The organism is Streptomyces sp. NPDC026673 (assembly GCF_040638135.1).
Classification (GTDB): Bacteria; Actinomycetota; Actinomycetes; order Streptomycetales; family Streptomycetaceae; genus Actinacidiphila.
Genome location: NZ_JBEZXR010000078.1, coordinates 1 through 40,966 on the forward strand (window position 1 = coordinate 1; position 40,966 = coordinate 40,966).

Annotated in this window: 41 protein-coding genes and 1 pseudogene; 22 read left to right on the forward strand and 20 right to left on the reverse strand. The window is 72.9% G+C overall.

Annotated elements, in window-relative coordinates; translation table 11 throughout:
- Positions 1–88: 88 nt before the first annotated feature.
- Together msrA and msrB are read right to left on the reverse strand one after the other, a co-directional pair.
- Positions 89–601: a peptide-methionine (S)-S-oxide reductase MsrA gene (msrA, locus tag AB0F62_RS34900; RefSeq protein ID WP_361808924.1), complete on the reverse strand. Its 513-nt coding sequence runs from the start codon at positions 599–601 to the stop codon at positions 89–91.
- Between the two features lies 1 nt (position 602).
- Entirely contained in the window at positions 603–1,070 is a 468-nt protein-coding gene (gene msrB / locus AB0F62_RS34905; protein ID WP_361808927.1) for a peptide-methionine (R)-S-oxide reductase MsrB, read from the reverse strand.
- A 145-nt stretch (positions 1,071–1,215) separates the two neighbouring features.
- On the opposite strand from msrB, the gene AB0F62_RS34910 reads away from it, so the two are divergent.
- Together AB0F62_RS34910 and AB0F62_RS34915 are read left to right on the forward strand one after the other, a co-directional pair.
- Positions 1,216–1,923: a sigma-70 family RNA polymerase sigma factor gene (locus AB0F62_RS34910; protein ID WP_361808929.1), complete on the forward strand. Its 708-nt coding sequence runs from the start codon at positions 1,216–1,218 to the stop codon at positions 1,921–1,923.
- Positions 1,920–2,135, forward strand: coding sequence for a hypothetical protein (locus AB0F62_RS34915; RefSeq protein WP_361808931.1), 216 nt, complete (start codon positions 1,920–1,922; stop codon positions 2,133–2,135). Before AB0F62_RS34910 ends, AB0F62_RS34915 begins: the two co-directional genes overlap by 4 nt.
- Before the next feature lie 6 nt (positions 2,136–2,141).
- Here AB0F62_RS34915 and AB0F62_RS34920 read toward each other — a convergent pair whose 3' ends face one another.
- Both AB0F62_RS34920 and AB0F62_RS34925 read right to left on the reverse strand, forming a co-directional pair.
- Positions 2,142–3,074, reverse strand: coding sequence for a pyridoxamine 5'-phosphate oxidase family protein (locus AB0F62_RS34920; protein ID WP_361808934.1), 933 nt, complete (start codon positions 3,072–3,074; stop codon positions 2,142–2,144).
- A gap of 112 nt (positions 3,075–3,186) precedes the next feature.
- Positions 3,187–4,059 carry an alpha/beta hydrolase gene (locus tag AB0F62_RS34925; protein ID WP_361808937.1) on the reverse strand — a complete coding sequence of 291 codons (873 nt, stop codon included), beginning with the start codon at positions 4,057–4,059 and terminating at the stop codon, positions 3,187–3,189.
- A 195-nt stretch (positions 4,060–4,254) separates the two neighbouring features.
- On the opposite strand from AB0F62_RS34925, the gene AB0F62_RS34930 reads away from it, so the two are divergent.
- Entirely contained in the window at positions 4,255–4,851 is a 597-nt protein-coding gene (locus tag AB0F62_RS34930) for a GNAT family N-acetyltransferase (protein ID WP_361808940.1), read from the forward strand.
- 114 nt (positions 4,852–4,965) lie between these two features.
- Here the strand turns inward: AB0F62_RS34930 and AB0F62_RS34935 are convergent, their stop codons facing one another.
- Positions 4,966–5,601 carry an LAETG motif-containing sortase-dependent surface protein gene (locus AB0F62_RS34935; RefSeq protein ID WP_361808943.1) on the reverse strand — a complete coding sequence of 212 codons (636 nt, stop codon included), beginning with the start codon at positions 5,599–5,601 and terminating at the stop codon, positions 4,966–4,968.
- Between the two features lie 168 nt (positions 5,602–5,769).
- Here AB0F62_RS34935 and AB0F62_RS34940 point away from each other — a divergent pair, with 168 nt between their 5' ends.
- The 4 genes from AB0F62_RS34940 to AB0F62_RS34955 all read left to right on the forward strand — a co-directional run bounded on the left by AB0F62_RS34940 (position 5,770) and on the right by AB0F62_RS34955 (position 8,727).
- On the forward strand, positions 5,770–5,952 hold the full coding sequence (locus AB0F62_RS34940) for a hypothetical protein (protein ID WP_361808946.1): 183 nt from the start codon (positions 5,770–5,772) through the stop codon (positions 5,950–5,952).
- Between the two features lie 30 nt (positions 5,953–5,982).
- Positions 5,983–6,258 (forward strand): hypothetical protein, encoded by a 276-nt coding sequence (locus AB0F62_RS34945; protein WP_361808949.1) that lies wholly within the window; start codon positions 5,983–5,985, stop codon positions 6,256–6,258.
- A gap of 278 nt (positions 6,259–6,536) precedes the next feature.
- A complete protein-coding gene (locus AB0F62_RS34950; RefSeq protein ID WP_361808952.1) occupies positions 6,537–8,144 on the forward strand; it encodes an NAD(P)/FAD-dependent oxidoreductase in 1,608 nt (535 codons plus the stop codon).
- Positions 8,145–8,232: 88 nt separating this feature from the next.
- Positions 8,233–8,727: a DUF5959 family protein gene (locus tag AB0F62_RS34955; protein WP_361808955.1), complete on the forward strand. Its 495-nt coding sequence runs from the start codon at positions 8,233–8,235 to the stop codon at positions 8,725–8,727.
- Positions 8,728–9,492: 765 nt separating this feature from the next.
- Here AB0F62_RS34955 and AB0F62_RS34960 read toward each other — a convergent pair.
- The 4 genes from AB0F62_RS34960 to AB0F62_RS34975 form a co-directional block, all read right to left on the reverse strand.
- Positions 9,493–10,305 carry an ABC transporter ATP-binding protein gene (locus AB0F62_RS34960; RefSeq protein WP_361808958.1) on the reverse strand — a complete coding sequence of 271 codons (813 nt, stop codon included), beginning with the start codon at positions 10,303–10,305 and terminating at the stop codon, positions 9,493–9,495.
- Entirely contained in the window at positions 10,302–11,438 is a 1,137-nt protein-coding gene (locus AB0F62_RS34965) for an iron chelate uptake ABC transporter family permease subunit (RefSeq protein ID WP_361808961.1), read from the reverse strand. The genes AB0F62_RS34960 and AB0F62_RS34965 overlap by 4 nt, the downstream gene beginning before the upstream one ends.
- Positions 11,435–12,439, reverse strand: a complete 1,005-nt coding sequence (locus tag AB0F62_RS34970) for an iron ABC transporter permease (protein ID WP_361808964.1) — start codon at positions 12,437–12,439, stop codon at positions 11,435–11,437. Before AB0F62_RS34970 ends, AB0F62_RS34965 begins: the two co-directional genes overlap by 4 nt.
- 127 nt (positions 12,440–12,566) lie before the next feature.
- Complete coding sequence (locus AB0F62_RS34975; RefSeq protein WP_361808967.1) at positions 12,567–13,622, reverse strand: iron-siderophore ABC transporter substrate-binding protein; 1,056 nt, start codon at positions 13,620–13,622, stop codon at positions 12,567–12,569.
- Positions 13,623–13,913: 291 nt separating this feature from the next.
- Here AB0F62_RS34975 and AB0F62_RS34980 point away from each other — a divergent pair.
- Positions 13,914–14,322, forward strand: a pseudogene (locus AB0F62_RS34980) (isochorismatase family protein); the annotation flags it as partial.
- On the opposite strand, the gene AB0F62_RS34985 reads toward AB0F62_RS34980, so the two are convergent.
- The 3 genes from AB0F62_RS34985 to AB0F62_RS34995 all read right to left on the reverse strand — a co-directional run bounded on the left by AB0F62_RS34985 (position 14,243) and on the right by AB0F62_RS34995 (position 19,805).
- On the reverse strand, positions 14,243–15,037 hold the full coding sequence (locus tag AB0F62_RS34985; protein WP_361808970.1) for a hypothetical protein: 795 nt from the start codon (positions 15,035–15,037) through the stop codon (positions 14,243–14,245). The pseudogene AB0F62_RS34980 and the gene AB0F62_RS34985 overlap by 80 nt on opposite strands.
- A 27-nt stretch (positions 15,038–15,064) precedes the next feature.
- On the reverse strand, positions 15,065–15,634 hold the full coding sequence (locus AB0F62_RS34990) for a GNAT family N-acetyltransferase (protein WP_361808973.1): 570 nt from the start codon (positions 15,632–15,634) through the stop codon (positions 15,065–15,067).
- 94 nt (positions 15,635–15,728) lie between these two features.
- Positions 15,729–19,805 carry a discoidin domain-containing protein gene (locus tag AB0F62_RS34995; protein WP_361808975.1) on the reverse strand — a complete coding sequence of 1,359 codons (4,077 nt, stop codon included), beginning with the start codon at positions 19,803–19,805 and terminating at the stop codon, positions 15,729–15,731.
- Positions 19,806–20,263: 458 nt separating this feature from the next.
- Here AB0F62_RS34995 and AB0F62_RS35000 point away from each other — a divergent pair, with 458 nt between their 5' ends.
- Genes AB0F62_RS35000 through AB0F62_RS35010 form a run of 3 tightly spaced genes read left to right on the forward strand, consistent with a single transcriptional unit; the run spans position 20,264 to position 23,070 of the window.
- A complete protein-coding gene (locus AB0F62_RS35000) occupies positions 20,264–20,473 on the forward strand; it encodes a ferredoxin (protein ID WP_361808978.1) in 210 nt (69 codons plus the stop codon).
- Positions 20,463–21,830 carry an FAD-dependent oxidoreductase gene (locus tag AB0F62_RS35005; protein WP_361808981.1) on the forward strand — a complete coding sequence of 456 codons (1,368 nt, stop codon included), beginning with the start codon at positions 20,463–20,465 and terminating at the stop codon, positions 21,828–21,830. Before AB0F62_RS35000 ends, AB0F62_RS35005 begins: the two co-directional genes overlap by 11 nt.
- Positions 21,831–21,864: 34 nt before the next feature.
- On the forward strand, positions 21,865–23,070 hold the full coding sequence (locus tag AB0F62_RS35010) for a cytochrome P450 (protein ID WP_361808984.1): 1,206 nt from the start codon (positions 21,865–21,867) through the stop codon (positions 23,068–23,070).
- Positions 23,071–23,146: 76 nt separating this feature from the next.
- Here AB0F62_RS35010 and AB0F62_RS35015 read toward each other — a convergent pair whose 3' ends face one another.
- A complete protein-coding gene (locus AB0F62_RS35015) occupies positions 23,147–23,695 on the reverse strand; it encodes a CGNR zinc finger domain-containing protein (protein WP_361808987.1) in 549 nt (182 codons plus the stop codon).
- A gap of 113 nt (positions 23,696–23,808) precedes the next feature.
- Between AB0F62_RS35015 and AB0F62_RS35020 the strand changes: the two genes are divergently transcribed.
- On the forward strand, positions 23,809–24,234 hold the full coding sequence (locus tag AB0F62_RS35020; RefSeq protein ID WP_361808990.1) for a hypothetical protein: 426 nt from the start codon (positions 23,809–23,811) through the stop codon (positions 24,232–24,234).
- Between the two features lie 211 nt (positions 24,235–24,445).
- On the opposite strand, the gene AB0F62_RS35025 is transcribed toward AB0F62_RS35020, so the two are convergent.
- The 4 genes from AB0F62_RS35025 to AB0F62_RS35040 form a co-directional block, all read right to left on the reverse strand.
- The gene (locus tag AB0F62_RS35025; protein WP_361808993.1) at positions 24,446–24,601 is read right to left on the reverse strand and encodes a hypothetical protein; all 156 of its coding nucleotides are present in this window, start codon (positions 24,599–24,601) and stop codon (positions 24,446–24,448) included.
- 133 nt (positions 24,602–24,734) lie between these two features.
- Complete coding sequence (locus AB0F62_RS35030; protein WP_361808996.1) at positions 24,735–25,145, reverse strand: VOC family protein; 411 nt, start codon at positions 25,143–25,145, stop codon at positions 24,735–24,737.
- Between the two features lie 130 nt (positions 25,146–25,275).
- On the reverse strand, positions 25,276–25,668 hold the full coding sequence (locus AB0F62_RS35035) for an AraC family transcriptional regulator (RefSeq protein WP_361808999.1): 393 nt from the start codon (positions 25,666–25,668) through the stop codon (positions 25,276–25,278).
- A gap of 58 nt (positions 25,669–25,726) precedes the next feature.
- Positions 25,727–26,614, reverse strand: a complete 888-nt coding sequence (locus tag AB0F62_RS35040; protein WP_361809002.1) for an AraC family transcriptional regulator — start codon at positions 26,612–26,614, stop codon at positions 25,727–25,729.
- Between the two features lie 198 nt (positions 26,615–26,812).
- Between AB0F62_RS35040 and AB0F62_RS35045 the strand changes: the two genes are divergently transcribed.
- Positions 26,813–27,130 (forward strand): antibiotic biosynthesis monooxygenase, encoded by a 318-nt coding sequence (locus AB0F62_RS35045; RefSeq protein ID WP_361809005.1) that lies wholly within the window; start codon positions 26,813–26,815, stop codon positions 27,128–27,130.
- A gap of 70 nt (positions 27,131–27,200) precedes the next feature.
- On the forward strand, positions 27,201–28,175 hold the full coding sequence (locus AB0F62_RS35050; protein WP_361809008.1) for an alpha/beta hydrolase: 975 nt from the start codon (positions 27,201–27,203) through the stop codon (positions 28,173–28,175).
- A 46-nt stretch (positions 28,176–28,221) separates the two neighbouring features.
- Here AB0F62_RS35050 and AB0F62_RS35055 read toward each other — a convergent pair whose 3' ends face one another.
- Both AB0F62_RS35055 and AB0F62_RS35060 read right to left on the reverse strand, forming a co-directional pair.
- The gene (locus AB0F62_RS35055) at positions 28,222–29,364 is read right to left on the reverse strand and encodes a permease (RefSeq protein ID WP_361809011.1); all 1,143 of its coding nucleotides are present in this window, start codon (positions 29,362–29,364) and stop codon (positions 28,222–28,224) included.
- 61 nt (positions 29,365–29,425) lie between these two features.
- On the reverse strand, positions 29,426–30,559 hold the full coding sequence (locus AB0F62_RS35060; RefSeq protein ID WP_361809014.1) for a galactosyldiacylglycerol synthase: 1,134 nt from the start codon (positions 30,557–30,559) through the stop codon (positions 29,426–29,428).
- Between the two features lie 295 nt (positions 30,560–30,854).
- Between AB0F62_RS35060 and AB0F62_RS35065 the strand changes: the two genes are divergently transcribed.
- From AB0F62_RS35065 to AB0F62_RS35095, 7 genes are all read left to right on the forward strand, one after another.
- A complete protein-coding gene (locus AB0F62_RS35065) occupies positions 30,855–31,688 on the forward strand; it encodes an SDR family NAD(P)-dependent oxidoreductase (protein ID WP_361809017.1) in 834 nt (277 codons plus the stop codon).
- A 4-nt stretch (positions 31,689–31,692) separates the two neighbouring features.
- The gene (locus tag AB0F62_RS35070; RefSeq protein ID WP_361809020.1) at positions 31,693–32,628 is read left to right on the forward strand and encodes a DMT family transporter; all 936 of its coding nucleotides are present in this window, start codon (positions 31,693–31,695) and stop codon (positions 32,626–32,628) included.
- Positions 32,628–33,362 carry a polysaccharide deacetylase family protein gene (locus AB0F62_RS35075; RefSeq protein WP_361809023.1) on the forward strand — a complete coding sequence of 245 codons (735 nt, stop codon included), beginning with the start codon at positions 32,628–32,630 and terminating at the stop codon, positions 33,360–33,362. Before AB0F62_RS35070 ends, AB0F62_RS35075 begins: the two co-directional genes overlap by 1 nt.
- Before the next feature lie 151 nt (positions 33,363–33,513).
- Positions 33,514–35,358, forward strand: coding sequence for an asparagine synthase (glutamine-hydrolyzing) (gene asnB, locus AB0F62_RS35080; protein ID WP_361809026.1), 1,845 nt, complete (start codon positions 33,514–33,516; stop codon positions 35,356–35,358).
- A gap of 30 nt (positions 35,359–35,388) precedes the next feature.
- Positions 35,389–35,817 carry a MarR family winged helix-turn-helix transcriptional regulator gene (locus tag AB0F62_RS35085; RefSeq protein ID WP_361809029.1) on the forward strand — a complete coding sequence of 143 codons (429 nt, stop codon included), beginning with the start codon at positions 35,389–35,391 and terminating at the stop codon, positions 35,815–35,817.
- 231 nt (positions 35,818–36,048) lie between these two features.
- Positions 36,049–36,645, forward strand: a complete 597-nt coding sequence (locus AB0F62_RS35090) for a TetR/AcrR family transcriptional regulator (RefSeq protein WP_361809032.1) — start codon at positions 36,049–36,051, stop codon at positions 36,643–36,645.
- A gap of 72 nt (positions 36,646–36,717) precedes the next feature.
- The gene (locus AB0F62_RS35095; protein WP_361809035.1) at positions 36,718–37,314 is read left to right on the forward strand and encodes a hypothetical protein; all 597 of its coding nucleotides are present in this window, start codon (positions 36,718–36,720) and stop codon (positions 37,312–37,314) included.
- Between the two features lie 121 nt (positions 37,315–37,435).
- On the opposite strand, the gene AB0F62_RS35100 is transcribed toward AB0F62_RS35095, so the two are convergent.
- Positions 37,436–40,237, reverse strand: coding sequence for an AAA family ATPase (locus AB0F62_RS35100; RefSeq protein WP_361809038.1), 2,802 nt, complete (start codon positions 40,235–40,237; stop codon positions 37,436–37,438).
- Positions 40,238–40,466: 229 nt separating this feature from the next.
- On the opposite strand from AB0F62_RS35100, the gene AB0F62_RS35105 reads away from it, so the two are divergent.
- A partial coding sequence (locus tag AB0F62_RS35105) for an epoxide hydrolase (protein WP_361809041.1) occupies positions 40,467–40,966 on the forward strand: 500 nt, incomplete at its 3' end.

Here is a 40,966-nt window from a genome sequence, read left to right on the forward strand (position 1 = left end):
CCTGTGCCTTCGCCATGTGAGTCCTTCAGCCCTGATCGCCGCCAGGCCGGATCCTGACGCTGACGAGGTTACGGCACATGCGTCCGGCTCAGTCCCGTGCGCGGGCCGGCAGCCGCCAGTTGGGCCGCGGGAAGTGGCAGGTGTAGCCCTCGGGGTAGCGCTCCAGGTAGTCCTGGTGCTCGGGCTCGGCCTCCCAGAAGGGCCCGACGGGCTCCACCTCGGTGACGACCTTGCCGGGCCACAGGCCCGAGGCCTCCACGTCGGCGATGGTGTCCTCCGCGACCTGCTTCTGCTCGTCGTCCACGTAGTAGATCGCCGAGCGGTAGCTGAGCCCGATGTCGTTGCCCTGGCGGTTCTTCGTGGTCGGGTCGTGGATCTGGAAGAAGAACTCCAGCAGTGCCCGGTAGTCCGTCTTCTCGGGGTCGAAGAGGATCTCGATCGCCTCGGCGTGGGTGCCGTGGTTGCGGTACGTGGCGTTGGGCACGTCGCCGCCCGAGTAGCCGACCCGGGTCCCGACGACTCCGGGCTGCCTGCGGATCAGGTCCTGCATGCCCCAGAAGCACCCGCCCGCCAGAACGGCCCGCTGTGTCTGTCCTGCCATGTCAATCCTCCGTGTTGGTCGTGTCGCCATTGTCGAACAACCGCAGGTAGGCCCCGTAACCTTCCCGCTCCAGGTCGTCGGCGTGGATGAAGCGCAGCGAGGCCGAATTGATGCAGTACCGCAGGCCGCCCGTCTGACGCGGACCGTCGGGGAAGACGTGGCCCAGATGGCTGTCGCCACTCGCCGAGCGGACCTCGGTGGCCAGGAACCCGTACCCCGGGTCCGGCCGCTCCACGACATTGCCCACGTTGAGCGGCCGGGTGAAGCTCGGCCACCCGCTGCCGCTGTCGTACTTGTCGACCGAGGCGAACAGCGGCTCCCCGGAGACCACGTCGACGTAGATCCCGGGCTCCTTGTTGTCCCAGTAGGCGCCGGTGAAGGCGCGCTCGGTGCCGTTCTCCTGCGTCACGCGGTACTGCTCCGGTGACAGCTGCGAGACGGCCTCCGGATTCCTGCGGTAGCCGGTCACGGTCCCTCCTTGCTCGCTGCGCTCTTTTCCGTACGCCCATTGGTGGCGGGCGAGAGCCCGGTCTTACCTGCCGGCGGCGGCCGATTTCCACGCCGGGTGAAAGCGCTGCCGGGAGGCGCGGGCGGCCGCGTCTAGGATGCGGAGCATGGGTTCCGCAGAGCGCGACGGACAGGCCGGGGACGCGGTCGGAGGCGGCCGGTCGCCGGACGACGTGGGGGCGCGCGGCCGGTCGATGGACGCGGAGTCCGCGCGGTGGGTGCGGGAGCTCACGGCGGACGGTGAGGTCTTCGAGGAGGCGAGCAGCCGCCTGCACGCGCTGCTGCTGCGGATCGCGTACGCCGAGCTGAACCGGCGCGGGTCCCGGCACGGCATCACGGGGCCGGAGCTGGACGACATCGCCCACCAGGCCGCGGCCGACGCGCTGCTGTCGATCACCCGCAAGATCGGCGCGTTCCGCGGTGACAGCCGCTTCACGACGTGGGCGTACAAGTTCGTCATGAACGAGGTGTCCACCAAGCTCGGCCGCCATTTCTGGCGCACGTCCGGCGAGCGGCTCGAGCCCGAGCAGTGGGAGCGGCTCCCGGACCGGCTCGGCCTCGACCCCGCCCGGCAGAGCGAGGCGCGCGAACTCGTCGACGCCCTGCGCGAGGCCGTCGAGGAGGAGCTCACCGACCGCCAGCGCCGGGTCTTCACCGCGCTGGCGGTCAACGGCGTGGACGCCGAGATGCTGGCCGCGGAGCTCGGGACCAACCGCAACGCGCTCTACAAGACGATGTTCGACGCGCGGCGTAAGCTCCGTGCCCGGCTCGCAGCCAATGGACATCTGCCCCTGACGACAGTGAGGCGCTCATGAACGAATGGCAGGGCCTTGACGACCTCCTGCGCACGGATCCGCTCGATCCCGGCTGCGACGAGGCGCTGGACCTGATGGACGTCTATCTGGAGCTGTTCCTGGCGGACGCGGCGCCGGAGGAGCGCTATCCCGGCGTCGCGGCGCACCTGCGCGGCTGCCCGGCGTGCGAGGAGGACTACCGCGGGCTGCTGGCCGCGGTGACCGGCACCTGACCCCTTTCAGGCGGTGAGCGGCGGGTTGAGGCGGTACGGCAGGACGGCGTCGCCGCGGACCGGGATCCGCCCGTCGGCCACGTGCCGCGGGGCGAACCGGACCAGGCGGCCGGTGCCGCCGTCGTCGCCGGGGGCGCCGGGCGCGGTCCAGTCGACGGCCGCGGTGCCGGACAGCTGCAGGGTGGTGCCCTCGGCGAAGTCGACGAAGAGCAGGGCCGCGGCGGGGTCGCAGGCCAGGTTGCCGAGGCTGTTGAACATGTTGTTGCCCGGGTAGTCCGGCCACCACAGGGCGTCGCCGTCGCCCTCGACGCGGACGAAGCCCGGCGAGCCGCCCTTGTGGGAGGCGTCGGCGCCCCGCTCCGGATGGGAGGTGCCGAGGAAGAACGTGTCGGCCCGGCCCACCAGGGCCGCCTGTGCGGCGTCGAGGCGTGCCGCGGGCCGCGGTCCGCCCGCCGCTGCGGTCTTGTCGCCGGGTCCGCCGCCGGGGGCGGGAGCGAGAAGGCGCTGCTGGATGTACTGGGGGCAGTTCCCGTACGCCTGGTCGACGGCGAGCTCGAAACCGGCGTCGTCGCAGGAGGTGAGGGTGCCGTTGAGCCGGAGTCTGCGGCGGCTCGCGAGGTCGATCACGATCAGGCCGGCCGCCCCGCCGGGCGTGAGTCCGGCCAGGGGGTCGCCCGCGCCGGGACGGGCGGCGACCCGCAGGACGCCGTCCCCGGCGGTGAGGAAACCGGGGGCTCCGGTGACGGGTGAGACCCACGGGCGGCCGGCGTCGTCGCGTGCGCTGAGCACCGCCAGGTCGCGGTCGGCGAGGAAGCGGCTCACCCCGCCGCCGAGCACGGGCGGATCGAGCATGCCTCGCAGGCGCGCGGCCTCGCAGGCGACTCCGGCGCGTCGCTGGACGGCGAGTTCTCCCTCGTGGAAGCCGGTGTGGCGGGTCATGTCCTCGCTCCCTTGATGTGGTGGCATGCCGTGTCGGTGTCGGCGTCCCCGCGTCTGTTCGTGCCGTCCGGCCGGTCGGGACCGGTCGGACGGCACGAGGTGCGGGCTCCGCTCAGCGCGGGAGGTCCGCCTTGTCGAGGAAGCCCAGGATCAGCTCCGCGACGGGCTCGACATGGGTCTCCAGGAGGAAGTGGCCGCCGTCGAGAAGGTGGACCTCCGCGCGCTGCGCGTCGTCCGCGAAGGCCCGGGCGCCGTCGGGGCCGAAGATGGGGTCGTGCTCGCCCCAGACGGCGAGCACGGGCACGGGGTGGGTGCGCAGGTACTCGTGCAGGCGCGGGTAGAGCGGGATGTTGGTGGCGTAGTCGCGGAAGAGCGTGAGCTGCACCAGGTCGTTGCCGGGCCGGGAGACCAGCTGCAAGTCGTGGTGCCAGGTGTCGGGGCTGACGGTGCTCTCGTCGGCCACACCGGTCACGTACTGCCACTTGATGCCCTCGAGGCTCAGCGCGCTCCGGACGCCCGCCTCCGTCTCGGGGGTCTGCTCGCGCTGGTAGGCGCGGACGCCCTCCCAGAACTCCTCGACGAATCCGGCCTCGTAGCCGTTGCCGTTCTGGGTGACGATCGCGGTGACGGCGTCGGGGTCGGCCAGCGCGAGCCGCCAGCCGATCGGGGCTCCGTAGTCCTGGACGTAGAGCGCGTAGCGGGTGACGCCGAGTCGGTCGAGCAGCCCCTTGGTGAGGTCCGCGAGGGCGTCGAAGGAGTAGGCGAAGGCGTCGACGGCCGGGGCGTCGGAGTGGCCGAAGCCGAGGTGGTCGGGGGCGATGACGCGGTAGCGGCCGGCGAGGAGCGGGATCAGCTCGCGGAACATGAACGAGCTGGTCGGGAAGCCGTGGAGGAGCACGATCACGGGTGCGTCCGCGGCACCCGCCTCGCGGTAGAAGAGCCGGTGCCCCTGGACCTCGGCGTAGCGGTGGTGCACGGTTGCCATGACTAACCCCTTCGGATTGCTTCAGTGGTTATATGCAAGCAGGGTCGATGTAACCTGTCAAATGGATTTGGAGGGTTAGCGTCGGCAGGGCGGGAAGCGAGGGCGGCCCCACGGCGTTGTGGAAGAGCACAGGGGACTTCGGGCGCGTGCCGGACGTACGGCCGACACGGCCCGCGACAGGGACGGACATCGCAGATGACTGGTACGGCCACGACGCAGCGCCCGATGGGCATCGAGGAATCCCGGATCGTCACCCCCCGGCTCGTCCTGCGGCCGTGGCGCTCCGAGGACGCCGAGGCGGCGCTGGCCGTCTACGGGACCGAGGACGTGACGCGCTGGCTGGCTCCGGCGATGACGCGGCAGCCGGACGTCGCGTCCATGCGGGAGCTGCTGCGCTCCTGGGAAGCGGGCGCAACGGCCCTGGAGCCGCCCGCCGGACGCTGGGCCGTCGAGCTGCGCGAGACCGGCGAACTGGTCGGCGGCGCCGCCATCCTGCCGCTCCCGCCGCACGGTGTGGACCTGGAGATCGGCTGGCAGCTGTCCCGCGGGGTCTGGGGCAAGGGCCTGGCCACGGAGGCGGGACGCGCCCTCGCGCGGTACGCCTTCGCATCCGGCGTCGACGAACTCTTCGCCGTGGTCCGGCCGCGGAACGACCGCGGTGCCGCCACCGCCCGCAGCGTCGGAATGGAATGGGTCGGCGAGACCGAGAAGTACTACGACCTGCGGCTGCAGGTGTACCGGCTGCGCAAGGGTGAGTTCGAGGCCTCCGCCGCACCGTCGCCCGGGATCTGACGCGGCACGGAGGGTACGGGCGCGGAAAAGCCGGATGCCGGACCGTACGGAGCACGGTCCGGCATCCTTGCGTCCATGAACGGCGCGTTCACACGCCGTCGTCAGTGACCGAGGTCAGTGACGGGCCGCGGCGCGACGCTTGCGGTTCGCGAAGAGGAGACCGCCACCGGCGAGCAGGGCCACGGCGGCACCGCCCGCGAGCAGCGGGGTGGAGCTGGAGGCACCCGTCTCGGCGAGGTCACCGGCCGGCGACTCGTCGGTGGACGGGGTCGAGGGCGCGGCGGAGGGGGCCGTGCTGGCCGACTCGCTGGGCGTCTCGCTGGGCTTCGGAGACTCGGTGGTCTTCGTCTCCGTCGGGGTGGGCGTGGGGGTAGGCGTCTCCGACTGACCCTCGCAGACCGGGGCGGTCTTGTCGTCCTCGAACGAGAAGCGCTCGCCGTCGCCGGCCTTCACGCTGAGGTGAAGCTTCACCTCGGCGCTGTGCGCCGGCAGCTTGACGGTGTCCTCGAAGGAGGCGCCGAAGGTCTTGGTGGCGACCAGGTCCTTGCCGTCGGCCGTAACGGTCACGGTGTTCGTGACGTTGGGGTTGTAGGCCTTCAGCTTGATCGTCACCGAAGAGCAGTCCACGTCCCACACGGGCGTGTGAGCGGACGCCGGGGTGGCGAACAGGCCGAGGCCGATCACGCCGGTGGCGGCCGTTGCTATCAGGGTGCCGGTGCGGGACCAGGCACGGCGGGGGGATACGGTCACAAGTTCTCCATGCTGGGGTGAAATTCGATGCCAGTGGCAGCCGCAATGTACTCCCCCTCTCCTCACGGCTCACTTCCGCCCCACAACTAACGGGGAAACGCGGGGTGAAAGCGCCGGATTCGCCGGATCTGCACGGGCGTTGTCGGACCCTTCGCGGACACTGCCGTCATGTCCGCCGACGAAGCCGCCCCCGCCCTGCCCGACCCCGCCGCGCTGCTGTCGCGGACCGACTGGGCGGCCCTCGCGCACGCCTACGGGTCCGCCGACGGCACCCCGGACGACCTGCTCGGCCTGCTGCACGACGACCCGGAAGTGCAGGCCGAGTCGCTCGGCCGCACCCTGCTGCGCTGACTGCTCGACCGTGCCGACCACTTCGACCAGGTGCTGCCTGCCGCCCTCGCCCTGCTGCCGATGTGCGGTCGGTACACGGTCGACGGCGAGTGGGGCCGGCTCCTCGCGTGCGCCTTCCAGGCCCCGCACACGTCCGACGTTCCGCTGACCGTCGCCCAGCGCGCCTTCCTGCGGGCCCTGGCCGATCGCGACGCCTGCTGGGGTGCCGCGGCCGACAGCGCGTCCTGGCTGCGGGCCGCGGGGCTCCCCACCGGGCGCGCGGGGCTGCGGGAACTGCTCGCCCGGGCACCGCCCGGTACTCGCTGACACGTTGACAACGTCCTCGCCCGCCCGGTGCCCGCCCGCCCTTGCCCACGGCCGGCCGTCGGCGCAGCGGGCAGGTGCGACGGCTTCTCCGCCCTGATCGATCGCGCGACGGGTTCTAGCATTGATGGTGGATATCGCCGAACGAAAGATGGAACCATGATCTTTTGGGAGAGCGAGACGATCCCGGGAACTCACCCGAAATCGCCGCCCGTTGCGTGCGTTTCCCTTGTCCCGGATGCCGGCGGCGCCGAGACGCGCGGCGGCGGGAGGACCGGACGATGAATGCGGCGGGCTCCTATGATGCGGTCGTTGTCGGCGGCGGTCACAATGGACTTGTCGCGGCTCTGTACCTGGCGCGGGCCGGGTGGTCGGTGGTCGTTCTGGAGCGCAACGCCGCGGTGGGTGGCGCCATCGCGAGCGGTGAGGTGACGCTACCCGGGTATGTCCACGACCTGTACTCCACCAATCAGAACCTTTTCCTGGGCTCACGGGCATACGCCGATTTCGGCGACGATCTGGCCCGCCACGGGCTGCGGTTCCGCACCACCGACCGCCCCTATGCGAATGTCTTCCCCGACGGGCGGAGCGTGTGCGTGTATCGCGACTACGCACGCACGCTCGGGCAGTTGGCGGAGCACCATGCCGTCGATGCCGAAGGATTCGCCGGCCTTTACCAGGAGTACCGGCGATTCGCGCCGTATCTCTTCGGACTCTACGGATGCGCGCTGCCCTCGAGCGCGGCCGCTCGCCAGGTGCTGGACCTGCTGCGCCACCAAGGTCTGCGCGGTGCGAGGGAACTCGCCCACATGCTGCTGATGAGTACCCGGGAGTTGGGGGAGACCTGGTTCGCCACCCCCGAGGCACAGGCGATGGCGGCCTGCTGGGGCATGCACCTGGATTTCGCTCCCGACGTGTCCGGCGGGGCGATGTTCCCGTTCCTGGAACTGTTCGCGGACATGGAGAACGGCATGTCCGTGGTCGAGGGCGGCGCACAGCGGCTGCCGCTGGCGCTGGCCGCGGTCCTGGCCGAGCACGGCGGCGAGATCCGCACCGGTGTCGAGGTGGACCGCGTACTGTGCCGGAACGGGCGGGCCGTCGGCGTCCGCGGCGCGGACGGGAGCACACTGACGGCACGTCGCGCGGTGGTGGCGAACGTCGGTCCGGCAGCGCTCTACCGGCGACTGCTGGCGTCCGAGCACGTACCGGCCCGGGTCCGCGACGAGGCGTCCCGTTATCTCTACGGCCCGGGCACCCTGATGGTGCATCTCGCCCTGGACGGACCGCTGCCCTGGGCGGCGGGCGACGAGCTGGCCGGTTTCGGCTACGTCCATGTGGCGCCGTACACCGATGATCTGGCGCGCACCTACGCCGAATCCCAGGCGGGACTCCTGCCGGTGGAACCGCTGCTTGTGGTGGGCCAGACCACCGCCGTGGACCCGACCAGGGCACCCGCGGGCCGCCATGTCGCCTGGATCCAGGTCCGCACCGTGCCCTCGGCCATCCAGGGCGATGCGGCGGGGACGATCCGGCACACCACGTGGCCCGAAGCGGTCGACGCCATGACCGACCGGGTGCTGGCCAAGCTGGAGCGCTACGCGCCGGGCAGCAGGGCGCGGATCGCCCACGTCACGACCTACACCCCGGGAGACCTCGAAGCGGCCGATCCGAACCTCGTCGGCGGGGACGGCGCCGGGGGAAGCCACCATCTGGCCCAGAACTTCCTCCTCCGGCCGATGCCCGGGCACGGCGGCTACCGCACGGCGGTCCCCGGCCTGTACCTGACCGGTGCCGCGACCTGGCCCGGCGCGGGGAACAACGCCACGTCCGGCCTGCTCGCGGCCCGTCGCGTGCTCAGCGACTCCCGTCGGCGGGTCGCGACGCGCTGACGGGCTCCCTCCCCGGGCATCCCGGGCCGTGAGGTCCGTGGGCGGTGCGGCAGGATGCGGGGACCTGGTCGATTCGGGGAGGGAATCCATGGACGCGACGGATGGCGCCATCCATCTGATCCACTTGGGCGGCACGCCCGGCAACAGCGACAACAGCGTCTCCGTGCGCGTCCTGGGCCGCTCCCAACCCGGAATCCTGACCGGTCACGACTTCCTCGACTGCGAGATCGTCATCGTGACGGAGTTCGCCGACGCCTGCTTCGCCGAGACCCTTCTCCCCGAAGACCTGACGGACTGGGAGGACGCCTTGGCGACCCTGGAGACCGGCCGGTCCGCCGTATGGCTCGACTCGGGGCGGACCACGTCCATGACGTTCGAGGTCGATGAGACGGGCCGGTTCCGGGTGTCCGTGCATGACGGGCCGTCGTCGGGCGTTACCGTTACCGTCCCGCTGCCCGCACTGCCGCCGACGTGGGCCGGCGAGCAGCGCGATCTGCTCGCCCGGGTACGGGAGGCCTACCCCCGCGAGGTCGTTGAGACGTCACTCGGCGTCTACGAGTGGCGCCGGGACGGCGACGCCTGACATCCCGGCCGGGCAATCGGCGGCCGCTTCTTCGAGGCCGCAGGAACGCGGCGGCGCGGGTGGCGGCGCGGGTGGCGGTGCCGGTGCCGGTGGGTGGTCGGGTTTCCGCCGTCTCGCTCCCTTCGGTCGCACAGCGGCGGGCTGCGGATGGGAGGGTGGGGGCGCCGCTCCTCGGCGGTGTGCGGGCCGGTGATCGGCGGGGGTTCAGGCGCCGGAGCGGGGTGGGTTGTTCGTGGGTTTCGGTCTCGTGGCCGTCCGCGGGTAGAGATGGCTGGTTGCCACGCCCACCCTTCGTGGGTGGCGCGCCCGCCGTAACCTGCGTCTGCGGGTAGTTCCCCGACAGGCGGCGGGCTCCGCGGATGGTCTGCGGAGATCGGGCTCTGTTTCGCCGACATATTCGGCGAAAGCGGGCCCGATCTTCTCCGGCGCAAAGATCGGGCTCTGTTCCGCCGACTATGTCGGCGAAAGCGAGCCCGATGTCCCGTCAACGGCTCGACAGCACCCCGAATCAGTCGCAGACGCCGGTCACGGCAGGCGCGCCCACCACGCACCGATGGCGTGGAGGCGGCCATCTATACCCGCGGGCGGCCACGAGACCCGCGCCCACCCACCAAGCCGACCCGCTCCGGCGCCTGAACCCCCGCCACCCACCCACCCGCACGCCGCCGAGGAGCCCCAGACCGGCACCCTCCCGTCCGCAGCCCGCATCGTTGCGCCCGAAGGGCGCGAGACGGCGGGACAGCCGAACCACCGGCGGGATGGCCGTCAGTCCGCCGCCGGAACCGGCTCCCAGGGCACGCCGGGGACGACGAGCGGGCTGCCCGTCACGGGATCCGGCACGATGACGGAGCTCAGCCCGAACACCTCCTCGACCAGTTCCGCCGTGACGATCTCGCGCGGCGGGCCCTGCGCGACGATGCGGCCCGCCTTCATCGCGATCAGGTGGTCCGCGTAGCGGGCGGCCTGGTTGAGGTCGTGGAGCACCGCGACGACCGTGCGCCCGCGCCCGTGGTTGAGGCGGCGGACCAGGTCCAGCACCTCCACCTGGTGGGCGATGTCGAGGTACGTGGTCGGCTCGTCCAGCAGGAGCAGTTCGGTGTCCTGTGCGAGGGCCATGGCGATCCACACCCGCTGCCGCTGACCGCCGGACAGCTCGTCCACCGGCCGGTCCGCGAGGTCGGCGGTGCCGGTGTGCTCCAGCGCCTCGGCGACGGCGCGTTCGTCGGCCTCGGACCACTGCTGCCACCACTTCTGGTGCGGCTGGCGTCCGCGTGCCACGAGGTCGGCGACGGTGATGCCGTCCGGCGGAGTGGGGCTCTGCGGCAGCACGCCGATGGCCCGGGCGATCTGCCGGCCGGGGAGGCGCGCGAGTTCGGTGCCGTCGAGCAGGACCGTGCCGGAGCGCGGTTTGAGGAGCCGGCCCAGCGCGCGCAGCAGCGTGGACTTGCCGCAGGCGTTGGGGCCGACGATGACGGTGACCCGGCCGTCGGGGATCTCGAGGTCCAGGCCGTCGACGACGGTCCGGTCCTCGTACGCCAGGGTGAGGGCCTGCGCGGTGAGTCGGCTCGTACGGCTCATGAGGTGGTGCCTCCGGAACGGCTGCGGGTGCGGGCGATCAGCCACATCAGGTAGGGGGCGCCCACCGCTGCGGTGAGGACGCCGACGGGGAGTTCGACGGGGGAGAACAGGCGCCGGGCCAGCAGATCCGCCACGACGACCACGAGTGCGCCCATCAGCGCCGAGGACAGCAGCGGGATCTGCGCCGTACGGGTCAGCCGGCGGGCGATCTGCGGGGCGAGGAGCGCGACGAAGTCGACCGGGCCGGTGGCGCCCGTCGCGACGGAGGCCAGCACGATGCCGAGGGCGGTCAGGCCGAGCCGCACCCGGTCCAGCCGGATGCCGAGCGCCAGTGCGGTGTCGTCGTCGAAGGACGCCCCGCGCTGGGCCCTGGCCGCCCACAGTGCCGCGGGGATCGCGAGGAGCAGGACCGTCGCCAAGGGCGCGGCCTGGTCGTAGCCGCGGCTGTTGAGCGAACCGGTCAGCCAGACCTTTGCCTGCTGCGCGACGAGGAAGTCGCCCTTGGTGAGGAACAGTTGCGTCAGCGAGCCCAGCGCGATCGAGACGCCGATGCCGACGAGGACGAAGCGCGAGGCGTGGAGCCCGCGACGCCAGGCGAAGACGTAGACCAGCAGCGCCGCGGCGAGACCGCCGGCGATCGACACATAGGGGAGCGCCGTGTACGAGACGAGGCCGAAGCTCATGGCGGCGACCGTCGCCGCGCCCGCGCCGTGGGTCACGCCGATGACGTCGGGGCTGGCCAGCGGGTTGCGCGCGACGGTCTGGACCAGGGCGCCGGCGACCCCGAAGGCGAGCCCGGCCAGCAGGCCCACGACCAGGCGCGGCAGACGCAGCGTGCCGACCACGAGCTGGTCGGGGCTGGGCCGGCCGAGCAGGACGTTGACGACCTCCACGGGCGAGACGAAGGACTCGCCGACACACAGGTAGACCACCACGGCCGCCGCCAGCAGCACGGCGAGCACGACGGCGACGACGACCGCCCGGCGGTGCACCAGGAAGCTGCCGCGCCCACGGCGCAGAAGGGCATGCCCGGCCGGGCGGGCGGACCGCGTGGCGGCGGTCGCCACGGCGGCCGCGGGGGCGGTCGGGGCGGTGGTTCCGGCGGTGGTTCCGGGGGTGGTCGTGCGGCTCATGCGGCGACCACCGTCCGGCGGCGTACGAGCGCGATCAGGAAGGGCACGCCGAGCAGGGCGGTCATGACGGCCACCGGCACCTCCGAGGGCGGGAAGACGATGCGCCCGAGCACGTCGGAGGCGAGGATCATCACCGGCCCGAGCAGGGCGGCCACCGGCAGGACCCAGCGGTGCGCCGCACCGACCAGGGCCCGGGCGATGTGCGGAACGGCCAGGCCGGTGAAGGCGATCGGCCCGACGGCGGCCACGGCGGCGCCGGTCAGCACGGTCGCACCGACCGCGCCCAGGACACGCAGCAGCGCCACGTTGTGGCCGAGGCCCTTGGCGGCGTCGTCACCGAGCGCGAGTGCGTCCAGGCCCCTGGCCATCGCCGCGACCAGCAGCAGCCCGGCCGCGACGAACGGCCAGATCTGGCCGATGACGTCGGCGCCGCGGCCGCTGATCGAACCGACCTGCCAGAAGCGGAACTCGTCCAGGGCGTGGGCGTCGGTGGTGACGACCCCGGACACGACCGACGCGAGGAAGGCGTTCATGGCGGCGCCCGCCAGCGCGAGTTTGACGGGGGAGGCGCCGCGGTAGCCGCCGGCGGCGACGGCGTAGACGGCGACGGCCGCCAGCGCCGCGCCCGCGAAGGCGAACCACACGTAGCCGGTGAGCGTGTGCACGCCGAGGAACGCGATCGCGCACACCACCCCGACGGAAGCGCCCTGGCTGACGCCGAGGATGCCGGGCTCGGCGATCGGGTTGCGGGTGATGCCCTGCATCACGGTCCCGGCGACGGCGAGGGCCGCGCCGGCCAGCACGCCGATGACGGTGCGCGGCACGCGCAGCGCGCGCACCACTTGGGCGTCGTCACTGGTGCCGCCGTGCAGCAGCGCCTGGACCACCTCGCCGGGGGCGATCTGTCGGCTGCCGACGGCCAGGCTCAGCAGGACGGCGATCAGCAGCATCACCGCACACCCCACCAGCCAGGCGATACGGCGACGGGTCGGTCGCGCCATGCGCCGCGCTCACTCTCTCTTTCCGGGTTCCGGGTTCCGGGTTGCGGGCCGTACGGGCGCGCGCCGGGCGCCGGCGGGCACAACGGCCCGCCGGCGCCCGGCGTACGTCACTCGGTGGCCTCAGGGCTCACGCCGTGAGGCGCTTCTCCAGGTCGTCGAGGACCGCGTTGGCCGCGGTGACCCCGAGCCCGAGGTACCAGGTCTCGTCCGGGACGTCGAAGGCGTGGCCGTCCTTGACCGCCTGCAGGTTCTTCCACAGCGGGTTGCCCTGGGCCTTGGACTTGTCGGTGGCCTTGGGGTCGCCGTAGACGCCGGTGAAGATGTAGTCGGCGTCGGCCTGGTCGATGTTCTCGGCGCTGATCTCCGCCGCCAGGTCCTCGATGTCCTGGTTCTTCGGCCGCGGGATGCCGACGTCCTTGAGGATGGTGCCGATGAAGGAGTCGTTCGCGTAGAGGCGGATCTTGCCCTCCGGCATGTACCGCACCATCGACACGCTCGGCTTGTCGGCGCCCAGCTTGTCCCCGAGGGCCTTCGCCTTCGTCTCGTACGCGGCGAGGTTCGCCTTGGCCTGGGCGGTCTTGTCCAGCGCGGCCGCGTTGAGGAGGTAGTTCTCCTGCCACGTGAAGCCGGGCCGGATGGAGAAGACGGTCGGCGCGATCTGCGACAGCTCGTCGTAGGAGTCGGCGGCGCGCAGCTGGCTGCCCAGGATCAGGTCCGGCTTGAGCGCGGCGATCGCCTCGAGGTTGAGGCTGTTGATGGTGCCGATGTTCGCCGGCTTGCCCGCGGCGCCCTTCAGGTAGGACGGGAGCTCCGGCGAGCCCTCGGTCGGCGCGAGGCCGACCGGCTTGATGCCGAGCGAGACGACGTTGTCGAGCTCGCCGACGTCCAGGACCACGACGCGCTTCGGCTGGGCCTTGACGACCGTGCTGCCCATGGCGTGGGTGATCGTGCGCGGCCACTCGCCCGGCTTGGCGTCGGTGCCCATCGCCGCGGTCTTCTCCGCCGCGTCCGCGAAGTCCTCGCCGCCCTGCGCGACGGACTTGGCGTCCTTGGCCTTGGCGGTCGCGGAGGCGGCTGCGCTGCCCTCCTTCCCGTTGCTGTTGGACCCACCGCACGCCGCCAGGGACAGCGCGGCGGCGATGGCGACAGCGACGGCGGCAGTGCCGCGGCGCCGAAGAGACATGTGAAGCTCCTGTAGCTGTGGTTCGCCTTTGAAGTATTAGGCGAGCCTAACCTTATGCGTCCGCCTGTGGGTCGCGTGCAGGGGGGTCCCCTGGTTGCCGCGATGCCCTCCGCCGCGGGCGCGACGGCGTGACCCCGTCCGCCCCCTCGGGCCGCTTCGGTGGCGGTTCCGACCGATCGCCTCGCCGGGTCGCGGGCGCCCGGCGCCCACGGGGTCGTCACTCCGGGCGGCCGCGATGGTGGCCGCCCGGATCCGGCAGGAGCGCGATGGGCCCTCGCCGGGCGCTTCGGCGCGCTCGCGCGGGCGGGCGGATTCGCCGAGGGCGACCCGGGCGCCGAGATCCACCCCGACGTCGCGCCCGCGCCCGGCGACGTCGTCGTGACCAAGAAGCGCGTCAACGCCTTCGCGGGCGGCGACCTGGACACGGTCCTGCGGACACGCCGATTCGACAGCCTCGTGCCGACCGGCATCGCCACCTCCGGGGTGGTCCTTCTCCGCGTTGCGCCAGGCGGCCGACCTCGACCACGGCCTCACCGTCCTGTCCGACGGATGCCCGGACGCCGACCCGGAGGTGCACCGCGTGCTCAAGGAGAAGGTGTTCCCGCGGCAGGCCGACGTCGTCACCGTGAAGGAACGGGCCACGTCTCTCGCGAGCCGACCCCCGAGGACGGCTCCGCGTGCGCACCGAGGTCACGGGTGAGCCGTTCCGCCTGGGCGGAGGTCAGGCCCAGGCCCGGCAACGGCCCCGGGCCCGCCGGCCCGTCACTCTCCCCGGCAGGTGAACCGCCCCCGCTGAGCGGGGAGCCCCATGCGGGGTCGTGCCAGACCCCGTCCACCGGTCCGCCGACGAGGCATCCGGCCGCGAGCGCCGCGGACTCCTCGGGCACCCCGACCGCGACGAGCGCGGCGGCGATCCGCGGTACGGCGACCGAGGCGTGCCGCCGGCCGTCGACGAGGACGGGCAGCAGGAGCAGCAGCCGGGCGGCCGGATCGAGCAGGCCCCCGGCCGTTCCGGAATCGGGCACGGAGTCCGCGATGTGCGTCAGTTCGGGCCAGCCCAGACCGGGGCCGAACCGGTCGCCGTCCCAGGAGGCCAGCACCTCCGCACGCATCCAGTCGGGGTGGGTGAGCAGGAAGTCGAGCCCGGCGTCGCCGTCGAGGTTCCGGTACACCACGACGGCGCAGTGCCCCTCGCCGAACGGCACCCGCAGGACCGGCCAGGCCCGTTCGTCGAGGAGCACCTCGGCCAGGGCGTCCGTGTCGGCCCCGTCGTCCCCGAACCATTCCGGCTCCGGACGCTCGCCGTCCGGCCCGGCCTCGCACCACCCCAGGAGGTGGTTCGCCCAGAAGCCGGGCCGGTCCGTCAGCGGCTCAGCGGCCGTCAGCGGTCCGTGGTCGTACCCCTTGATCAGCACGCGCGCCAGGATGCCAGACGCCGCGGATCAGGTCAGCGGCACCGCGCTGCCCGACGAGGCGGCGGCCGCCACACGGCCGCCCAGGTCCAGGCGCAGCCGCAGGAAGTCGGCGCCGCCGGGGCCGGGCCTGCGACCGCCCGCCGGGGTCCAGCCGTGGCGGGAGTAGAAGGCGAGGGCACGGCTGTTGTGCTCCCAGGCGTCCAGCAGCCCGGTCTCCAGGGATCCGTCGCGCAGGAACCGTACGAACTCCTCGTGCAACCGCCCGCCGATCCGGCGGCCCCAGTGGTCCGGGCGGACGTGGATCCGGTGCAGCTCACCGGCGTTCGACGCGGTGCCGGTGCCGTCCTTGGGCGGGCCCATGGCCACGACGCCGATCACCTCGGTGCCCTGGACGGCGCAGAGCACCGTCATCGCGCTCGACTGGACGTCCTGCGCCCAGGTCGCGCGGCGGCGGGCCCACCCGTCGGGGCTGTCGATCTCGGATCCGGGCAGGCCGCCCGCCTGGTAGTACGCGGCACGCGCCTGAGTGTGCACGTCCACGATCGCCGCGAGGTCACCGAACCGGGCCGGGCGGATGAGGGATGGAGAATTCGTCACCTCCTGTCAGACGTCCGCGTGGCGGGGCAGGTTCCCCGATGGGACGGCCCCGCCGTGGCGGCCACCCGTGAGGTGGCCGCCACGGCGCGACCCGCTACGGCTGCGCGGTCACGCGGGGCACGTTGTAGCCGTCGACCCGCAGCTTCGGCCGCTTCGACGGCAGCGCCCCGGCGGGCCAGGACAACGTGACCGTACGGCTCTCACCGGGGAACAGCCACAGGTAGTTGTCGCTGTACAGGGTGGGCAGCACCCGGTCGCCGGTCCTGGCGTCGAGCAGGGAGAGCCGGACCAGCGAGGCCACGGAGGCCCCCCGGTTGGTCAGCCGTGCCGTGAGCCCGTGGCGGTCGCCCGACAGGTCCGTGTCGGTCACCTCGGCGAGGACCCGGGTCTGCGCGGCCTTGTTCAGCGCCTGCATGTCCTGGGGCTTGCGGTAGCGCCAGTAGACGTTCTCGGACAGCACCGCTCCGTGGCGGTCGGTCAGCCGCAGTCGCAGCAGGTGGAAGTCCGGCAGGCCGTCCGTCCAGGCCACGGTGAACGCCTCGGCCTTCGCGGACGCCGCGACGTCGACCGTGCCGCGCCGCTCCGCGGACAGCGGATGGCCGGACAGGTCGAGCAGCCGCGCGGACACCGTCGCGCCCTTGAGGGCCCGGGGCGTGTGGTTGACCGCCACGACCTTCCCGTTCACCGGGTCGGCCTGCACGTGAACGGGCTCGGCGGCCTTGCGGACCCCGTAGTAGGCGCCGTTGACGTCGAAGTCGTAGTCGTAGGTCTGCCACACCGTGCTGTACCAGGCGGGGTGCGACATCCACAGCATCAGGCCGCTCGCGTTGTCCCACAGGCTGCCGTTCCAGGCCTCGAACATGGCGCGGAAGTTCTCGTAGTTGACGAACTGCGCCTTGCGGGAGAAGTCGTCGAGGTCTTCCGCGGTGCCGAGCCGGCCCTCGATGGCCGCGCGGTAGTTCTGCGGTGCCTGGTTGCCGCGGGTGCTCCAGTCGTGGTGGTACCAGACCCCGCCGACGGGCCACTCGGGTTCGTCGCCGACCAGGCGCCGCATCGTCTCGGCGGTGGGGACGACCGGCATGCCGATCTCGGTGTGGAAGCCGAAGTCGCCGCTGCCGTAGGTGGACGCGGAGTAGTACCGCTCCGGCTCGACCCAGCCGTACGGGCCGCCGCCGGAGACGATGCCGCCGGCGGAGTTGTTCTGGTACAGCAGGCCGGGCGCCTCCGCGCGCACCGCGGCGCGCATCCCGTCGTCGACCGGGCCGGGCGGGTTGCCCTCGTTGGCGCCGCACCACACCACGACGCTGGGGTGGATGCGGTAGCGCCGCACGGTGTCCTGCGCGAGGTCCAGGAAGGCCTTGCGGTTCGGCGGGTCCATGGCCCAGGCGTTCGGGAAGTCGTTCCACACCAGCAGGCCGTGCTCGTCGCAACTGGCGTAGAACTCCTCGCGGTTGCTGCTCCCGACCCAGTTGCGGATCATCGTGAAGTTCATGTCGCGGTGCATCCGCACGGCCGCGTCCATACGGGCGGGGTCCATGCGGCGCAGCAGCTCGTCCCAGCCCCAGTTGCCGCCGCGCGCGAAGACGCGGACGCCGTTGACGCTGATCTTGAGCGGCACGGTGGAGTTGTCGACGGACTTCACGTCGGTCCAGTCGTCGCCGTTGTCGGAGACCTGGACGGTGTAGGTCTTGGCGTAGGCCTGCTCCCAGGTGATGACGACGCGGTCGAACCTCACCGGGGCGCCCAGGTCCACCTGGATCCACTGGTCGTCCTCGTACCCGGAGGACCAGCGGGTGCCGGGCTTGCCGTCCACCGCGTTGCCCGGCCCGCTGCCGTCGCCCTCGGAGGAGGAGGCGGTGGCGTCCTTGCGCAGGGCCAGGTCCGTGCCGGGCGAACCGCTGTCGACCACCGACAGGCCCCACATGGAGGAGCCCCAGCTGGTCGCGCGCTTGTGGCAGAGGATCCGCACGTACTGTGCCGTGGTCGCGCCGAACTCCACGTTCTGCAGGCTCGCCGAGCCCGAGGTCTGGAAGGGGAGCGGGACGGCCGCGTTGTCGACCGAGGCGGCGTCGGTCCAGTCGTCGTCGTTGTCGGAGACCTGGACGGTGTAGGTCTCGGCGTAGGCCTGCTCCCAGGTGACGACGACACGGTCGAAGGAGACCGAGGAGCCCAGGTCGATCCGGATCCACTGGTCGTCCTCGAACGACGACGACCAGCGGGTGCCCGGGTCGCCGTCCGTGGCGTTGCCCGGCCGGTTGCCCGGGTCGTCGGTGGAGGAGGCGGTGGCGTCCTTGTGCAGGGCCAGGTCGACGCCGGGCACGGTGCTGTCGGCGACCGACAGGCCCCACATGGACGAGCCCCAGTCGGTGGCCCGGGTCCGGCACAGGACGCGTACGTAGCGGGCCTTCTGCCGGGCGAACGTCACCGTCTGCGCATAGGCGTTGGAGCCCGACTGGAACGTCAGGGGGACGTCGTACTCGTAGCCGAACTGGCGCATGCCGAAGCGCGTGGTGCGCCGGTCGCTCTCCTGCCCGGCGACGGACGCGGTCAGGGTCAGCCGGTGCAGTTCCGGCTCGCCGTAGCCGTTGGGCCACCACAGCTTCGGGTTCTTCACGCGCAGCTGGGGGTCGGAGGCCGGGGCGAAGACCACCTCGGTGCTCGCGCCCCCGGGCACGGTGACCGTCCGCTGCACGCGCACGCCGTCGAAGGCGGCGGTGACGGTCACGGACCGCGCCTCCGCCGCGGCGTTGCGGACGGGGACGACGACGGTCACCTCGGCCGTGCGGGTGTCGGGCAGATCGGGCAGGACGGTGTCCACGCGGGGGTCGCCGAGGACGGCGTCGCCGGTGGAGCGGAGCCGTACGTGGTTCCAGATGCCGGCGGCCCGGTCGCGTACCGCGGGCATCCAGTCCCAGCCCGAGGAGGCCAGGTAGGTGGGCGAGTTGCGGTTCATCATGTTCGCCCCGGCGTCGACGAAGGCGAGGCCGGCCGGGCCCTTGTCCCCGGGACTGCCGGGGAACGGCATCGGGCTGATCTTCACCGCGAGGGCCTGCGGGCCCTCGGCGGCCAGCAGCGCGGTCACGTCGTAGGCGGCGCGGGCGAAGGGGAAGGTGAGGGTCCCGGCCTGCTTGCCGTTGAGCCAGACGTCCGCCTCGTGGTTGACCCCGTCGAACTCGAGCCAGACGCGGCGGCCGGCGCCGGTGCGCAGGCCCTTCGGCAGGCGGAACTCGCGCCGGTACCACCAGGAGTGGCGGGAGAGGGCCTCCGGGATGTGGAGGTTGGCGAAGCCGGCGACGGGGTCGGGCAGATGGCCCTCGCCGACGAGCGAGGACAGGACCGTGCCCGGCACGGTGGCGGGCAGCCAGCGACTGGTGTCGACGGACGGCCTCGACAACTCGGCGGCACCGCCGCCGGCCCAGTCGTCCATGGTCAGGTCCCAGCCGGACTCCAGGGGGACGGTGCCGTCGTCGGCGACCTCCAGGGCCGGGGGCGTCCGGTGGTGGGTGCCCCAGTCGGTCCAGCCGGTGGCCTCGGGACGGTGGCCCCGCGGGCTGCCGTACACCTGGAGGCCGTTGAGCCCGAGCGGGTTGGCGTTGGAGCGCTTGGTGACGGTCATCCGCACCCAGCGGGCGGTGACGGGCTTGGCCAGGGCGATCTCCACGACCCCGCCCTTGCCGTCGTCGGTGCGGTGCACGGTCGTCCAGGACGTGTTGTCGCGCGAGGTCTCGATCACGAACGCGACCGCGCAACTGGACAGGATCTCCTGGCCGGTGGTGTTGTCGCGGGGATTGCCGCCGGTCGCGGGGGTGTACGGCGGGTCGTCGGCCGTCGCCTCGAAGGTGAGGCGCAGCGACTCGACCTCGCACAGGGCCTGGAGGTCGACGGCTATCCACTGGGGGTCGCCGGCGGCGGCCCGCCAGCCGGATCCCCGGACGCCGACGCGGTCGAGGCCGTCGACGGCGAACTCGGCGGGCGTGGGGGCGTAGTCGGTGGAGGAGACCGTGACCGGGCGGAACGCGGCGAGTTCACCCCGGGAACCGGCCGGGTGCGAGGTCCCGGTGCGGGCCGCCGCGGCGGCGGGGAAGGCCATGCCGAGCCCGAACCCCGCGAGGAGGGTGGAGCCGGTGGAGAGTACGGCGCGACGAGAGGGCAGGGAGGACATATCCGGCATGAACAGCGGCTCCGTTCAGGGATGTTCAATGACGAGACGGCCTGGCATCATGGCGATGACAACGTTGCCATCGCGATGACAACGTTGCCGAACATGCACCGCCGGGGAGGAGCTGTCAAGGTTTTGCGCGCATCACGCGCTGTCTTTCTCCTAATTTAGGAATAAAAAGGGACATGGACCGAGCCCAGGTCACCCGGGCGCCTGCGGTGCGCCCGGTGCGGCGTACCGGCGCGAGCACGTCGCGGGGTCCGCGGGCGGGGCCGAGGACCCCGCCGTCGCACCGCACTTGACGGTCGCCGCTGCCCGGCGACGGGTGGGCGATGGCGCGGCGGGTCGCCGGCCCGGCGTGGCCCCGCCGAGGCGGGGACGCATTCCGGCGGAGTAGCCGAGCGCGCGCCCGGGCCCCGCAGGGTTTACGAATGGAGGGACATCAGAAGGCCGGAGAGAGTGGCTGGGGCATGCGCGCTGTCGTGGATCTCACCCGTTGCCAAGGCTATGCGCAGTGCGTGTTCCTTGCGCCGGACGTGTTCGAACTGCACGGCGAGGAGGCCCTGCTGTACGACCCGGCGGTTCCGGAGGACCAGTACGAACGCGTGCGCCAGGCCGCCGCTGCGTGCCCGGTCCAGGCGATCCTGGTGGGCGAGGGGGTGAGCGCCGGTGTCCGCTGACCTCCTGGAGGGCCGGATCGTGATCGTCGGCGCGTCGCTGGCCGGACTGCGGGCCGCGGAGACGCTGCGCGCGGAGGGCTTCGCCGGTTCGCTGACCGTCGTCGGTGACGAGCCCCATCCGCCGTACGACCGGCCGCCGCTGTCCAAGCAGGTGCTGCTCGGCAAGGTGTCGGCGGACGCCACCGGGCTGCCGATGCGCCGCGATCCGGAGGCGGAGTGGCGGCTGGGGGTACGTGCCACCGGGCTGGACCCGGTCGGGAAGCGGGTCCTGCTGGGCGACGGATCGTCGCTGCCGTTCGACCGGCTGCTGATCGCGACCGGGACACGGGCGCGACCTTGGCCCGTTCCCGAGGAGGCCGCCCTCGACGGTGTGTTCACGTTGCGCACCAGCGACGACGCCGCGGGCCTGGCCGAGCGGCTGGCCGCCGGGCCGCGCCGGGTGCTGGTGATCGGCGCGGGCTTCACCGGTTCGGAGATCGCGTCCGTCTGCCGCGAACGCGGTCTGGAGGTCACGGTCACCGAACGCGGCCCCGCCCCGCTGGTGGGCGCGCTCGGCGGGACGCTGTCGAAGCTCGCCGCCGCCATGCAGCGTGCCCACGGTGTGGACCTGCGCTGCGGCGTGACCGTCACCTCGCTGCGCGGCGACGGCAGGTTCACCGGCGCCGACCTGTCGGACGGCACCCGCGTCGACGCGGACGTGTGCGTCGTCGCGATGGGCGCCGTCCGCAACGTCGAGTGGCTCACGGAGTCGGGGCTGGCCGCGGATCCGCGCGGGATCGCCTGCGACGCCGGGTGCCGGGCGTTCACCATGTACGGCATCGTCACGGACGACGTCTTCGTGGCCGGTGACGTCTCGCGCTTCCCGCACCCGCTGTACGAGTACCAGCTGCTCTCCCTCGAGCACTGGCGCAACGCGGTGGACCAGGCCGAGGTGGCCGCCCACAACATGATCAGTCCGGGACCGCTGCGGCGTCCGCACCTCGCGGTCCCGACGTTCTGGTCGAGCCAGTTCGGCTACAACATCAAGTCGGTGGGCGTCCCCACCTTCTCCGACCAGGTGGTCGTCGCGCAGGGTTCGCTGGAGGAACACCGCCTGGTGATGGCCTACGGCTACCGCGGCCGGTTGACCGCCGCGGTCACGGTCAACATGGCCAAGTCGCTGGAGTACTACGAGCGCCTCATCGAGACGGCCGCCCCGTTCCCGCCCCCGCCGGGCGCGTCGGACCGCCGTCTGGCGGCCGAGGTCGTCCTCCCCTCCGATGTGCCGGACCCGAGCCGGCTGTCGCACGGTCCCACCGTCGCGCTCACCGGGTACCTGCCGGACCGGCGGCTGGTCCTGGCGAGGCCCGCCGGGTGATCCGCCCCCGCCCATCCACGAGGAGCCACCACGCATGACCGCCGAGACCCTGCTGGAGCGGATCACCGATTACGCCAGCCGCCCCGACCCGTACCCGTTGTACGCGGAGCTCCGCGCGGCCGGGCCGGTGGTGCGGCAGACGGACGGCAGTTACCTGGTCGGCACCTACCACGAGATCGTCGGCCTGCTCCACGACCCGCGGCTCAGCGCGGACCCCCGCAACCGCACCACGCCGGCTCCCCCGTCGTCCGACGAGACGCGGCACCTGCCGTTCCTGCGGCTGGACGATCCCGAGCACCACCGGCTCCGCACGCTGGCCATGCGCCCGTTCGGTCCTCCGCACAGCCCCGGTCGGATCGACGCGATGCGGGACGAGATCGCCCGGATCAGCGGGGAGCTGGTCGACGGGCTCCGGGGCCGCGAGCACGTCGACATCGTCGACGACCTCGCCTACCCGCTGCCGGTCACGGTCATCTGCCGGCTGCTGGGCGTCCCGCGCGAGGACGAGCCCCGCTTCCGGGAGTGGACCGACCTGCTGGTCGCCTCGGCCGACATCAGCCCCGGCGAGGACACCGCGGCGCGGGCCGAGGCGGGCCGCACGGCCCAGATGGAGATGGGCGCGTATCTGCTCGGCCTCGCCGAGGAGCGCCGCGGCCGGCCCACCGGCGACCTGCTCTCGGACTTCGTCAACGAACCGGATCCGGAACTGCGGCTCACCGGCGAGGAACTGGCGGTGACCGCGATCCTGCTCCTCATCGCGGGGCACGAGACGACGGTCAACCTGATCACCAACGGAGTGCTCACGCTGCTGCGCCACCCGGACCAGCTGGAACGGCTGCGCCGGGAGCCGGAACTGCTGCCGGAGGCGGTGGAGGAACTGCTGCGGTACGAGCCGCCGGTGCACTTGCGCGAGCGCATCCCGCTCGCGGACGTGGAGATCGCGGGCACCGTCGTACCGAAGGGGACGTCGGTGATCCTCGCGCTCGCCTCGGGCAGCCGTGACCCTCTGCGGTTCAAGGACCCGGAACGGTTCGACCCCGCCCGCGAGGACAACGAGCACTTCGGCTTCGGCAGCGGCGTCCACCTCTGCTACGGCGCACCGCTCGCCCGCATCGAGGCCCAGACTGCGCTGGGAGCGCTGCTCCCCGGCCTCGGCACGGCGACCCTGCTCCAGGACCCGCCCCCCTACCGCCACAACGCCATGCTGCGCGGGCCCCGTCACCTCACCGTCAGGTTCTGAGGGCCCGGCGACGAGGTCATGCCGCCGCGCTCGTTCCGATCGGCGGCGCCTGTCCGCATCACGTGGGTCGCCGGCCTCATGCGCCCGCGGTGCGGTGGCGGGCGCGGAAGGCGGCGGCCTTGACGCGGTTGCCGCAGGTCCTCATCGCGCACCATTCGCGCCGGTGGCCCCGGGAACGGTCGAGGTAGACCTGGGTGCACTCCGGGCGGGCGCACTCGCGCAGGAGTGCCCCGTCATCGCCGCCGATGATCTCGACCGTCTCGCGGGCGAGGGCGGCGAGGCCCTGAGAGGCCGAACCGGAGCGGCTGGTGCCGTCGGGTCCGAGCTGCGTGACGACGGGGGCCTGTGCGGCGTGGCGGTTGACCGCGGCGACCGCGGCGGCGGGCAGCGGTTCGCCGTCGAGCCGCGCCACGACCAGGGCGTAGATCGACTCCCGCAGTTCCACGGCCGCCGCGAGGTCCGACGCGTCGGAACCGGGTTCGCCGTCGAGCATCCGGGACTCGACGAACCAGGAGTCGAGGAGCCCTGGCGACGTGAGCATTTCCCTGGGCACCGCATTGCGTCGTGCGCGCAGCGTGCCCAGGAAGTCGAGGGCGAGCGTCCCGCAGGGAAAGGCATGATTCACATCACCACTCTAACCGGTGATCCGCGATTCGTCACTGGCTTGACAGGTGACTTCGCCACGTGACACGGTCGTCACCGTTCAGAACGGTTACTCATGATGTGGGGGACGCCGCAATGGCTGTCGTACGTTTTCACCTGATCTCCACGCTCAGCCCTTCCGAGGCGCTGGCGGTGCTCACCGACTTCGGTCCCGCGCGGGCCGAGAACTGGCCCACCATCGACGCCGAGCACCTCACGGTGCACGCGATCGGCGACACCTGGGCCGAGGTGACCGAGGGCACCGCGTCGGCCTGGGAGCGGGCGCGCTACGACTGGGACGCCGAGCGGGGGAGGGTCGCCATCGTCACGCACGACTCGAAGGTGTTCGGGCCCGGCGGCGGCTGGATCTTCCAGCTGACCCCCGAGGGGGACGGCACCCGGATCGACGTCGAGCTCACCCGTACCCCCGGCACTCTCAAGGGCAAGGTGCTCGCCGCGCTCCTGCCCGTCGCCGCGGGATCCCTGCGCAAGTCCTACCGGAAGCCCTTCAAGGCCGCGTGAGCCGCGGGGCTCTTCGTCAGTCCGCCAGGAGTCCGCTCCGGGCCGGTCGGACCGGTCGGACCGGTCCGGCCGGACGGCGATGTGGTCCGGTTCGAGCGCGAGCATGACGCGGCGGCGAAGTCGAGCTGCCCGGTGGGCTCGTCGGCCGGTACGAGTGAGGCGCGGTTGGCCGGCGCGACGGCGATGGCCGAGCCGCCGTCCGGCCAGGCGCTCAGGCGATGGGGAGGACGACGTTCTGCGGCGCGGTGAGGCAGGGGAGCGGATTGCGCGCGGTCTGCTGCCACACGAAGCCCGCGACGCGGCGCTGATGGCGCAGCCGGGTGGCGGCGTTCATGCCGGGCAGGTCGTGTCCGGCGACATCGAACACCGGGTCAACTCGGCGCGCCCCGCCGGTCGTTCACGGAGATCCGGTGATCACCGAGGGGGACCGGCGGGCGGCCGCCGGAGCCGTCGCCGGAGCCGCCGCCGGTCAGGCGTCCGGCCCGGAGGCCGCGGCAGGGTCAGGCCTTCGGCTGGGTGAAGCGGATGCTGTTGCCGAAGGGGTCGCGCAGGCCGCAGTCGATCCCGTAGGGGCGCTCGGTCGGCTCCTCGGTGAACTCGACGCCCAGGCCGCGCAGCGTCTCGTAGGTCTTGCGGCAGTCGTCCGTGCTGAAGATCAGGTGGCCGCCCATGGCGCCCTTGGTGACCAGTTCGCGGACCTGCTGCGCGGTCTCCTCGGACATCGCCGGCGGGCCCGGCTTCTCCAGCAGGATCTGGCGCTCGGGGTGCCCGGGGACGCTCACCGTGAGCCAGCGCATGAAGCCCAGGTCGACGTCCGCGTTCACCTCCAGGCCGAGCTTGCCGACGTAGAAGTCGAGGGCCTCGTCCTGGTCGAGGACGTAGATCTGCGAGTGCGTGATGGCGTTGAACATGGACATCACGCTACTGCGCGGGCCGGACGAAAACTTATCCAAAACTGCTCGGTCGCGGCCCCCGCCGGCGTTCCTGCCGACGTTCCCTCCGCCGGGCCCTCCGCCGGGCCCTCCGCCGGGCCCGCCGCGGTCAGGCGTGCGGTCGCAACCACGCCTTCGCGAAGCACGTCGGGACGTCCATGACCGTCGCCTCCTTGCGGTACGCCCTCGGTGACCTGCCGACGATGTCGCGGAAGGTGCGGCTGAAGGTGCCGGCGCTGCCGAAGCCGACCTCGAAGCAGATGTCGGTGACGCTGCGGTCGGTCTCCCGCAGCAGGAACATCGCCCGCTCGACGCGGCGCCGCTGCAGATAGCGGTGCGGAGTCTCGCCGAAGGTGGCCCGGAAGGTGCGCGTGAAGTGCGCCTCCGACACATGGGCGATCCGGGCCAGGGCGGGGACGTCCAGCGGCTGCGCGTAGGCGCGGTCCATCGCGTCCCGCGCCCGGAGCATGCGGCGGTTGGTCTCTTCTGCGGCGCGGCTCACGGTGTCATGAGACCACAGGCCGGGGGTGTCACCGCGCGGAGCCCGGTCCAGTGGTCGCTCAGGGCAGGGCGGTCACGGCGGTGCGGACGGTGTCCCGGCTGGGCGGTACGCCGAACTGACGGCGGTACTCGCGGCTGAACTGCGACGGGCTGTCGTAGCCGACCCGGTGCCCGACCCCGGTGATGTCGTGGGGGTGGCCGGCCAGCAGGAGCCGGGCCTGCTGCAGCCGGATCTGCTTCTGGAACTGGATGGGGCTCATCGCGGTGACCGCCTGGAAGTTGCGGTAGAAGGCCGAGGCGCTCATCCCGGATCTGCGGGCCAGATCCTCGACGCGGAACGGCTCCGCGTAGTGCTCGCGGATCCACCGCACCGAGCGCGCGACGTGGCTCAGGCTGCTGTCGGCGAGGCCGAGTTGGCGTACGACGGCGCCCTGCTCCCCGCTGATCAGCCGCCACAGGATCTCCCGTGTGACGAGCGGGGCCAGCACCGCCCGGTCCCGCCGCCGGTCGAGCAGCCGCAGCAGGCGGACCAGCGCGTCGAGCAGTTCGGCGGACATGTCACCGACGGCGATGCCCGGCGGGGCCCCCGCGGCGGCGCGCGGGAGGTCTCCGGGGCCGGCGTGGAGCAGGAGATCGGCGATCAGGGAAGGTTCCAGGACGAGGGCGAGTCCGAGGGCCGGGCGGTCGGGACCGATGTCGAAGAAGTGGCCGGTGACGGGCAGGTCGACCGAGGCGACGAAGTACGTGCCGGGACGGTACTCGTAGACCCGGTCGCCCACCGCCAGGCGCTTGGCACCCTGCGCCAGGACCGCCAGCACCGTGCCGGTCATCGACGCCGACGGCGGCCCCGGCCGGTCGATCCTCGCGATGTGCAGGCCGTCGATGTCGGTCGTCGCGTCGTCTCGTACGTGCCGCGCGAGCAGGGCGCGGAGCTCGTCGAATCCCATACCCCGATTTCAGCACACCATCCCGGCGGTGATTCCCGTGAACGGGAGGATCGTGCAAGAGAAGGCGAGCTTCCTTCTACCTCCATGGCCCCCTGAAGCAGTCGAATGAAATCAGCGACCTTCCGGAGCGGTGCAGCGATGCACCCGCCCCGGAGAGGAATCGGCATCCATGCATCCCGTTGGAAGAGGAGTACGGCCATGAGCGTCGGCTATGGGTTCAACGCCACCATCACCGCCAGGCCCACGATGGGCGACCGGCTGGTCGAGCTGCTCCTGACCGGCCTGGAGGAGGGCAACCCCGCGGCGAGTGAGCACTGCCTCGTCTATCTCGTCTGCCGGTCGGCCGCCGAGCCCGACGTCGTCCACGTCACCGAGGGCTGGACGAGCGAGGAGGACCACCACCGGATCTTCGCCGGGAAGGCCGCGCAGGCCATGGTGGCGCGGGTCCAGGAGCTCGTCGCGGCGGTATCGCCGTACACCGACTACGTCCCGGTCGGCGGCAAGGCCGCCCTCTGACGCGCGCGCGGGCCCCATGGGCCGCACAGACCACCCCCCGACCGACGAACGTCCACCGAAAGGATCGACCATGACCCCCGCACGCCCCGGCCTTGACCCCGAACTGAGCGCACTGCTCGACGGCATGCCGCTCGTCGAGCGGCTCACCCCGGAACTGCTCGCCCAACTGCGCCTGATCCCGCCGACCCCGCTCGAACCTCTCCTGGAGGGGCGGGCGGTCGAACGGCGTGAAGTCGTCGTCCCGGGTCCGGACGGCGCACGGATCGCGCTGTCCGTCTTCGCCCCGGCCGGCACCGGTCCGGGCTCGGGGGCGCCGTGCGTCTACTGGATGCACGGCGGGGGCATGGTCATGGGGGACCGCTTCTCGCAGATCGACATCCCCCTGGAATGGCTCGACCGGTTCGGCGCCGTCGTCGTCTCCGTCGACTACCGGCTCGCACCGGAGGCCACGGGCACCACCGCGGCCGAGGACTGCCACCGCGGGTTGCTGTGGGTGGCCGATCACGCCGGCGAACTGGGCGTCGACCCCGAGCGCATCGTCATCGCGGGCGCCAGTGCCGGCGGCGGCCTGACCGCCGCGGTGGCCCTGATGGCGCGCGACCGCGGCACCCCGTCGGTGGCCGCCCAGGTCCTCATCTGCCCCATGCTCGACCACCGCGGCGTCACCGCCTCCAGCCGCCAGTTCTCCGGCGAGCCGGGTGTGTGGACCCGCGAGAGCAACGCGTTCGCCTGGCGGTCGCTCCTGGGCGACCTCCCCGAGGACGCCGTGCCCGCCTATGTGTCACCCGCCCTGGCTGGCGACCTGTCGGGCCTGCCGGCCGCGTACGTCGACGCCGGCTCCGCCGAGGTCTTCCGCGACGAGGCCGTCGCCTACGCGACCCGGATCTGGGAGGCCGGGGGCCAGGCCGAACTGCACGTCTGGGCCGGCGGTTTCCACGGCTTCGACGCCCTGTTCCCCGGGGCGGCCCTCTCGGCCTCCGCGCGCCGGGCGCGCGGCGACTGGCTGGGGCGGATCCTGGCGCCGGTGCCCGCCACGGCCCCGTAGCGGCCACCGCCACGGCGGCTCACCGGCACCGGACGGGGCGGTACGGCTACCGCTCCGCCGCCGGTGAGCCGCCCATCATGCGCAGCATCCGCCGGCCGCCCGTGGTGAGGAAACGGACCAGCAGGACGGCCGCGAGGGCGAGGAACGCGATGTTGAGCCATGTCGTGTAGTCCCAGTGGACGCCGCCCGTGGGGACGTGCGCGCTCGACCGGTCGGGGATCAGCCCGAGTGCGCCGAAGAGGAGCTCGACGACGTAGCCCGCGACGGCCATGGCGACGTAGAACGTGCCGAGGACGAGGAGGGCCGTGCGGCGCCCGTAGTACTTCCGGTAGATGTTGAGGATCGGCAGGATCAGCAGGTCGGCGAAGATGAACGAGACCACGCCGCCGAAGCTGATGCCCCCGGTCCACAGGACGACCGCCAGGGGCACGTTGCCGACGGAGCAGACGAACGAGGCGATGGCGACGAGGGGGCCGATGAGCGGGCCCCACAGTTTGGCGGCGAGCGGGTGCCCCTCGAAGAAGAAGGCCTGCCAGAAGGAGTCCGGCACCCAGGCCGCGACCGCGCCCGCGATGAGCAGCCCGAGCACGAGGTCGCGCAGGATCGCGGCCCACTCCATCACGAAGACGTGCGACGTGGCGGTGAAGCCCTCGGGGGACAGCAGACGCCGCGCGAACGAGCCCTCGCGGCGCACGGACATGTCCATCGCGGCGTGCCCCTCCATCGAGCCGGCGATCCCGCGGTCGGCCTGGGCGCGGGCCTCGCGCAGCAGGCCCGGCCGGAGCAGCCGCCGGAAGAGCAGCGCGACGACGACGATCATGACGGGTCCGCCGACGAACTCCGCCACCGTGAACTGCCACCCCATCAGCAGGGCCAGCAGGACGCCGAGTTCGACGACCAGGTTGGTGGAGGCGATCTCGAAGGCCATCGCTGCCGTGAAGCTCGCGCCCTTGCGGAAGAGCGAGCGGGCCAGGGCCACGGCGGCGTACGAGCAGGAGGAGGACGCGGCGCCCAGTCCCGCGGCGATCACCAGGGTCCGGGGGTGGTCGTCGCCGAGCAGGCCGACGACGCCCTCCTTGCGCGCCACGGCCTGGACGACGGCGGAGAGCGCGAACCCGAGGATCAGCGCCCAGGTGATGTCCCAGGTCATGGCGCCCGTGATCGACAGGGCGTGCAGTAGGGCGTCCATGCGCGCAGTCTCCCGTCGGGCATCTGTGCGGGCGCGGCGCCACACCGCCGCCGATCGGGGGTCAGACCGCGACCGGGTCCCGGACGCAGGCCGCCATCAGGTGGGCCGCGGTGTCGGAGGCGAAGAGCGCCGCGGCGGCCGGCGAGGGGGCGCGGTGTGCGCGGCGCGGACGGGTGAGACCGTCGAGGGCGTCGATCAGCGTCCACGGGTCGGGGGCGAACCGGGTCAGGCCGAGCGCGGCCATCTGGCGGGCCCCCGCCTTGCCGTGGCCCGGGATGGGGCGGTAGCCCACGACGGGCAGTCCCATGGCCAGGGCTTCGAGGGCGGTCTGCCCGGCGGCGTTGTCCACCAGCGCGTCCGCCGCGCTCATCAGACCCGGCATGTCCTGCTCCCAGCCCAGCGAGAGCGTTCCGGGGACGCGGGACAGCCGGGCCCGCAGCCGGCGGTTCCGGCCGCACAGGGCCACCGGCAGGAAGCCGGCCCGGGCCAGCAGCGCCGCGGTGTCCGCCAGATGCGTGCCGGCACCCCAGGCACCGGCGGAGAGCAGGACGACCGGCCGGTCCGGTGCCCGGGAGCGGAACAGCCGGTGCCAGAGCGCGGCGTCGGGCGCGGGCGCGAGGAAACGGGAGGCCACCAGCGGACCCGTCGCGGCGGCCGGGCGGCCGGTGGCCTCCCGTACCCGGCGGGCGGCGGGCTCCGTGAGGCAGCAGTACAGGTCGTTGCCCGGGTGCAGCCACTGGCTGTGCACGTCGAAATCGGTGACGACCACCGCGCTGGGCACCGTCAGCGCGCCCTGGGACCGCATCCGGCCGGTGAGCTGCGCCGCCAGGTGGAACACCGGTACGACCAGCCCCGGCCGTTCGCGGCCGACGAGTTCGGCGAGCCCGCGCTCGGCGAGCCCGGCCAGTCCGGCCGGACCGGGGGTGCGATGCGCGCCTCCCGGGCGCAGGAACGCCGCGTAGATGCCCGCGTAGAGCAGCGGGAGGTGCAGGACGGTGGCCCGGTAGAACGAGCGCAGCGCCGCCCCGGCGTGGGCCGGGAGGAGGTCGAGGACGTCGGCCCGGCGGGCCTGCCCGCCGCGGGCGGTGAGCCGTGCGACGAGCTCGTCGGCGACGGCGTCGTGACCGGCGCCCATGGCGGCGCTCAGCACGAGGAAGCGTCGCGGCGGAGGGGCCGCCCGCTCGGCGTGCGTCACCGCGCCACCGCGTCCCGCCGGGAGGAGACGGGGGGAGCTGCTGCGAGCACATCCGGCACGTGATCACCTCGTACACCAGTTGCGGACTACTCGGGTCTATCCGGTTTGTCACGTCTTGAAACGAGATGTCCGCAACGCCGGACAGGGGCGCACCCGCAGGTCCCGGCCGGGCCGCCCACAGAGCCGGTCCGGCGATCGGGCGGTTTACTGAGACCGGAGGGGGACGTGCTCCGGGGGAGCCGCACCGGTGAACCCGGGCGGCGATGCGGCAGCGGCTGGGACAGAAAGCGATGCCATGACCTCTCACCCTCCCCAAGCGGTCTCCGGCGGCAAGGCGGCACGCGGCAGGACCGCGCACGACCCGGTGGACCGGGCCGGCGGGCCGGCCCCGGTCGCCCTGGTGACCGGCGCGTCGTCGGGCATCGGCGCCGCGATCGCCGACCGCCTCGCCGCCGAGGGGTGGCGGCTGCTGGTCAGCGGCCGCAACCACGAGCGGCTGCGGGCGGTCGCGGAGCGGACCTCCGGGACCGCGCTGCCGGCCGATCTGGAGGACCCCGACGGCACCGGCCGCCTGGTGCGCGACGCGGAGCTCGTGACCGGTGGCCGGATCGACCTCCTGGTGGCCGGGGCCGGCATCGGCTGGGCGGGCCCCTTCGCCTCGATGCCGCAGGCCGTCATCGAGCGGATCCTCATGGTGGACGTCGTCGCGGCGATGAAGCTGGTCCGCCGCGTCCTGCCGGGCATGCTGGCCCGCCGCAGCGGCCACATCGTGCTGATCGGCTCCTTCGCGGGCAGCGTCGGCGTCCGTGACGAGGCGGTCTACTCCGCGGCCAAGGCGGCGCTGGGGGCCTTCGCCGACTCGCTCCGCTACGAACTGGCCGGCAGCGGGGTGCGGATCACCCATGTCATCCCGGGTGTCGTCGACACGCCGTTCTTCGCGACGCGGGGCGTCGCCTACACCCGTTCCCGTCCCCGTCCCATGCCCGCGGAGCGGGTGGCGAGGGTCGTGAGCGACGCCGTGCGCCGCGGGCGGGACGAGGTGTACGTCCCCCGCTGGCTGCGGATCCCGGTCGCGGTGCGCGGCGTCATGCCGTGGGTCTACCGGCGCCTCGCGGGCAAGTACGGATGACACGGTGCCCGTCCTCACCGTCGTGCTGGCACTGCTGGCGGCCCTCGCCAACGGCGCGGCCTCCGCGCTGCAGCGCCGCGCCGCCCTTCAGCAGCAGGAGGAAGAGGGCGCGGCGCACGGCGTGCGCGGGCGGCTGCGGCACCTCGGGCGACTGGTGCGGCGGCCCTTCTGGGCGGCGGGGATGGCCGCCCTCGTGGTCTCCGGGGCCCTGCAGGCCACCGCGCTGGCGGTGGGAGCGCTGTCCGTGGTGCAGCCGCTGATGGCGACCGAGCTGCTGTTCACCCTGATGGCCGGAAGCCTCGCCTTCTCCCGGCGCCCGGACGGCGCGACCTGGCTGTGGTTCCTGGCACTGGCCGGCGGACTGGCGCTGTTCCTCGGTGCCGCGACGCCGTCCGCCGGCGAGCCCGTGGCCTCGCCGGGCGCCTGGCCCCGCGCCGGTGTGCCGCTCGCCCTGGTGGTGCTCCTCCTGTGGCTCGTCGGGCGGGCCCTGACCGGCGGGGCGCGGGCCTGCGTGCTGGGGTGCGCGACGGCGGCCTCCTTCGCCTGCACCGCAGCGCTGATCAAGGACGTCACAGGCCGGGTCCCCGACGGCCTGCCGGCGGTGTTCGCCTCCTGGCAGCTGTACGCGGTGGGCGCCGTCGGGCTGCTCAGCCTCCTGCTGCTGCAGGTCACCCTGCGGGCCGGCAGCCTCGCGGCGTCGCAGCCGGCGCTGACCATCGGCGACGCGGTGGTCAGCGTGGCGCTGGGCTGGGTGCTCTTCGAGGAACGGATCGCGCTCGGGGCGCACATCGTGCCCGAGGCGGCCGGCGTCGCCCTGATGGCCGTCGGCGCCGTCGGGCTGTCCCGTTCACCCGCCGTGGCCGGCGGGTGGGACGTGCCGGGGGCGCACCGGCCGCGGGCACCGGGCGACCGCCACCGCACCGCGCACGGGGGTCCGTGATGGGCCGGGGCGGGGTCGCCCGCCGTACCTCCGTGGCGGCGGGCGTTCTGGCGGCCACCCACGTCGTCCCGGCCGCGACCTGGCTGCCCGGTCTGCGCCGCCGGGTCCTTCCCGCCCTGGCCGGCATCGGGCGGGCCGACCACGTCGCCCTCACCTTCGACGACGGGCCCGACCCGCACTCCACCCCGCGCTTCCTGGACGCCCTGGACGAACTCTCGGTCCGTGCCACCTTCTTCGTCCTCGGCGCCCGCGTGGACGGCCACCCCGAGATCGTGCGCGAGGCCGCCCTGCGCGGCCACGAGATCGCCCTCCACGGCTGGACCCACAACCGCCCGTGGCTGCCCGCGCCCGCGCGCGACCTGGCCGACCTCACGCGCGCCGTCCGGGCGATCCGCGAGGCCTGCGGCACCGCGCCGGTCCGCTACCGGCCGCCGTACGGCATCCTCACCGGCGGCCGCTGGGCGGCGGCCGCGCGGGCCGGGCTGACCCCGGTCCTGTGGAGTGCCTGGGGCCGCGACTGGACGGCCGACGCCACTCCGGCCTCCGTGCTCGCGGCCCTCCGGCCCGATCTGCGCGGCGGCGCCACCGTGCTGCTCCACGACAGCGACCACGCATCGGCCCCCGGCTCCTGGCGGACCACCCTGGCGGTGCTTCCGGCCCTGGTCGCGGCCTGCCGGGAGGCCGGCCTGACGGTCGGTCCCCTCGCGGAGCACGGGGGCGGTCCGGGCGTTTGACGCCCGACCGGGGCCGACGCAGACTCGATAGATAGATGCCCGATACATATCACCGAGAGTGAACAGACTCGCGCCGCGGAGCCGGCCAGGGCCCACCGATCCGTAACGCCGTGAAGGACGGTCGGGCACGGCTACAGCCGGAGGCAGACGCATGTGCGGAATCGCCGGATGGGTCTCGTACGGACGGGATCTGCGAAACGAGCAAGCAACGGTCGACGCCATGACCGAGACGATGGCCTGCCGCGGGCCGGACGATCGCGGCACCTGGGTGGACGGGCCCGCCGCGCTCGGCCACCGCAGGCTCGCGATCATCGACCTGCCGGGCGGCCGGCAGCCGATGAGCGCCGAGGCACCCGCGGGCGGCACGGTGGCGATGGTGTACTCGGGTGAGGCCTACAACTTCACCGAACTGCGCAAGGAACTGGCCGTGCGCGGCCACCGCTTCACCACCACCTCCGACACCGAGGTGGTGCTCCACGGCTACCTGGAGTGGGGGGAGGGCGTCGCCGACCGGCTCAACGGCATGTACGCCTTCGCCATCTGGGACAGCCGCGAGCGGAAGCTGGTCATGGTCCGCGACCGCATGGGCATCAAGCCCTTCTACTACTACCCGACGGACGACGGGGTGCTGTTCGGATCCGAGCCCAAGGCGATCCTGGCCAACCCGCTCGTCCCCCGGCAGGTCACCCTGGACGGGCTGCGCGAGCTCTTCGCCTTCGTGAAGACGCCGGGCCACGCGATCTGGGACGGCATGCGCGAGGTCGAGCCCGGCACCGTCGTCACCGTCGGGCCGGGCGGCATCCGCACCCACGTCTACTGGTCGCTGCGGACCAAGGCCCACACCGACGACAAGGAGACCTCGATCGCGCGCGTGCGCGAACTGCTCGAGGACATCGTGCGGCGCCAGCTCGTCGCCGACGTGCCGCGTTGCACCCTGCTCTCCGGTGGCCTGGACTCCTCGGCGATGACGGCGATCGCGGCACGGCAGCTCGCCGGCCAGGGCGAGACCGTGCGCAGCTTCGCGGTCGACTTCGTGGGCCAGACCGAGAACTTCGTTCCCGACACCTTGCGCGCGACCCCCGACACCCCGTACGTCCACGACGTCGCCGCCCTCTGCGGGACCGAGCACCAGGACATCGTCCTCGACTCCGACCAGCTCGCCGACCCCGAGGTGCGCTCCAAGGTGGTCCGCGCCCGGGACATCCCCGCCGGGCTCGGCGACATGGACTCCTCGCTCTACCTGCTGTTCAAGGCCATCCGGCAGCACTCCACCGTCGCCCTGTCGGGCGAGTCGGCGGACGAGGTGTTCGGCGGCTACCAGCAGTTCTTCGACGAGGAGGCCCGCAGGGCCGACACCTTCCCGTGGCTGGTGCGGTTCACGGCGGCGTTCGGCGACGACGGCAACATCCTCACCGAACAGTTGAGCAAGTCCCTGGACCTGGAGGGGTACGTCCACGACGGATACCGCCGCGCCGTCGCCGGCATCGACCGCCTCGACGGCGAGAGCGACTTCGAGTACCGCATGCGCGTCATCAGCCACCTCCACCTCACCCGCTTCGTACGCATCCTCCTCGACCGGAAGGACCGCGCCAGCATGGCGGTCGGACTGGAGGTCAGGGTGCCGTTCTGCGACCACCGCCTGGTGGAGTACGTCTACAACGCCCCCTGGGCGCTGAAGTCCTTCGACGGCAGGGAGAAGAGCCTGCTGCGCGAGGCCACCGCGGACCTGCTGCCCCGCTCGGTCTACGACCGGGTCAAGAGCCCCTACCCCTCCACCCAGGACCCGAAGTACTTCGTGGCGCTCCAGGAGAACGCGAAGGACCTGCTGGCCAAGCCGTCGCACCCGGTGTTCGACCTGGTCAGCCGAACCTGGCTGGAGGACGCGGTCCGGACGGACACGCCCGTCAGCACCCAGGCCGCCCGGCACGGCCTGGAACGCGCGCTGGACCTGGCGCTGTGGATGGATCTGTACTCGCCCACCATCGGGGTCCCCTGACCCGACGGAGACGACACGAGGGGACGGACGATGGCGGCGGTCGGTGACGACGACGCACTGGACCTCGTGGTGTCCCTGCACCGCCTGCTGCGACTGCTGCGCCGGTCGGGCCCCGAGCCGAGGCTGCAGCCGACCCCGCTCATCGTCCTGGCCCTGCTGAACCAGTACGGCCCCTCGCGCGTCGGGGTCCTCGCCGAGCGTGCCGCGTGCACCCAGCCGACGGTCACCGCCGCGGTGGTCCAACTCGAGGGGGCGGGACTGGTCCGCCGCGAGGCCGACCCCGCCGACGGCCGCGCCACCCGCGTGGTCATGACCGCACGGGGTGCGCGGGAGCTGTTCCGTACGGGCCGGGGCGAGGCCGGCGCCCTCGCGACGAGACTGGGCTCCCTGCAGCCGGACGAGGTGCGGACGATCCTGGAGGCGGGACGCCTGCTGCGGCGGATCACGGACCGCGACTGACGCGGGCACGCGCGCGCGTTCCGCGCGGGAGAGCCGGCCCCGGCGCCGTTCGGCTCGCCGTCGGGGGCGTGCGCAGCAGGTGAGCGGCAGGCCTCCCGGAAGTAGGCTCCCAGCGGAGAGTCCTGCGCGGGATGTCGGATCGTGGATCGTGGGCCGGACGTCCGGACGCGTCGTCGCCCGTGCGCGGCGGAGCGGGCTCCGCCGCACACGACCCAGGCGAGGGGAGGCACCGTGACCGGTCCGGACGGGCGGCGGCGCGCCGACGCGCTCAGGAACCGGGAGCACATCCTCCGCGTGGCCCAGGACGCCTTCGCCGAGTCGGGCGGCACGTCGCTCAACACCATCGCCAAGCGGGCAGGGGTCGGCGCGGGGACGCTGTACCGGCACTTCCCGACCCGCGAGGCGCTCATCCTGGCGGTGTACCGCCACGACGTCCAACGCCTCGTCGACTCGGTGGACGAGGTCCTCGCCGCGCACGCCCCGCTCGACGCCTTCCTCACCTGGTTTCGGACGCTCGCCGACTACGTGCGCCGCAAGCGCGGACTCGGCGGGGCCCTGCACGCGGCGGCGGGGGGGCAGGCCGCCGACGAGACGTACGCCCCCGTGGTGAAGGCCGTCGGCGCGCTGTTGCGCGCCTGCGAGGCGGACGGCAGCGTCCGCCCGGGGCTCGACCCCGCGGACGTCCTGCTCCTGATGGGCTTCCTCTGGCGCGTCGGCGACGGCGTTGGCGACGTCGGCGATGGCGGCGGCAGCGACGGTGGCGGCGGCCGGGCACAGGCACGCCGTGTCACGGAACTCGTCGTCAACGGCCTGCGTCCTTCCCGCTGATGCCCGGCACCGGTTCCATGATCGGCCGGCGTTAATGTGTGCGGGTCTGATCGTCGAGGTGGGGAGCCGGGCGTGGCGGAGACGGTGAACCGTCGTCAACGGAGGTTGGCGGCGGGGCTGGTGGGGGTCGCGGGAGCGATGGTCCTCGGCGCGTGGATCGGGTGGCGGGAGAGCCGCTCGGGCGGACTGCTGGTCGTGGCGCAGGTCCTGGACCATCCGGTGCTGCTCGGCCTCGTGGCGCTGGCGGCCCTGACGGGGGCCCTGCTGGCCGTGGTGCGCAACCGCGTCCTGCGCGTGCTGATCCCTGTCGTCGCCGCGCTCGGGGCCGCCGTGGTGGCCATGCCGGTGGTCCTCTTCCTCGGGTTCGGCCCGCAGGAGACCATGAGCAGGGCGGCGCCGGACCGCGCCGACCGGCGGCTCGTGGTCGAGGAGGGAGCGGCCATGATCGATCCCCTGTGGTGGGTCTACGTGGACGAGGGATCGGGCCTCACGAGGCGCCGCTGGCAGGTCGGGTACGTCAACGGCGACTTCTCCGTGCTGAGGGAGGCGGCTTGGGAGGGGTCGCACCGTGTCCGCCTGACGGTGGACACGGGGGAGGGGGACAAGGTCCACGTCATCGAGCTCTCCCCGGCGGACGGCCGGCCCGACCGTACGGTGACCGTGGGCTGACGGGTCCGACGCGGCGCCTGCCGCGGGTAATTCGCGTGCCACGCCGGGGCAGAACACCTGGGGACAGACGATTCGCGCGGTGCCGGAGGGCACCTGCGGCCAACGGCCGCCGGCCCGCTGCTCACCCGCGCGGGGCCGTCGGCTCCGCGGTGGACAGCGCCGTACGGAGCTGCCTGCGGGAGGTGACGCCGAGCTTGGTGAACACATTACCGAGGTGCCACTCCACCGTGCGCGGGCTGATGAACAGCTGCGCGGCGATCTCGGAGTTGGTGTGGCCGTCCCTGGCGAGTCGCGCGATCTGGGCCTCCTGGCCGGTGAGGTCGCCGGCGGTGTCGACCGTACGCTTGCGTGCGGTCTCCCCGGTCGCCAGGAGCTCCCGGCGGGCGCGTTCGGCGAAGCCGTCCGCTTTGATCCGGCTGAACACTTCGTAGGCGGCGCGTAGTTGGGTACGGCTCTCCTGGCGGCGGTTCTGGCGGCGCAGCCATTCGCCGTACAGCAGGCGCGCGCGGGCCAGGTGGACGGCGATATGGCAGCGCCCGAGGTGTTCGACGGCGTCACGGTAGAGCGCGTCCGCGGTCTCGTCACCGCTCAGCAGCGCGCGCGAGCAGGCCTCCACGCCCCGGGCCCACTCGGTGCCGCTGGCGTGCGTGCGTTCCGTGAGCCTGTCCAGTGCCGTTGCGGCGGCCTCCGGCCGCCCGCTGCGGGCGGCCGCCTCGATGAGTTCGAACAGGGCCCATCCGAAGAACCCCAGGTCCTCGTTCCGGCAGGCGCGCGTCGCGGCCTCCAGGGCGTCGTCGTAGCGGCCGAGGCCGTTGTAGAGCACCGCCGTCGCGTACTCGGCCAGGGTGAGGGCGCGTCCCTCGCCGCGGGCCCCCGCCTCCTTGATGCCGGTCTCGATCAGCCGCAGGGCCCGGGACTCCTCCGCCCGCCAGGCGCCGAGCAGGAGCGAGGTGTACATCATGGGCACGCTGCCTGCCGCCTCCGAGATCGCCGTGCCTTCGTCGATCAGGGCGGCCGCGGTGTCGAACTCGCCCGCGTGCACACGGAAGCACGCCTCATAGCTGAGCGCCATGGGGAGGACGGCGAGTGCCCCCGCGTCGCGGGCGATGTCCACGGCACCGGTCGCCAGTTCGTACCAGGCATCGTCGTCCCACAGTTCCAGGGCGAGCGGCTCGGGCGTCACCGGGCAGGCCAGCCACAGCCAGCGCTTCTCGTCGTCCGCGTGGGCCGCGCCGGAGCGCAGTTCGCAGCGGACGGCGCGCAGCGCGACCCGGAGGGCGTCGACGCTGGCCGCGTAGCCGTCGATGACGAGGTCGGCCACGCCGTCCAAGAGGATGTCGACGGTCCTCGGGGTCGGGGGCGACGGTCCGGAGCGGGCCGCCTCGGCGACGTCGCGCAGTCCGGGGCCCTCGCTGAGGTTCCCGGCGAAGACCGCCGCGCCGACGGCCTCCAGCAGAGTGTCGCGGGCGAGTTCGGTGTCGAGCGGTTCCAGCGTGTGCGCGGCGTCGAGCAGCAGCCTGGGCGCGTCGCTGCCGCGCACCCGGGAGAACATCAGGCGGGCCCGCAGCCGCTCCAGCCGGGCGCGCTGCAGGTCGTCGAGCGGGCCCGCCTCGGCCACCGCCAGCATGGAGAGGGCCCGGTCGGTCCCGCCCGCGTCGATGGCGGACTGGGCGGCGGCCAGCGCACGGGAGGCGCGGCGCGCGGGTTCCGGGGTGAGCTCCGCGGCCTGCCACAGGAACGCGGCTGCCGCGGCGGCCCCTCCCCGGCTCTGCGCCCGGCGGGCCGAGCGTTCCAGGTCGACCGCGACACCCTCCTCGGGTCGTGCGGCGGCGTGGGCGCGGTGCCAGGCCCTGCGGTCGGGATCGAGTCGGGGATCGGTGGCGTCCGCCAGCGCCTGGTGCGCCGCCCGGCGATCCGGCGCGGGCGTCCCGCGGTAGACGGCCGAGCGCGCCAAGGGGTGGTGGAACCGCACCCGGGTGCCGAATTCGACCAGTTCCGCGGCTTCCGCCGGTGCGGCGGCCTCCGCCGGTATCCCCTGCGCTCCGGCCGCACGCCACAGCAGGTCCACGTCCCCGGTCGGCTCGGCCGCGGCGATCAGCAGAAGCCGCCGGCTGTCGGGCGGGAGCGACTGGAAGCGTCGGCGGAAGGCGCGCTCGACGCAGTTCACCGTGGGACGCCGGCCGGGCAGCCAGAAGCCGCCCGCCAGTTCGGAGTGGGTCAGCGCGCTGGGGAGATGCAGCAGGATCATGGGGTTGCCGTGGGCCTCGGCGACGATCCGGTCCCGAACCACGGGGTCGAGGGGCACGCGAACCACCGAGGCCAGCAGGGCGCGGGCGTCGGGCTCGCGGAGGCCCTCCACCATCAGCTGGGGCAGCCCGGCCAGCTCACTGGCGCCCTCGGGCTCCCGTACGGCGAAGACCAGGGCCACCGCTTCGGCCGTCAACCGCCGGGCGACGAACGCCAGCACCTGCCGGGACCCGTCGTCGAGCCACTGCGCGTCGTCGACGAGACAGACCAACGGCCGGTCCCCTGCGGCGCCGGCCAGCAGACTCAGGACGGCCAAGGCGACCAGGAAGCGATGGGGCGCCTCGCCCTCTCGCAGGCCGAAAGCGACCGACAAGGCGTCGCGTTGCGGTCCGGGAAGCTCCTGGAGTCGGCCCAGCATGGGCGCGCACAACTGGTGCAGGCTCGCGAACGGGAGCTCCATCTCCGACTCGATGCCCGCGATGGAGGCGATGTGGAAACCGGTGGCCCGCCCGGCCGTGTAGTCCAGCAGGGCGGTCTTGCCGATACCCGCCTCGCCGCGCACCACCAGGACCGCGCTGCCGCCCGACCGTGCGGTGGCCAGCATTCCCTCCAGCGCGGCCAGCTCTCCGTCCCGGCCCCGTAGTCCGACCTGCGCGTCGACGGTGGGCACACCCATGTGTCGGTCTTCCTCGTCAGGTGCCTGACGTGCTCATTTTAGACCATTTGTGCGATGTGATCGCATATCGGTTCGGCTTGCCTTCGGGGCTTTCCGGGGGTGTGTGTGATACCCGGGGTCCGGCCACGGGGCGATCCCCGGGGTTTCCCCCGGGGCGATGCCCGGTGGTCCGGGGCGACTGTGGGGACTCCGGCGGCGATGGGCCGCCGGGTACAACAAGGAGACGTATATGTCTGTCACCCCTCATAACCCGGAGATCAGGCCGTTCACGTTCGAGTTCCCGGACGCGGCGCTCGAGGATCTGCGGGCCCGCATCGTGGCGACGCGGTGGCCGGAGAGGGAGACTGTCGCGGACCAGTCGCAGGGCACGCAGTTGGCCACGGTGCGCAAGCTCGCGGAGTACTGGGCGTCGGAGTACGACTGGCGCAAGGTCGAGGCGAAGCTGAACTCCTACCCGCAGTTCATCACCGAGATCGACGGGCTGGACATCCACTTCATCCACGTCCGCTCCAAGCACGAGGACGCGCTGCCGGTGATCGTGACGCACGGCTGGCCGGGTTCGGTCGTCGAGCAGCTGAAGATCATCGAGCCGCTGACCGACCCCACCGCCCATGGCGGCAAGGCCTCGGACGCCTTCCACGTGATCATCCCGTCGATGCCCGGCTACGGCTTCTCCGGCAAGCCCACCGCCAAGGGCTGGGGCCCCGAGCGCATCGCCCGCGCCTGGGG

Excerpts from the sequence above, each read along its gene's own strand:
- msrA (WP_361808924.1), bottom strand. The coding sequence starts at position 601 with ATGGCAGGACAGACACAGCGGGCCGTTCTGGCGGGCGGGTGCTTCTGG.
- AB0F62_RS34910 (WP_361808929.1), top strand. The coding sequence starts at position 1,216 with ATGGGTTCCGCAGAGCGCGACGGACAGGCCGGGGACGCGGTCGGAGGC.
- AB0F62_RS34915 (WP_361808931.1), top strand. The coding sequence starts at position 1,920 with ATGAACGAATGGCAGGGCCTTGACGACCTCCTGCGCACGGATCCGCTC.
- AB0F62_RS34920 (WP_361808934.1), bottom strand. The coding sequence starts at position 3,074 with ATGACCCGCCACACCGGCTTCCACGAGGGAGAACTCGCCGTCCAGCGA.
- AB0F62_RS34925 (WP_361808937.1), bottom strand. The coding sequence starts at position 4,059 with ATGGCAACCGTGCACCACCGCTACGCCGAGGTCCAGGGGCACCGGCTC.
- AB0F62_RS34930 (WP_361808940.1), top strand. The coding sequence starts at position 4,255 with ATGACTGGTACGGCCACGACGCAGCGCCCGATGGGCATCGAGGAATCC.
- AB0F62_RS34940 (WP_361808946.1), top strand. The coding sequence starts at position 5,770 with ATGTCCGCCGACGAAGCCGCCCCCGCCCTGCCCGACCCCGCCGCGCTG.
- AB0F62_RS34950 (WP_361808952.1), top strand. The coding sequence starts at position 6,537 with ATGAATGCGGCGGGCTCCTATGATGCGGTCGTTGTCGGCGGCGGTCAC.
- AB0F62_RS34955 (WP_361808955.1), top strand. The coding sequence starts at position 8,233 with ATGGACGCGACGGATGGCGCCATCCATCTGATCCACTTGGGCGGCACG.
- AB0F62_RS34960 (WP_361808958.1), bottom strand. The coding sequence starts at position 10,305 with ATGAGCCGTACGAGCCGACTCACCGCGCAGGCCCTCACCCTGGCGTAC.
- AB0F62_RS34965 (WP_361808961.1), bottom strand. The coding sequence starts at position 11,438 with ATGAGCCGCACGACCACCCCCGGAACCACCGCCGGAACCACCGCCCCG.
- AB0F62_RS34970 (WP_361808964.1), bottom strand. The coding sequence starts at position 12,439 with ATGGCGCGACCGACCCGTCGCCGTATCGCCTGGCTGGTGGGGTGTGCG.
- AB0F62_RS34975 (WP_361808967.1), bottom strand. The coding sequence starts at position 13,622 with ATGTCTCTTCGGCGCCGCGGCACTGCCGCCGTCGCTGTCGCCATCGCC.
- AB0F62_RS34995 (WP_361808975.1), bottom strand. The coding sequence starts at position 19,805 with ATGCCGGATATGTCCTCCCTGCCCTCTCGTCGCGCCGTACTCTCCACC.
- AB0F62_RS35000 (WP_361808978.1), top strand. The coding sequence starts at position 20,264 with ATGCGCGCTGTCGTGGATCTCACCCGTTGCCAAGGCTATGCGCAGTGC.
- AB0F62_RS35010 (WP_361808984.1), top strand. The coding sequence starts at position 21,865 with ATGACCGCCGAGACCCTGCTGGAGCGGATCACCGATTACGCCAGCCGC.
- AB0F62_RS35020 (WP_361808990.1), top strand. The coding sequence starts at position 23,809 with ATGGCTGTCGTACGTTTTCACCTGATCTCCACGCTCAGCCCTTCCGAG.
- AB0F62_RS35030 (WP_361808996.1), bottom strand. The coding sequence starts at position 25,145 with ATGTTCAACGCCATCACGCACTCGCAGATCTACGTCCTCGACCAGGAC.
- AB0F62_RS35040 (WP_361809002.1), bottom strand. The coding sequence starts at position 26,614 with ATGGGATTCGACGAGCTCCGCGCCCTGCTCGCGCGGCACGTACGAGAC.
- AB0F62_RS35045 (WP_361809005.1), top strand. The coding sequence starts at position 26,813 with ATGAGCGTCGGCTATGGGTTCAACGCCACCATCACCGCCAGGCCCACG.
- AB0F62_RS35050 (WP_361809008.1), top strand. The coding sequence starts at position 27,201 with ATGACCCCCGCACGCCCCGGCCTTGACCCCGAACTGAGCGCACTGCTC.
- AB0F62_RS35055 (WP_361809011.1), bottom strand. The coding sequence starts at position 29,364 with ATGGACGCCCTACTGCACGCCCTGTCGATCACGGGCGCCATGACCTGG.
- AB0F62_RS35065 (WP_361809017.1), top strand. The coding sequence starts at position 30,855 with ATGACCTCTCACCCTCCCCAAGCGGTCTCCGGCGGCAAGGCGGCACGC.
- AB0F62_RS35075 (WP_361809023.1), top strand. The coding sequence starts at position 32,628 with ATGGGCCGGGGCGGGGTCGCCCGCCGTACCTCCGTGGCGGCGGGCGTT.
- asnB (WP_361809026.1), top strand. The coding sequence starts at position 33,514 with ATGTGCGGAATCGCCGGATGGGTCTCGTACGGACGGGATCTGCGAAAC.
- AB0F62_RS35085 (WP_361809029.1), top strand. The coding sequence starts at position 35,389 with ATGGCGGCGGTCGGTGACGACGACGCACTGGACCTCGTGGTGTCCCTG.
- AB0F62_RS35100 (WP_361809038.1), bottom strand. The coding sequence starts at position 40,237 with ATGGGTGTGCCCACCGTCGACGCGCAGGTCGGACTACGGGGCCGGGAC.